This window comes from Kitasatospora sp. NBC_00039 (assembly GCF_045160625.1).
GTDB lineage: Bacteria > Actinomycetota > Actinomycetes > Streptomycetales > Streptomycetaceae > Kitasatospora.
In genome coordinates this window covers 901,797-958,351 of record NZ_CP108289.1, presented here as the reverse complement: position 1 = coordinate 958,351, position 56,555 = coordinate 901,797, and the positions used below count along the sequence as shown (strand labels likewise).

The 56,555-nt window shown below is 74.0% G+C and carries 49 protein-coding genes and 1 pseudogene (2 of these 50 cut by a window edge); 23 read left to right on the top strand and 27 right to left on the bottom strand.

All coding sequences use genetic code 11. The features are described from left to right. A protein-coding gene (locus OG286_RS04670) for a peptidylprolyl isomerase (protein ID WP_396322185.1) crosses the window boundary here: on the top strand, positions 1–18 show its 3' end. The gene continues 519 nt to the left of window position 1, outside the view; 18 of the gene's 537 nt are visible here — the last part of the coding sequence; its start codon lies off the left edge, out of view; its stop codon occupies positions 16–18. Between the two features lie 100 nt (positions 19–118). Here OG286_RS04670 and OG286_RS04665 read toward each other — a convergent pair whose 3' ends face one another. Next, complete coding sequence (locus tag OG286_RS04665) at positions 119–757, bottom strand: NAD(P)-dependent oxidoreductase (RefSeq protein WP_405363022.1); 639 nt, start codon at positions 755–757, stop codon at positions 119–121. 85 nt (positions 758–842) lie between these two features. Continuing rightward, entirely contained in the window at positions 843–1,742 is a 900-nt protein-coding gene (locus tag OG286_RS04660; protein WP_396322187.1) for an EamA family transporter, read from the bottom strand. A 122-nt stretch (positions 1,743–1,864) separates the two neighbouring features. Between OG286_RS04660 and OG286_RS04655 the strand changes: the two genes are divergently transcribed. Then, positions 1,865–2,371: a MarR family winged helix-turn-helix transcriptional regulator gene (locus OG286_RS04655; RefSeq protein WP_396322188.1), complete on the top strand. Its 507-nt coding sequence runs from the start codon at positions 1,865–1,867 to the stop codon at positions 2,369–2,371. A 54-nt stretch (positions 2,372–2,425) separates the two neighbouring features. Here OG286_RS04655 and OG286_RS04650 read toward each other — a convergent pair whose 3' ends face one another. Then, positions 2,426–3,304, bottom strand: a complete 879-nt coding sequence (locus OG286_RS04650; RefSeq protein WP_396322189.1) for a methyltransferase domain-containing protein — start codon at positions 3,302–3,304, stop codon at positions 2,426–2,428. Here OG286_RS04650 and OG286_RS04645 point away from each other — a divergent pair. Together OG286_RS04645 and OG286_RS04640 are read left to right on the top strand one after the other, a co-directional pair. Next, positions 3,286–4,815 carry a PLP-dependent aminotransferase family protein gene (locus OG286_RS04645; RefSeq protein WP_396322190.1) on the top strand — a complete coding sequence of 510 codons (1,530 nt, stop codon included), beginning with the start codon at positions 3,286–3,288 and terminating at the stop codon, positions 4,813–4,815. The two genes, OG286_RS04650 and OG286_RS04645, sit on opposite strands and share 19 nt — an antisense overlap. A 267-nt stretch (positions 4,816–5,082) precedes the next feature. Next, positions 5,083–6,240 (top strand): glycoside hydrolase family 3 N-terminal domain-containing protein, encoded by a 1,158-nt coding sequence (locus OG286_RS04640; RefSeq protein WP_396322191.1) that lies wholly within the window; start codon positions 5,083–5,085, stop codon positions 6,238–6,240. 137 nt (positions 6,241–6,377) lie between these two features. On the opposite strand, the gene OG286_RS04635 is transcribed toward OG286_RS04640, so the two are convergent. Further along, the gene (locus OG286_RS04635) at positions 6,378–7,094 is read right to left on the bottom strand and encodes a polysaccharide deacetylase family protein (protein WP_396322192.1); all 717 of its coding nucleotides are present in this window, start codon (positions 7,092–7,094) and stop codon (positions 6,378–6,380) included. A gap of 235 nt (positions 7,095–7,329) precedes the next feature. On the opposite strand from OG286_RS04635, the gene OG286_RS04630 reads away from it, so the two are divergent. From OG286_RS04630 to OG286_RS04620, 3 genes are all read left to right on the top strand, one after another. After that, positions 7,330–7,785, top strand: coding sequence for a hypothetical protein (locus OG286_RS04630; RefSeq protein WP_396322193.1), 456 nt, complete (start codon positions 7,330–7,332; stop codon positions 7,783–7,785). A gap of 288 nt (positions 7,786–8,073) precedes the next feature. Further along, positions 8,074–8,457, top strand: coding sequence for an ArsR/SmtB family transcription factor (locus OG286_RS04625; protein ID WP_396322194.1), 384 nt, complete (start codon positions 8,074–8,076; stop codon positions 8,455–8,457). An 80-nt stretch (positions 8,458–8,537) separates the two neighbouring features. Next, the gene (locus tag OG286_RS04620; protein ID WP_396322195.1) at positions 8,538–8,669 is read left to right on the top strand and encodes a DUF6126 family protein; all 132 of its coding nucleotides are present in this window, start codon (positions 8,538–8,540) and stop codon (positions 8,667–8,669) included. Here OG286_RS04620 and OG286_RS04615 read toward each other — a convergent pair. Both OG286_RS04615 and OG286_RS04610 read right to left on the bottom strand, forming a co-directional pair. Further along, on the bottom strand, positions 8,647–11,280 hold the full coding sequence (locus OG286_RS04615) for a cytochrome P450 (protein ID WP_405363027.1): 2,634 nt from the start codon (positions 11,278–11,280) through the stop codon (positions 8,647–8,649). The two genes, OG286_RS04620 and OG286_RS04615, sit on opposite strands and share 23 nt — an antisense overlap. A gap of 311 nt (positions 11,281–11,591) precedes the next feature. Continuing rightward, the gene (locus OG286_RS04610; RefSeq protein ID WP_405363029.1) at positions 11,592–11,747 is read right to left on the bottom strand and encodes a hypothetical protein; all 156 of its coding nucleotides are present in this window, start codon (positions 11,745–11,747) and stop codon (positions 11,592–11,594) included. Positions 11,748–12,297: 550 nt separating this feature from the next. Between OG286_RS04610 and OG286_RS04605 the strand changes: the two genes are divergently transcribed. The 4 genes from OG286_RS04605 (at position 12,298) to galE (ending at position 17,806) form a co-directional block, all read left to right on the top strand. Further along, positions 12,298–12,720 (top strand): hypothetical protein, encoded by a 423-nt coding sequence (locus OG286_RS04605; protein WP_396322198.1) that lies wholly within the window; start codon positions 12,298–12,300, stop codon positions 12,718–12,720. Between the two features lie 865 nt (positions 12,721–13,585). Continuing rightward, positions 13,586–15,853: an RICIN domain-containing protein gene (locus OG286_RS04600; protein WP_405363031.1), complete on the top strand. Its 2,268-nt coding sequence runs from the start codon at positions 13,586–13,588 to the stop codon at positions 15,851–15,853. A gap of 148 nt (positions 15,854–16,001) precedes the next feature. Next, entirely contained in the window at positions 16,002–16,673 is a 672-nt protein-coding gene (locus OG286_RS04595; RefSeq protein ID WP_396322200.1) for a hypothetical protein, read from the top strand. Positions 16,674–16,789: 116 nt separating this feature from the next. Then, positions 16,790–17,806, top strand: a complete 1,017-nt coding sequence (galE, locus tag OG286_RS04590) for a UDP-glucose 4-epimerase GalE (protein ID WP_396322201.1) — start codon at positions 16,790–16,792, stop codon at positions 17,804–17,806. Between the two features lie 160 nt (positions 17,807–17,966). Here galE and OG286_RS04585 read toward each other — a convergent pair whose 3' ends face one another. The 4 genes from OG286_RS04585 to OG286_RS04570 all read right to left on the bottom strand — a co-directional run bounded on the left by OG286_RS04585 (position 17,967) and on the right by OG286_RS04570 (position 23,453). Further along, a complete protein-coding gene (locus OG286_RS04585; RefSeq protein WP_396322391.1) occupies positions 17,967–19,235 on the bottom strand; it encodes a sugar ABC transporter permease in 1,269 nt (422 codons plus the stop codon). A gap of 71 nt (positions 19,236–19,306) precedes the next feature. Next, entirely contained in the window at positions 19,307–20,131 is an 825-nt protein-coding gene (locus OG286_RS04580; protein ID WP_405364757.1) for an ATP-binding cassette domain-containing protein, read from the bottom strand. A gap of 23 nt (positions 20,132–20,154) precedes the next feature. Continuing rightward, positions 20,155–21,267, bottom strand: a complete 1,113-nt coding sequence (locus OG286_RS04575; protein ID WP_396322203.1) for a sugar ABC transporter substrate-binding protein — start codon at positions 21,265–21,267, stop codon at positions 20,155–20,157. Positions 21,268–21,947: 680 nt separating this feature from the next. Beyond that, positions 21,948–23,453, bottom strand: coding sequence for an APC family permease (locus OG286_RS04570; RefSeq protein WP_405364755.1), 1,506 nt, complete (start codon positions 23,451–23,453; stop codon positions 21,948–21,950). Positions 23,454–23,634: 181 nt separating this feature from the next. Between OG286_RS04570 and OG286_RS04565 the strand changes: the two genes are divergently transcribed. Beyond that, positions 23,635–24,342 carry a TetR/AcrR family transcriptional regulator gene (locus OG286_RS04565; protein ID WP_396322205.1) on the top strand — a complete coding sequence of 236 codons (708 nt, stop codon included), beginning with the start codon at positions 23,635–23,637 and terminating at the stop codon, positions 24,340–24,342. 123 nt (positions 24,343–24,465) lie between these two features. Here OG286_RS04565 and OG286_RS04560 read toward each other — a convergent pair whose 3' ends face one another. Beyond that, positions 24,466–25,893 (bottom strand): amidase, encoded by a 1,428-nt coding sequence (locus OG286_RS04560; protein ID WP_396322206.1) that lies wholly within the window; start codon positions 25,891–25,893, stop codon positions 24,466–24,468. A gap of 157 nt (positions 25,894–26,050) precedes the next feature. Here OG286_RS04560 and OG286_RS04555 point away from each other — a divergent pair. Beyond that, positions 26,051–27,271, top strand: a pseudogene (locus tag OG286_RS04555) (RNA-guided endonuclease InsQ/TnpB family protein). Positions 27,272–27,304: 33 nt separating this feature from the next. Here OG286_RS04555 and OG286_RS04550 read toward each other — a convergent pair. The 5 genes from OG286_RS04550 to OG286_RS04530 are packed head-to-tail and all read right to left on the bottom strand — an operon-like array spanning position 27,305 to position 32,562. Further along, a complete protein-coding gene (locus tag OG286_RS04550) occupies positions 27,305–28,141 on the bottom strand; it encodes an ABC transporter ATP-binding protein (protein ID WP_396322207.1) in 837 nt (278 codons plus the stop codon). After that, entirely contained in the window at positions 28,138–29,109 is a 972-nt protein-coding gene (locus tag OG286_RS04545; protein ID WP_396322208.1) for an ABC transporter ATP-binding protein, read from the bottom strand. Before OG286_RS04545 ends, OG286_RS04550 begins: the two co-directional genes overlap by 4 nt. A gap of 5 nt (positions 29,110–29,114) precedes the next feature. Next, positions 29,115–29,981, bottom strand: a complete 867-nt coding sequence (locus OG286_RS04540; RefSeq protein WP_396322209.1) for an ABC transporter permease — start codon at positions 29,979–29,981, stop codon at positions 29,115–29,117. Further along, a complete protein-coding gene (locus tag OG286_RS04535; RefSeq protein WP_396322210.1) occupies positions 29,978–30,931 on the bottom strand; it encodes an ABC transporter permease in 954 nt (317 codons plus the stop codon). The genes OG286_RS04540 and OG286_RS04535 overlap by 4 nt, the downstream gene beginning before the upstream one ends. Next, complete coding sequence (locus OG286_RS04530) at positions 30,928–32,562, bottom strand: ABC transporter substrate-binding protein (RefSeq protein ID WP_396322211.1); 1,635 nt, start codon at positions 32,560–32,562, stop codon at positions 30,928–30,930. The genes OG286_RS04535 and OG286_RS04530 overlap by 4 nt, the downstream gene beginning before the upstream one ends. Positions 32,563–32,720: 158 nt before the next feature. On the opposite strand from OG286_RS04530, the gene OG286_RS04525 reads away from it, so the two are divergent. From OG286_RS04525 to OG286_RS04515, 3 genes are all read left to right on the top strand, one after another. Continuing rightward, a complete protein-coding gene (locus tag OG286_RS04525; RefSeq protein WP_396322212.1) occupies positions 32,721–33,764 on the top strand; it encodes a LacI family DNA-binding transcriptional regulator in 1,044 nt (347 codons plus the stop codon). 227 nt (positions 33,765–33,991) lie between these two features. Then, positions 33,992–34,462, top strand: coding sequence for a hypothetical protein (locus OG286_RS04520; protein ID WP_396322213.1), 471 nt, complete (start codon positions 33,992–33,994; stop codon positions 34,460–34,462). A gap of 162 nt (positions 34,463–34,624) precedes the next feature. After that, complete coding sequence (locus OG286_RS04515) at positions 34,625–34,969, top strand: hypothetical protein (protein ID WP_396322214.1); 345 nt, start codon at positions 34,625–34,627, stop codon at positions 34,967–34,969. A 204-nt stretch (positions 34,970–35,173) separates the two neighbouring features. Here OG286_RS04515 and OG286_RS04510 read toward each other — a convergent pair whose 3' ends face one another. Beyond that, positions 35,174–38,680 (bottom strand): S8 family peptidase, encoded by a 3,507-nt coding sequence (locus OG286_RS04510; RefSeq protein ID WP_396322215.1) that lies wholly within the window; start codon positions 38,678–38,680, stop codon positions 35,174–35,176. A 591-nt stretch (positions 38,681–39,271) separates the two neighbouring features. On the opposite strand from OG286_RS04510, the gene OG286_RS04505 reads away from it, so the two are divergent. Then, positions 39,272–40,498, top strand: coding sequence for a cytochrome P450 (locus OG286_RS04505; protein WP_396322216.1), 1,227 nt, complete (start codon positions 39,272–39,274; stop codon positions 40,496–40,498). Positions 40,499–40,583: 85 nt separating this feature from the next. Here OG286_RS04505 and OG286_RS04500 read toward each other — a convergent pair whose 3' ends face one another. Continuing rightward, positions 40,584–41,396, bottom strand: a complete 813-nt coding sequence (locus OG286_RS04500; RefSeq protein WP_396322217.1) for an ABC transporter permease — start codon at positions 41,394–41,396, stop codon at positions 40,584–40,586. Further along, positions 41,393–42,466 carry an ATP-binding cassette domain-containing protein gene (locus tag OG286_RS04495; protein ID WP_396322218.1) on the bottom strand — a complete coding sequence of 358 codons (1,074 nt, stop codon included), beginning with the start codon at positions 42,464–42,466 and terminating at the stop codon, positions 41,393–41,395. The genes OG286_RS04500 and OG286_RS04495 overlap by 4 nt, the downstream gene beginning before the upstream one ends. A 450-nt stretch (positions 42,467–42,916) precedes the next feature. On the opposite strand from OG286_RS04495, the gene OG286_RS04490 reads away from it, so the two are divergent. Next, positions 42,917–43,324: a hypothetical protein gene (locus OG286_RS04490; protein WP_396322219.1), complete on the top strand. Its 408-nt coding sequence runs from the start codon at positions 42,917–42,919 to the stop codon at positions 43,322–43,324. Positions 43,325–43,536: 212 nt separating this feature from the next. On the opposite strand, the gene OG286_RS04485 is transcribed toward OG286_RS04490, so the two are convergent. The 3 genes from OG286_RS04485 to OG286_RS04475 all read right to left on the bottom strand — a co-directional run bounded on the left by OG286_RS04485 (position 43,537) and on the right by OG286_RS04475 (position 46,986). Then, positions 43,537–45,063: a tyrosinase family protein gene (locus tag OG286_RS04485; protein WP_396322220.1), complete on the bottom strand. Its 1,527-nt coding sequence runs from the start codon at positions 45,061–45,063 to the stop codon at positions 43,537–43,539. 320 nt (positions 45,064–45,383) lie between these two features. Further along, positions 45,384–45,989, bottom strand: coding sequence for a DUF5134 domain-containing protein (locus tag OG286_RS04480; protein WP_396322221.1), 606 nt, complete (start codon positions 45,987–45,989; stop codon positions 45,384–45,386). Positions 45,990–46,227: 238 nt separating this feature from the next. Next, positions 46,228–46,986: a DUF1775 domain-containing protein gene (locus tag OG286_RS04475; protein WP_396322222.1), complete on the bottom strand. Its 759-nt coding sequence runs from the start codon at positions 46,984–46,986 to the stop codon at positions 46,228–46,230. Between the two features lie 339 nt (positions 46,987–47,325). On the opposite strand from OG286_RS04475, the gene OG286_RS04470 reads away from it, so the two are divergent. From OG286_RS04470 to OG286_RS04455, 4 genes are all read left to right on the top strand, one after another. Beyond that, entirely contained in the window at positions 47,326–47,832 is a 507-nt protein-coding gene (locus OG286_RS04470) for a methylated-DNA--[protein]-cysteine S-methyltransferase (RefSeq protein ID WP_405363046.1), read from the top strand. An 82-nt stretch (positions 47,833–47,914) separates the two neighbouring features. Then, the gene (locus OG286_RS04465; RefSeq protein WP_396322224.1) at positions 47,915–48,634 is read left to right on the top strand and encodes a 2OG-Fe(II) oxygenase; all 720 of its coding nucleotides are present in this window, start codon (positions 47,915–47,917) and stop codon (positions 48,632–48,634) included. A 12-nt stretch (positions 48,635–48,646) separates the two neighbouring features. After that, complete coding sequence (locus tag OG286_RS04460) at positions 48,647–48,943, top strand: Ada metal-binding domain-containing protein (protein ID WP_396322225.1); 297 nt, start codon at positions 48,647–48,649, stop codon at positions 48,941–48,943. Then, positions 48,940–49,479, top strand: coding sequence for a hypothetical protein (locus tag OG286_RS04455; RefSeq protein ID WP_396322226.1), 540 nt, complete (start codon positions 48,940–48,942; stop codon positions 49,477–49,479). Before OG286_RS04460 ends, OG286_RS04455 begins: the two co-directional genes overlap by 4 nt. A gap of 67 nt (positions 49,480–49,546) precedes the next feature. Here the strand turns inward: OG286_RS04455 and OG286_RS04450 are convergent, their stop codons facing one another. Then, a complete protein-coding gene (locus tag OG286_RS04450) occupies positions 49,547–51,061 on the bottom strand; it encodes an MFS transporter (protein WP_396322227.1) in 1,515 nt (504 codons plus the stop codon). 300 nt (positions 51,062–51,361) lie between these two features. Next, the gene (locus tag OG286_RS04445) at positions 51,362–52,783 is read right to left on the bottom strand and encodes a DUF6777 domain-containing protein (protein WP_396322228.1); all 1,422 of its coding nucleotides are present in this window, start codon (positions 52,781–52,783) and stop codon (positions 51,362–51,364) included. Positions 52,784–53,005: 222 nt separating this feature from the next. Between OG286_RS04445 and OG286_RS04440 the strand changes: the two genes are divergently transcribed. Beyond that, positions 53,006–54,343, top strand: coding sequence for a streptophobe family protein (locus OG286_RS04440; protein WP_396322229.1), 1,338 nt, complete (start codon positions 53,006–53,008; stop codon positions 54,341–54,343). Between the two features lie 75 nt (positions 54,344–54,418). Here OG286_RS04440 and OG286_RS04435 read toward each other — a convergent pair whose 3' ends face one another. From OG286_RS04435 to OG286_RS04425, 3 genes are all read right to left on the bottom strand, one after another. Next, positions 54,419–54,793 carry a DUF1304 domain-containing protein gene (locus OG286_RS04435; RefSeq protein WP_396322230.1) on the bottom strand — a complete coding sequence of 125 codons (375 nt, stop codon included), beginning with the start codon at positions 54,791–54,793 and terminating at the stop codon, positions 54,419–54,421. A 44-nt stretch (positions 54,794–54,837) separates the two neighbouring features. Continuing rightward, positions 54,838–55,827, bottom strand: a complete 990-nt coding sequence (locus OG286_RS04430) for a serine/threonine-protein kinase (RefSeq protein WP_396322392.1) — start codon at positions 55,825–55,827, stop codon at positions 54,838–54,840. A 284-nt stretch (positions 55,828–56,111) separates the two neighbouring features. Then, on the bottom strand, positions 56,112–56,555 hold the 3' portion of the coding sequence (locus OG286_RS04425) for a hypothetical protein (protein ID WP_396322231.1). 99 nt of this gene lie beyond the right edge of the window; 444 of the gene's 543 nt are visible here — the last part of the coding sequence; the start codon falls outside the window, past its right edge — the gene reads right to left on this strand; its stop codon occupies positions 56,112–56,114.

Sequence of the window (56,555 nt, the reverse complement as noted above, 5' to 3'; positions counted from 1 at the left end):
GAGCGCGTCACCTCCTGACGCCGTCGCGCCCGGGCCCCCGCATCGTCGGTCCGACGGTGTGGGGGCCCGGGCGCACGGTTGTGCCTGCGCGGCGTCAGATGCGGCACTCCCCGGCCACTCAGTAGGCCGCGGTGAAGCGGGTGCGGTGGTGGGCGGGGTGCTCGGCCTCGTCGAGGAGCACGACGGCGAGGTCCTCCATGGAGATGGCCGAGGTGCCCGCGGCGTCCACCACCAGTTCGTCCCGGCCGAGGCGGTAGCGGCCGGTGCGCTCGCCCGGTGCGAGGAGCGCGGCGGGGCTGAGGTAGGCCCAGTCGACCGCGGTGTCGGCCCGGTAGAGGGCGAGCTGCTCGCTGCAGGCGAGGGCGATGGGGAGCCAGCCGGCCGGGAAGCCGGGGCCGTCGACGACGGTGGCGCCGTTGCCACCGGGCAGGGTGAGGCTGCCGGCGCCGCCGACGGCCAGCAGCCGCACGCCCGTTCCGGCCAGGCCGGCCAGCAGGCCCTTGGTGGCGGTGGCCAGTTCGCCCTCGCTGCCGGGTGCCGGGCGGGTGGCGCTGATCACCACGTCCCGGCCGGCGGCGAGCCGGGTGACGTCCTCGGCGTTGCGGGCGTCTCCGGTGGCGATCGTGGCCTCGGCCGGCAGACCGTGCGGCCGGGACGGGTCGCGCACGACGGCGGTGACCTGGTGGCCGCGGGCGAGGGCCTCGGCGATGACGCGGCTGCCGACATTGCCGGTGGCGCCGAACACGGTGATGCGCATGGGGTTCTCCAGAGATCGGTGGGAAGGGGAAGCGGGTGGCGGGAGGCCCGGCGTCGTGCGCGCGGCGGGAAGTGTCAGACAAGCCCTAAGCGGCGTGCTCGCGCGCGGGGTGCTGCTCGTCCGCGGGCCGGGGGAGCGGCGCCGTGTCGGCCGGGCGCGGCCGCTGGGTCTGGGCGGCGACCAGTGAGCCGAGCACGATGACCGCGCCGACCGCCTGGACGGGCGAGAGGTCCTGTCCGAGGGCCAGCCAGCCGAGGGCGGTGGCGACCACCGGGCTGAGCAGCCCGAGGAAGGTGACGGAGGTCGGCGGCAGCGCCCGGATCCCGCGGAACCAGAGCGCGTACGCGATGGCGGCGCCGATCAGGCCGAGGTAGGCGTAGCCGAGCAGGTTGGCGCCGGTGAGGTGGGACGGCGGTGCGCCCTCCACCAGGAGCGCGACCGGGACGAGCATCAGGCCGCCGGCGGTGAGCTGCCAGCCGGTGGTGGCGAGCAGCGGGGCGGGCGAGGTCCACCGCTTGGAGAGGACGACGCCGGTGGCCATCACGACGGCGCCGCCGAGCGCGGCCGCGACGCCGAGGGCGTCGAGCTGGGCGTTGGCCCGCAGCACCAGCAGGCTGACCCCGATCACGCCGGCGATGCCGGAGATCAGGGTGCGCAGTGAGAGCCGGTCGCCGAGCAGTCCGGCGGAGAGTCCGGCGGCGATCAGCGGCTGGACGGCGCCGACGGTGGCGGCGACCCCGCCGGGCAGGCGGTAGGCGGCGATGAAGAGGAGGGCCATGAACGCGCCGATGTTGAGAGCGCCCAGCACCAGCGAGCGCCACCACCAACTGCCCGTCGGCAGGCGGCGGGTGACGGCGAGGAGGAGGATTCCGGCGGGCAGGGCGCGGAGCACCGCGGCGAGCAGCGGGCGGTTGGGCGGGAGCAGTTCCGTGGTGACGAGGTAGGTCGACCCCCAGACGGCGGGGGCGAGAGCGGTCAGCAGCACGATTCCGAGGCGATTCCTTAGCACTAAGCAAATGTATCTCAGCGCTAAGGAAGATTGCCCCGGCCGGGCGAATCGGGTGATGTGAGGTATCTCACCACTAAGGCATCGCATAGGCTGGACCCGTGGCAGATCATGTGGACCGACTGGTGCGGCAGTGGGGCGCGGAGCGCCCCGACCTCGACGTCTCCCCGATGGAGGTGATCGGCCGGCTCAAGCGGGTCTCCCGCCTCGTGGACGCCGAGCTGAAACGCAACTTCGCCGAACACGACCTGGACGCCGCCTCCTTCGACGTCCTCGCCACCCTGCGCCGCAGCGGCCCGCCCTACCGGCTCACCCCCACCGGGCTGATGCAGTCCGCGATGGTCACCTCCGGCGCGATCAGCCAGCGCCTCGACCGGCTGGAAGCCCGAGGCCTGGTCACCCGCACCCCCAGTGGCTCCGACGGCCGCAGCCGCGACGTGGCCCTCACCCCCGAAGGCCACGCCCTGGTCGACCGCACCCTCCCCGACCACCTCGTCACCGAACGGCGCATCCTGGCCGACCTCGACGCCCCTCGGATCGAGGCCCTGGTGGCCACCCTGCGCACCCTGCTCACCACCCTGGGCGACGGGGACGACGGGGTCCGGTAGCGCGCCCGCGTGCCGGATGTACCGCCCCGTGAGCCCTGTCATCGACCCCGATGGTCAGTTCACCCGGGATTTGACCGCCACCGCCTTGAAGAAGGTGTAGTGGAACGTCCCGCCCTCCTCCGCGGTGCGGCGCAGGTCGGCGATGCCCTCGTCGAAGGCGGCCGCCGTGGTGAGGCCCGCCGCGAGCGCGGCGGCGCGGACGGACTCGACCATCGCGACGAAGGTGCGGCGGGTGAACCCCTCGACCAGCTCCGGGCGGCTCCCGTCCGCATAGACGGTCCGCGGGCGGACGGTGACGTCGTGAAACCCCGCCTTCGTCAGCAGTGGGTACAGGCGGCGCCCGAGCTCGCCGTCGCCGCCCGCATCGGCCTGCAGCCGGACGAGGTGGTCCACCGTCGCGCGGGCGGCGGGGCTCTCCGGGTGGAAGAGCGCCGAGCCGTGGTCGCCCTCGATCACGGTGATCGTCCCGCCCGGCCTCAGCACCCGGCGCAGGGCGGCCAGCGCGGCCACCGGGTCGGCCAGGTGCTCCAGCACGAAGCAGACGAAGAGATGGTCGAAGGAGTCGTCGGCGAACGGCAGCTCGTGCAGGTCCCCGTGGTGCCACGTCACCTGCGCGCCGGGCGCGTGCGCCGCGACCCGGGCACGGGCCTGGGCGAGCGAGTCGGCCGAGATGTCGGCGGCCGTCAGCCGCACCCCGGGGCTGCCCGCCAGCAGGTGCAGCGTCTGGGCCCCGACGCCGCAGCCCGCCTCCAGCACCCGGCTGCCGGCCGGGTACGCCGTGCCCGCGTGCAGCAGCTCCGCGAGGGTGTCCGCCTGGTCGCCGAGCCGCTGGGCCTCGGTCGTCGAATAGCCGTGCACATAGGCGTGGTCCTCCGTGGGGCCGGCGGCCCGCGACTGCGAGATGGTCTCCGGGAATGTCGTTTCCGTCGTCATGGCCCCAGCCTGGCCCGCACAATGGACCGGTGAACAGGTCCAAAGAGACGGCCCTTGGCAGGTCCAAAACCGCCGGGACCGACTTCCTGCAGCTCGACACCGCCGACGCCCCGGCCGGCGGGCTCGCCGACTGGCTGGCCCGGCGGCTGCGCCGGGCGATCACGGACGGCCGCCTCCCCCCGGGCAGCCGGCTGCCCGCCACCCGGGTGCTCGCCGCGGAGCTGAAGGTCTCCCGAGGGGTCGTCACCGACGCCTACCGGCGGCTCACCGAGGAGGGCCAGATCGCGGGCCGGGGCAGGGGTGGCACCGTTGTCGTCGCCACCCCCGCGCCGCCGCCCCCGCCGGCCGGGCCGCCCGCCCCGGCGCCCGCCCTGTTCGACTCCGTGCCCGTCCCCGAGAGCTTCGACGCGCTGCGGGCCACTCCCGCCCGGATCGACCTCTCGCCCGGCGTACCCGACCTCGCCGCCTTCCCGCGGGCCGCCTGGCTGCGCGCCGAACGCGCCGTCCTCGACGGGCTCCCCGCCCGCGAGTTCGGCTACGGCGACCCGCGCGGCACCCCCGCGCTCCGCCTGGCCGTCTCACACTGGCTCGCCCGTAACCGGGGCATCCGCGCCGACCCCGACGAGGTCCTGATCGTCGCCGGAGCCGCCCAGGCCCTCGCCCTGCTCGGCCAGGTGTTCGGCCGGGCCGGCATCACCGAGGTCGCCGTCGAGGACCCGGGCTCGCTCGGCACCCGCCAGCACCTCGGCCACTGGCTCACCGCGACCCCGCCCGTCCCGGTCGACGCCGACGGCATCCGGGTCGACGCGCTGCGCGCCAACGGCGCCCCGGCCGTGCTGCTCACCCCCGCCCACCAGTTCCCGGCCGGTGTGGTGCTCGGCGGTGAACGGCGCCGCGACCTGCTCCGCTGGGCCGGCGAGGGCGGCCTCGTCATCGAGGACGACTACGACGCCGAACACCGCTACGACCGCGCCCCCGTGCCCGCGCTGCGCGCCGTCCTCCCCGAACAGGTCTGCTACACCGGCAGTGTCTCCAAACTCCTCGCCCCCGCCCTGCGCACCGGGTGGCTGCTCGTGCCGGCCCGCCACCGCGAGGCCGTCCTCGCCGCCAAACGCTTCGCCGACCTCGGCAACGCCGCCCTGCCGCAACTGGTGCTGGCCAGGCTCATGGAGACCGGCGAGCTGGAGCGCCACCTGCGCCTGCTGCGCCCGCGGCACCGGCGGCGCCGGGACGCCATGATCGCCGCGATCGGCGCCCACCTGCCGGGCGCCGTCGTGCACGGCGCGGCGGCCGGTCTGCACCTGATGGTCACCTTCCCGGCCGGGCTCGACTGCTCCGACACCGAACTCGCCACGGCGGCGCTCGCGCACGGCGTCAAGGTGCAGCCGCTCTCCTGGCACGCCAGGCTGCCGCACCCGCCCGGGCTGGTGCTCGGCTACGCGGCCGGCGCGCCGGGCGACATCGCCGAGGGCATCGCGGTGCTCGGCCGGTTGTTAGGGCGGATGGGGTAGCGGGGGCGCGTCGCGCCCGGCCCGGCCGGGCCGGATCCCGATAGCCTGGCGCACCGGATCGCCCGGCCCCGCCGGTCCCCGTTCCGTCCGCGTTCAGTCCCCGCTCCCTTCTCCATCCGCCCCGAGCCGCGCGCTCAGCCCGATCTGTCGGACGTCCCACCGCCCGACGCCCACCGTCCGACGCTCTGCCCGTCCGACGCCCTGTCCGTGCCGGCCCTGTCTGTGCCGAGACCTGTGTCAAGCCCCGTCCCCTACCCGGGAGGCCCGATGCCGTCGCTCCGGCGGACCGTCCGCTGCGCGGCGCTGGCCCTGCTGCTGACCGCCCTGACACCGGCCCCGGCCGGGACGGCGCGCGGCACCCACCGGCCGCCGCCGCCCATCGCGGAGAGGAACACCCCCATGCCGACCGAGGACTCCCGGCTGCTCGCCGGCCGGCGGATCGTCTACTCCTACCCCGGCCCGACCCCGCCGCCCGCCCTGATCCAGGCAATCCGCGAGGGCCGGGCGGCCGGCGTCATCCTGTTCGGTGACAACACCGCCGTGCCCGCCCGACTCCACGCCGCTGTCGAGCAGATGTGCCAGGCCGCCGCCGAGGCACCGGGTGGCCGGCCGCTGCTGCTGATGACCGACCAGGAGGGCGGCAAGGTCCGGCGGCTCCCCGGTGCACCCGAACTCTCCGCCCGCCGGGCCGGGTTGGCCTCCGACCCGGTCGGCGAGGCCGCCCGGTCGGGCGCCGGCGCCGGCCGCAACCTCGCCGACACGGGCCTGAACACCAACCTCGCCCCCGTCCTCGACGTCTACGACACCCCCGACAACTTCATCGACCACTCCGAACGCTCCTACGGCCAGGACCCCGCCGTGGTCGCCACCTTGGGCGCCGCCTTCCTCACCGCCCAGCAGGGGCTCGGTGTCGCCGCCACCGCCAAGCACTTCCCCGGCCTCGGCTCCGCCGCACGTGACCTGAACACCGACCTGGGCCCCGTCACCCTCCCGGTGCCGCTCGCCGAGCTCCGCGCCCGCGGCGAGGAGCCCTACCGCGCCGCCATCGCCGCCGGCGTCCGGCTGGTCATGACCTCCTGGGCCGTCTACCCCGCCCTCGACCCGGCCCGCCCGGCCGGCCTCTCGTCCGCCGTCGTCCAGGGCGAACTCCGCGAGCGCCTCGGCTTCCAGGGCGTCACCATCACCGACGCCCTCGAAGCCGGCGCCCTGGCTTCCTTCGGCGACACCCCCGCCCGGGCCCTCGCCGCTGCCGGGGCGGGCATGGACCTGCTGCTCTGCTCGGCCCGCGACGTCGGCCAGGGCGACGCCGCGGCCGCCGCGCTGGCCGACGGCCTGGACAGCGGCCACCTGGACCGCCGGGCCTTCCTCGATGCCCTCCACCGGATCGACACCCTGCGCTCCTCCCTTGCCGGGCGCGGCCGTTAGAGTGAGGGGCGTAGCGGGGGATGGCCGGGTCCGCCGAGGATCGTCTCGCCCCGGGCCTCGCGGTGCCTGGTCGCTCGGCAACCCCGCCACCCCGATGCTCCGTCAGCCTGATGCTCCGTCAGCCCGTCGCGCGTCGCTCAGGCGTCGAGCAGTTCGCGCAGGTCCAGGAAGCGGTAGCCGCGGGCGCGGACGGCGTCGATGATCAGTGGGAGCGCCTCGGCGTCCAGGCACCGGTGGTCGGGGCTCTCGTCGGGTGCGCCGACGTGGAGTTGGAGGATCGCGCCGGGCACGAGGGCGGCGAGCGCGCGGTCGACGGCCTTGACGGTGGTCATGCCCCCGGCGGGGCCGAGGTAGCCGTTGGTGTCGGCGGTGAACTCGAGGTCGGCGAAGCCGAGCGCGTTGACGTCGGCGATCCGCTGCGGCGTCGTCTCGCTGTAGGGGAAGCGGAAGAACGGGAGTGGCTCGGCGCCCGAGGCGGTTCGGATCGCGGCGTCGGCGCGCAGCACCTCGGCGCGCGCCTGCTGCGGGCCGAGGTCGGCGAAGAACGGGTGGCTGTAGGAGTGGTTGCCGAGGCTGTGCCCGGCGGCGGCCACCGCGCGGACGGCGTCCGGATGCTGCTCGGCGAACTGCCCGGTGGGGAAGAACGCGGCGGGCGCGGCACGCTCGCGCAGCTCGGTGAGTACGGTGTCGAGCCCGGTCTCGTCCCAGGCGGCGTTGAAGGTGAGCGCCACGACCCGGTCCTCGGTGGGGAGCCGGCGGACCTCGCCGCCGAGCAGTGACGCGGGCGGGGCGGCGACCGCGGTCAGCGTGAGGGCGGCGGTCACGGCGGCGGCGATCGCGAGGAGACGTTTCACGCCCGCTCAACGCCGGCGGCCGGTCAAGGACACGGGTTCGAGCGGTTCGGGGGTTGCGGGCGGCCCACCAGGTGGGGAGGGCCGGGATCGCGCCATCGAAGGCCGCTTTCCGGTCTGTCCGGTGAGTCGATGCCCGATCGGCGGCCGGGCGTTCGAATCGTGTGCGAGGGTGGCGGAACGCCACATGTGAAATGTCACATGTGGCGCTATGAGAAATTGAGAAACGGAGAACCGCATGAACCGAATCACTCTGCTCGCCGCGGGCGTCGCCGGTGCGGCGACGCTGCTGGCCGTTCCGGCCGAGGCGGGTGCGACCACTGCGTCGATCACGGCCACGACCGTCACCTGTGGCGCGTCCGGGCTGCAGGCCGGGCTGTCGACCAAGGTGTGCGCCGAGGTCACCGGCGACGGCGTCCAGTTCTACGGGCAGGTCGCCCTGGCCGGGCCGCCGAGCCCGGGTGGTCCGCAGCCGCAGACCCGCGAGCTGCTGACCGGGCTCTCCGGGCAGATCGTGGGCGGCGCCTCGCTCGGCTCGGTGAACGGGCGGACGCTGTTCACGGCCAGCACGGTGCAGGTGCGGGGTGTCGGCGGCACGGTGCCGTGCGGGTCGACCGTGCACGGCAGCTTCAGTGTGGCCGCCTACCCGTGGAACCCGGCGCCGGTGACCGTGGACGTCGCGGTGTCGTGCTGATGACCGGCCGGTAGTACGGCGGGGCCCGGGAGGTGGGGTAGCGGACTCCCGGGCCCCGCCCGTTCGGCTGCGAATACTCGGCCGGCGAAGGTGCGGCTGCGGGCGATCGCGGGCGCTGCCCGCGGGGCCGGGCGGCCGCGATTCGATGACGACTTGAAGAATTCTTCATCCACAGGGGATGATGCTCCACGGCCGAACCGGCCGAACCGGCCACCCGCCGGTGGTGGCACCGGCCACCGCCCACCGGGCACCACGGCGCGCAGGCGAGCACCAGGGAGGGAGCGGACGATGCCGGTCCCGCTGTACCAGGCGAAGGCGGAGTTCTTCCGCACCCTCGGGCACCCGGTCCGCATCCGCGTGCTGGAGCTGTTGCAGGACGGGCCGAGGCCGGTGCGCGAGCTGCTGGCCGAGATCGAGGTCGAGCCGTCCAACCTCTCCCAGCAGCTCGCGGTGCTGCGCCGGACCCAGCTGGTCACGGCCACCCGCGAGGGAAACACCGTGGTCTACGCGCTGAGCACGCCGGACGTGGCCGAGCTGCTGCGCGCCGCCCGGCGCATCCTCACCGACCTGATCACCGACCAGGGCGCGCTGCTCACCGAGCTCCGCTCGCCCGGTGCCCGCGCCGTGCAGGCCGCGGACGCCGGGCGCGCCGCCCGCACGACCAGCAGGTGAGAGCCGGGCGGGCGGCGTCCCACACCCGCCCGGACCAAGCCCACACGGCACGACCGCCCGACCCGAAGGAGAACCCGGCCATGGCCGACGGCATCAGCGACGAGAAGAGCAGGCGCAAGGCCATGCTGATCCGCGCGGGCATCTACATCTTCGCCACACACCTCTTCGCCGGGTTCGTCATCCTGCTCTTCACCCTCGGCGACCGCCACTGAGGTGGTGCCCCTGATCGAGGGCGCGACCGTCACCGAGGCCGCGACCGTCACCGAGGCCGCGACCGTCACCGAGGCCGCGACCGTCACCGAGGCCGCGACCGTCACCGAGGCCGTGACCGTCACCGAGGCCGTGACCGTCACTGACGTACCGGCGGGTGGTGCTGGTCCACGCGTGGACGCCGTCGACCAGCTCCCGGGTGCCGTTCAGGTACCAGTGGCCGGCCGGGTGTCGGAGCAGCAGGCGCCGGCGGAGGGTGTCGCTCTCCTCCCTCAGACGTGCGACTCGGGCACGGACCGCCGCCGCGGCCTGGGTGCGGGTGCAGCCGCGGATGCGTTGCAGGGCCAGCACGGTGTTGAAGGCCACTGCCGCCTGGCGCTCCTCCCGCTCCAGTGAGTACAGGTCGTTGATGAGTGTCGCCGCGTCGGCGGTGTGCGCCCGCAGCCGGTGCAGCGCGGGGTCGGCGTGCAGCCTGGCCGGCGCTTCGGCGCCGTGGACCCGCTCCAGTATGTTCATGAACGGGTAGAGACAGCTGGCGTGGCGGCGCAGTCGCACGGTCTCCGGCAGGCCGGGGGAGGTGCGCCCGGCCCGGTGGGCGGACTCGGCGAGGAAGGTCTCCAGACAGGACCGCCACTCGGCGGTGCTCCGCTCGCGCCAGGTGGGGGACATGGCGTCGCACTGGCGCTCCCACAGCTCCCGCCACGAGTGCAGCAGCGGCGGGTCGCCGGCCGCGGCCGCCGGGGCGTTCCCGTCCAGGACGGCGAGCAGCGGCTCGACGACGGCGTGCGCCTCCGTCGGCCGGCGGCCGGGAGGGCCGTCGAAGCGGTCGTCGAGGATGGTGAACCAGCCGAGCACGTCGACCAGCAGGTCGAGTTCGGCGCCCCGGGCCCGCGGGTAGGAGTGGCCGATCAACGAGGGGAGCGCGTAGGCCTGGTAGCGCGGCAGCTCGGCGGGGGAGAGCAGACGGTGGTGGAGTGCCCAGTCGGCGTGCCGGTCCGTGGCGGTGCGCAGCTCGCCGGGGAGGCGGCGACGGGCGGCCGCGGCGGGCAGGCGAGGCGCCGGGTACGCGGGCCGGGCCGGCCGCGGGACGGCGGCGACGGCCGGTGCGGCCGTGCCCGGTGTGGCGGGCCGTGCGGCGGCCGGCCGTACGGTGGGCGTCTTCGGTGCGCCGGGGGTCTCGCGCGGGGCGAGCCGGACGCGTAAGCCCTGGGCCTGGACGGTGGTCCAGACCACCTCGCGGGCCCGGGTGCCCGGGACCGCCGTCGGCCGCCAGCGGCGCAGGATCGCGGCGGCGGCCACGGTCAGCTCCGCCCAGGCGAACGCCTCGCCGATGCACTTGTGCTTGCCCGCCCCGAACGGCAGGAACGCATGCCGGCCGCCGCTCGCCGTGCCGCCGCCCCCGTGCCGCCGCCCGGGCTGGAAACGCAGCGGATCCGGATAGAGCAGCGGGTCACGGTGCAGCGCGGTGAGGCTGTAGAGCAGCTCGGTGCCGGCCGGGATCCGGTACGGGCCGAGCTCGACCGGCACGCTCGCAGTCCGCATCAGGAAGGCGTTCGGCGCGTGCAGCCGGACCACCTCCCGGGTGACGCTGCGGGTGTACGTGAGCCGGGCGAGCGCCTCCGGGGTGGGGACGGCGCCCGGCGGGAGGTGCTCGTCCAGCTCGGCGAGGACGCGGGCCTCCACCCGGGGGTGCCGCAGCAGCTCGTCGATCAGCCAGGTGAGCGTGGTGGAGACGGTCTCGGTGCCTGCGCCGAACATGGTGATCGCCTCGGAGCGGACGTCCGCCTCGGTGAGCGGGCGGCCGGTGGCCGGGTCGCTCGCGGCGCGCAGCAGCCCGGGCAGAGTGGTGTCCGCGTTGCCGTCGGACCGCCCGGAGCCGTCGGCCGGGCAGCCGGTCGGCCGCGCAGAGCCGTTGACGGCTTGGTCGACCACCTGGTTCAGCACCCGGACGGCAGCGTCGAACCGCCGGTTGACCGGCAGCGGCAGCCGGGCGAACGCCGGGTGCGGGTAGAGCGACTGGACGATCTGACCCTTCACCATGTCGGGCAGCGCCCGGTGGAAGGCGAGCGTGGCGTCCTCGCTCAGCCGCGCGTCGAACAGCGTCCGGGTGACGATCTCGAGTGCGAGGTGGTTCATCTCCTTGGCGACGTCGAGGACTTGGCCCGGCCGCCAGCGTGCGGTGCGCTCCTCGGTGACCTGATGCATCACCGCGAGGTATCCGGCCATCCGGTCCGGGCCGAATGCGGGCTGGACGACCCGGCGGCGGTCGCGGTGCGCCTGGCCCTCGGACATCAGCAGGCCGTCGCCGAACGCGGTCTTGAGGGTGTCCTGGACGGCGCCGCGCGGGCAGTCGTGGGCGAGCGTCACCAGCAGGGTGTGCACCAGGCGGGCGTCGGTGACCACACAGACCGTGCGCGGCCCGAGTCGGATGCGTACGACGCCGCCGTGGCGGGAGAGCGAGCCGAGGAAGCCGAGCGGATCACGCAGCAGGGCGGGGGCGTGGCCGAGGCCCGGGAGCGCGCCCGGCGCGAGTGGGGGAGCGGCCGGGGCGGCTGGCCGGGGGGCGCTTCCGAAGGGAACGATCGGTCTACGAAGCTCGGTCGTCAGGGGCATGACATCACCTCTCACCAGGGGGACCGGCGCGGCGGGCCCGCCGGAGCCGCCGCCGTGCCAGGCGGGATCCGAGGGCCCCCGACCAGGGCGGACCCCCGCGTACGCCGTGAACAGAGGGGCGCACGCTATGGCAAACGCGCCGGTCCGGCGAGCGTTGCGCCATACCTCGGGGGATCACTCCATCGGCGGATCGTGCGCGCCGTCCCCCGGGCGCGGCGCGCGCGGTGGGCGAGTCGGACGGCGGGGGTGTGGTAGGCGCGCCGGCAGGTGGGCGGCGCGGCCGGGGAGGGTGCTGAACCGTTCCCGCGCCGTCAGGCCCGGTGGCCCGGCCTAAAGTCGGCGTCCACCCGGTCGAGCGGGATCGTCTCGGTCTCGGTCTCGTTCACGGGCGGAGTCTGGCCGGGGGTGGACGGTGTCCGCAACCGGCCCTCGGAGGGGACGGCCGGCGTGGCGGGTACCCGCATCATGCCCGCGACCGGGCGCCCGGTTCCGTGTGCAGGGCCTGATCTGGGCGGACGGCCTCGGCCGAAGGCGCGTCCGCCCTTGCCTCACGGGCAGGGCCCTTCGGCCCTCGGCCGGAGGGCCCCCGCCGGTCCAGCATGGTCCGGGACCCGTCCGGTCGGTCCGGGACCCGTCCGGTCGGTCCGGCGCCTGCCCGGACGGCCCGCGACCCGCCCGTAGGGTCCGCCACCCGTGTGCACGCCCGGAACCGACGAGGAGCCTGATGACCCGTCCGTACGGCCTCACCCGCCGGCCGTTCGGCATCCATGTCGATCCGGGCGGCGGTCTCGGCCCTGCTTGTCCGCCGCCGCCACGACGGGCACGAGGGCCACGACGGCCTGATTGCGCCGGTGGAGAGGGCCTTCTGACGGGCAGGACATGATCGGGTCCAGGTCCGGGTCCGGGTCCGGGCCCAGAGCAGGCAGGCAGACGGCCGACGAGAACCAGGCGACGAGTAAAGAGCGACGAGTACACCCACCGACGGGCACACCCGAAGCAGAAGGCGGAACCAGGACCATGGACTGCGAAGAAGTCATGCTGACCGTCCGGATCACCGCGGCCGAGCGGGCGCTGCTGCGCGCACTCGCGCGCGGCCACGGCAGCGACGTGTCGGAGGTGGCGGCGGACGGCCTGCTCGACGTCATCCCCGCGCTGCACGGCGACGCCGCCGCGCTCCGGCTGACGCGCGTCCTGGCCCGCCCCGCACCCTGCGCCGTCACCCTCTGGCTGCCCTCGCCCGTCGCCGACCTCCTCCCGTTGCTCGGCGACCGGGTCGCCCTGGACTGCGGGCTGTCGACCTGTCCGGCGAGCCTCGCGCTCGCCGCCGCGTTGCGGCTCTGGCTGGCCGGTGACCCGGCCCGGCTCGCCGCCTCCCTCGCGACCATGCACGCGCCGAGGGCCTGCCGGACCGCCGTCCCCCTGCTGGGTGTGGCGGCCTGAGTGTCCTCTCCGGCCGCCGGTGTCCTCACCTAGCCCCCGGCGCGCGGCCCTACGGCAGCACACCGGGCGGCGCGCACGGCGTGTCCCGGCGCTCGTGGGGACGTCGGAGAGCCCCCGTCCGGAGGCTGCCGTGGCAGCCGGAGTGACGCTTCGTCGGAGGTGTCCCGGAAGGTCTCCCCGAACGTCTCCCTTAAGGGCTCCCGGATTGCTTCCCGGATTGCTTCCCGGGTGGTGTCGCGGGTGGTGGTGCGGGTGTGCACGGTGAGTTCGAATGGCATGTCAGGGGCGAGAAGTCTGCTGGTCAGGGCTCTGGTCAGGGCCATCCGGCGGGTCTGGCATTCCGGTCACCGCAGCCGGAGCCCGGCCCCCCGGCCGGCCCGGCCGGGGGGCCGCCACCACTCCCTGTCGGGGAGCGCGTACCCCTCGAGCGCGCTCCCCGGCACGGCCGCGCGCCGACTGCTCAGGGCCGCTCACGGCCGGACGGGGCGGCACGATCATCATCGCCGGACCCCCCGGCCGGGCTGACGTCTGCGCCGGGCCGCGCCGGCCGCGCCGCTCGTGGCAGGCCGTTTCAGGCCGTTCCACGCCCAGCACGGAACCTCTCCGACGGCCGTCCGGCCGGGCGCCGCGGCCGGGTGCACCGAAGCCGGACGGAACGGGCCCGTCCGTGTGCGACCGGAGCCACCGTCAGGCCCGGAGAAGGGCCTGTGGCGGCGTCCGCGGCCGGGGCCGCCGATCCGCCTGATCGAATTTCGAAAGAGGTTTCTGTTATCCCCTCCCGTCGTGCCCGGTCTCCGTGGTGTCGGAAGGCCCGACCGCCACGTTGCGTGGCGCGGGCCTCGTACCGAGGACAGGAGAGAGCGCGATGGGACACCGGAGCACGGAACACCGGCGCAAGCGGCGCAAGAGGTCGGGGCGCCGCACGGCGCTGCTGGCGGTGGCGGTGACGGCCGGACTGGTCGCGGGCGCACTGGGCATCCAGACCGCGCTGGAGCCGGCCGCCGTTCGGGCGGGCGTCACGGCGGCGGTGGACGGATCGGCCGACCGGGCGGAGGCGGGCACGGCCGGAGTCGTCGCCGACGACGGCGGGCCGGGGGAGACCGGTACCGCCGAGGGTGCCACCCAGGCGCCCGCCCCGAAGCGCGATCAGAAGGCCGCGCCGCTGCACGAGATACCCAAGGACCAGCCGGAGCGCGGTCTGGTCTATGCCGGTCTGACCCTGCCGAGCGGCGACCGGTGCGCCGGTTCGCTGGAGGTGACCGGAGGGCAGCTGTGCAGCCACGGGCCGGACGCGCCGCCCAAGGAGGTGGACATCCACAAGGACGTCCCGCCGGTCGCCGCCGCGGCTGCCCAGGTACCGGCGCTCACGCCGCCGGCCGACGCCCAACCGCCCGCTGCCGCCGACCTGTTGAAGGGTTCGGTGCCCGTCCTGGACGCCGGCCAGAAGGCGCTGCTCAGTGACGCCGGCACCCCGGCGGCGGGCGCCCCCGCGGCGCCGCAGCAGACGCCCGCCGCCGGCCCCGCCGTGGTCTGCGACGGCGACGGCAGCGCCGGCAACCGGGTCCAGGTGGTTTACGTCCACACCGCAAGCAGCGACCGCTTCGCCCAGTACCTGCCCTCGTTCAAGAAGTGGGCGGCGGAGGTCGACACCATCTACAACGCCAGCGCCCAGGAGACCGGCGGCGTCCGGCACGTCCGCTTCGTCACCGAACCCGACTGCACCGCCTCGGTGTTGAACGTGCAGATCTCGGACTCCGAGATCGGCGACTTCAACGCGAGCAACCGCGCGCTCGCCGCGCAGGGGTTCAACCGCAAGGACCGCAAGTACATGATGTTCACCGACGCCAAGGTGTACTGCGGCATCGGCACCTTCGCGGGCGACGAGCGGCCCGGCCAGGACAACCTGAGCAACTTCGGTCCCTCGTACGGTCGGACCGACTCCGGCTGCTGGGGCGGAAACACGGCGGCGCACGAACTCGGCCACAACCTGGGTGCGGTGAGCAACAGCGCACCCAACTCCAGCAAGGGTGGCCACTGCGTCGACGAGTGGGACCTCATGTGCTACTCGGACACCCCGTACTACCCGGCGATGAAGACGGTCTGCCCGGACAACGCCAGTGACAGCCGGCTCGACTGCCGTCACGACGACTACTACAACACCGCTCCCGCGCCCGGCAGTTACCTGGCCACGCACTGGAACGTCGCCAACAACCGCTTCCTGATCGCCGGCGGCGGTACCGGCCCGAACCCCACCCCGACCCCCACGCCCACCGCGACGGCCTCGCCGACCCGCACCCCGACCGGCACGCCGACCGCGACGCCGACCCGGACGCCGAGCCCGACCCCGACGGCCACCGGGGGCACCCCGAGCCCGACCGGGAGCCCGTCGCCCACCGGGAGCACCACCCCGACCCCGACCCCGACCGCCACGCCGACCGGCGGCACCACCGGCCCTGACATGACGGTCAGTCAGATCACCCAGAACTCGGTCATGCTGAGCTGGCCCGCCGTCCCGGCCGCCGCCGGCTACGACGTGCTGCTGAACGGCCAGGCCATCGGCACCGTCCGCGCCACCGTGGTCGGTCTGGTCCGGCTCGCCCCCGGCACCTCGTACACCGTGGCCGTCGCCGTCCGCGACAGCGCGGGTGCGGTCTCCAAGCCCGGCCGCGCGGCCACCTTCCGCACCCTCGCCGACGCCGGCCGTCCGCAGCCCGGTACCAAGTACACCCTGGTGAACGGGCTCACCGGGCAGGCCGCAGACCTCTGGGGCAGCTCGCTCAACGACGGTACCGTGGCCATTGCCTACCAGCGCACCGGTTACGCCAACCAGAAGTGGACCTTCGAGGACGCCGGGTCCGGCGCGGTGCGGATCAAGTCCGCCCGCTCGGACAAGTGCCTCCAGCTCGGCGGCGGCCCGGTGGCCGGCCAGTACCTCGCCCAGCAGCCCTGCTCCGACGCGGCCGCCCAGAAGTGGACGCTCACCGCGTCGGGTGGTGGGTTCACCCTGAGCGCCGAGGGATCGACCCTGGTGCTCGGCGTCAGCAACCGCTGGTACTACGGTGGTTGGCTGCTGGAGCTGCAGAAGCCCAACGGTCAGGCCTACCAGTCCTGGTCGCTGCAGAAGACCTCCTGACCTGACCTCGGGCCCGTCTTCGAACACCGCTCTGCCCGAGGGTGTTCGAAGACGGGCCCAGGCCCGTTGACACCCATCCGGGTGCGGCCGCCGCCCGTGTCACCGCGGCGGCGGCCGCACCCGGGGCACCCCCACGAGGAACCCCGCCATGCGTACCCGACCGCTCGCCGCCGCCCTCGCCCTCGCCGGGGCGGTCGTCCTCGGACCCGCCGCCCTCCCCGCCGCCGCCCACGGCGACACCGTCCACCTCGACGTCACCGGCCAGGAGGGCGGGCACGTCACCACCGTCGCCACCTTCGAGAACGACCACGAGCCGGTCGTCGAGGAGTTCGCCGGATCACTCGCGGCCACCTCCGCCGACGGCCGCTCGGCCGGCCCGTGGCGGCTGGTCGCCGTCCCCGGCCACCCCGGCTCCTACACCACCCGGGAGATCCTGCCGGCCGGCCACTGGCGGATCAGCGTCGACTGCGCCTTCCCCTCGCTGGGGCACGGCGAGCGCGAACTCGACGTCGAGGCGGCGGCCATCACCGACCCGCCGCTGCCGACCCCCACGGTCGTCGTGCCGACCCCGACGACCACGGCCGCGCCCACCCCGGCCGTCACCGCCGCGCCGACCGTCCCGCCCACCCCGGCCGTCACGGTCGGCCCCACCCCGGCCCAGAGCGCCGGCCCGTCCGGCACCGCCGCGCAACCCCCGCAGCGGACGGAATCGGACAGCACCCCGGACGCGGCCACCTGGGCGGCCGTCGGTACCGCCGTCGCGGCCGTCTTCCTGGTCAGCCTCGGCTACTGGCTTCGGCGCCGCTGCCGCAGGAACTGACCCGCAGCCCCACGGAGTGATCCGCGGCCCGGTGGAACCGATCGTTCCCGTCCGGCAGTCCCCACTGTCACCGGACGACGACCGAGACGTCCGACCAGGCAGGGGAGCAACCGCATATGAAGAAGGTCCTGATCACCGGTGGCGCGGGTTACATCGGCAGCACGGTGGCGTCCGCGCTGCTCGACCAGGGCATCACGCCGGTCATCCTCGACGACCTGTCCAAGGGCCGGGCGGAGTTCGTCGAGGACCGGGCGTTCTACCAGGGCGATATCGCCGACGGCGCGCTGCTCGACCGGATCTTCGCCGAGCACCCGGACATCGACGCCGCCCTGCACTGCGCCGCCCGGATCGTCGTCCCGGAGTCGGTCGCCAAGCCGCTCTTCTACTACCGCGAGAACGTGGCCAAGACCGTCGAACTGCTCGACTCCCTCCAGCGCAACGGCTGCACCCGGGTCGTCTTCAGCAGCTCGGCCTCCATCTACGCGCCCACCCCGGACGCCCGGGTGGACGAGACCTGCGCCGTGGACGCGAACAGCCCGTACGCGCGCACCAAGCAGATGATGGAGCACGTCCTCCAGGACTGGACCCGGGGTGACGGCGCCGAGGGGATCCGCGTCATCGCCCTGCGGTACTTCAACCCCGTCGGCGCCGACCCGCAGCTGCGCACCGGCCTCCAGGACCTCAACCCCACCCACGCGCTCGGCAAGCTGATCGAGGCCCACACCGACGGCACGCCGTTCACCGTCACCGGCACCGACTGGGCGACCAGGGACGGTTCGGGCATCCGCGACTACATCCACGTGCAGGACCTCGCCGAGGCCCATGTCGCCGCGCTCATCCGCTTCGACGAGGTGGTCGAGCCCGCCGCCGACGACCGTTACCGGGTGATCAACGTCGGCACCGGCGAGGGCACCACCGTCCGCGAACTGATCGCCGCCTTCGAAGCGGCCGCCGGCACGAAGCTCGACGTCCGCGAGGCCGACCCGCGCCCCGGCGACGTCATCGGCTGCTATGCCGCCGTCGACACCGCCCGCGAGCTGCTCGGCTGGACCGCGCGGCGCACCATCGCCGACGGCGTCACCGACGCCCTCGCCTGGCGCGCCAAGTGGTCGGCCCGCCTCGCCTCCGCCTGACCCAACGGGGCCCCGGCTCGGCGCCCGCCTGGCCCAGTGCCCGCCCGCCACCGGCACCCGCCCGGCCCGGCGCCCGCCCGCGACCGGGGGGCGCCGGGCCGGACGGCGAGGGCGGTGGTGCCCGAACCGGCCGTCACCGGCTGAGAGCGAAGGCCTGCCGTCAGGCCCGGCCGGCCGCCTTCTGGGAGCGGCGGGCCAGCGAGTCGATGACCACCGCGGCCAGCAGCACCGCGCCGGTGACCATGAACTGGATGGCGTTGCTGAGGCCTTCGATGTTCATCCCGGACTGGATCGAGCCGATCACCAGCGCGCCGAGCAGGGCCGACCAGGTCGAGCCGCGTCCGCCGAAGAGGCTGGTCCCGCCGATGACGGCCGCCGCGATGGCGTTCATCAGCAGGTTGCCGCCGCCGGAGGTCTGGCTGGCCGACTGGATCTGCGCGGCGAGGAAGAGACCGCCGACGGCCGCCATCGTGGAACAGATCATGAAGACGCTGATCCGGATCCACGAGATGTTGATACCGGCCCGGCGGGCGCCCTCGATGTTGCCGCCGAGCGCGAAGACCTGCCGGCCGTAGCCGGTGCGGCGCAGCACGAAGTCCAGCACCACGATGAAGATCAGGAAGATCAGGAGCGCCAGCGGCAGCCCCTTGTACTGGTTGAGCGTGTAGGCGGCGAGAAAGGCGATGATCGCCAGCACCACGGTCCGTGTTGCGATGTCCGACGCAGGGCGGGACGGCACGCCCGCGGCCTGGCGGCGGCGCGCGTCGAACAGCGAGGCCCCCAGGAAGATCAGGACGCCGATCGCCGCCGTGCCGTAGGCGGCGATCTCCTGCCCGTAGATCGTGCTGTAGAGCCGGGAGACGATGTCGTTGCCGGGCAGGTTGACCGTGCCGGTGGTGCCGAGAATCTGCAGCATCAGGCCGTTCCAGCCGAGGTTACCGGCGAGGGTGACCACGAAGGCGGGGACGCCGACCTTGGCGAAGAAGACGCCCTGGATGCAGCCGACCACCGCACCGCCGACGAGGGCGGTGAGCAGCGCGACGTACTGGTTGACACCGTCGGTGACACTCAGGACGGCGTAGATCGCCGCGCACAGGCCGCTGACCGAGCCGACCGAGAGGTCGATCTCGCCGAGCAGCAGTACGAAGACCACGCCGATCGCGATCATGCCGGTGCCGACGATCTGCTGGGACAGGTTGGAGAGGTTCTGGGCGGAGAGGAAGCTGCTGTCGAGGCTGCCGAACACGGCCCAGATCACGATCAGGGCCAGCACCACCGGCAGTGAGCCGAGTTCGCCGCTGCCGAGGCGGCGGCGGAACTCGCTCAGGTACCCCTTGATGCCCTCCTGGCGGACGATCAGCCGGGGATCGACGGCTGGGGTGGCCTCGGCCGCCACCGGGACGGGCGCGTTGACGCCGCCCTTGGGCATGCTGTCCTCGGGCAGCGGGACGTGGTGGCGCTCGGGCTCGCCGCCCCCAGTGCCCCCGGGGAAGTTCTCGCTCACTGGGAATCCTCCTGGCCACGGGCCTTCCGACGGGTCACGGCGTTGTCCGTGGCTCCAGTGATGGCCGAGATGATCTCTTCCTGGTTGGTGTAGCGCCTGTCGAAGACCCCGTTGTTGCGGCCCAGGCGCAGCACCGCGACGGTGTCCGCGACGGCCATCACGTCGGCCATGTTGTGGCTGATGAGGATCACGCCGTGGTCCTGTTCGCGGAGCCGCTCGACCAGGTCGAGGACCTGGGCGGTCTGCTCGACGCCGAGGGCTGCGGTGGGTTCGTCCAGCATCACGACCTTCGGCGAGCCGATCAGCGCGCGGGCGATCGCGACCACCTGGCGCTGACCACCGGAGAGCGAGGCGACGGGGATCCGCACGCTGGGGATGCGGATGGACAGGGTGTCCAGCAGCGTGCGGGAGCGCTTCTCCATCGCGACCTCGTCGAGGATGGTGAAGCGCCGGATCTCGCGGCCGAGGAAGAGGTTCCCGACCACGTCGAGGTTGTCGCAGAGCGCGAGGTCCTGGTAGACGGTGGCGATGCCCAACTGCTGGGCGTCCTGGGGGCGGTGGATGGCGACGGGCTTGCCGTGCCACTCGATGACGCCGTCGTCCGGCTGGTGCACGCCGGCGATGGCCTTGACCAGCGTCGACTTGCCGGCGCCGTTGTCGCCGACCAGTGCCAGGACCTCGCCCGCGTGTACCTCCAACTCGATGTCGGTGAGCGCCTGGACGGCGCCGAACCGTTTGGAGACCCCGCGCAGGGCCAGTACGGTCTCACCTGCCACAGTGACCAACTCCCTTGCCCCGTCTCCGGTTTGGAGACGGGGCATGCTCGTGACGGGGTAGCGTCGGGCTACTGGAGGCCGGCCGCGGTGCAGGCGGCGGCGTAGTCCGGCGTGCAGATCTGGGCGACGGTGTAGAGGCCGTCCTGGACCACGGTGGTCTTGATGTTGTCCTTGTTCACGACGATCGGCGTGATCAGGTTGGCCAACGTCTTGTTGTTGCTGCCGTTGGTCGCCGTCGTCGGCACGACACTGGGGTTGAGGGACGCACCGCTGGCCAGGCCGACGGCCATCTCGGCCGCGGCGTCGGCCTCCGGTTTGAAGGGCTTGTAGATCGTCATGGTCTGGGTGTTGATCAGGATGCGCTGGATGGCGTCGAGCTGGGCGTCCTGACCGGTGAGCGGGACGTTGATCCCGGCCGCCTTCTGCGCGGTGGCGACGCCGGCGGCCATACCGTCGTTGGCGGAGTAGATGCCGACGACGTTGTTCGCACCGATCGCGGTGATGCCCGCGGCGGCCTCCTGGTTGGCGGTGTTCGGATCCCACTGGGGAGTGTCGTACTCCTTGCCGATCTTCAGCTTGCCGTCGATGGCGCTGTGTGCGCCGGCCTTGAAGTCGGCCGCGTTCGGGTCGGTGGGCGAGCCGTTGATCATGATGATCTGTCCGGCGCCGGCCTTGTCGCCCACTGCTGCCACCAGGGCCTGGCCCTGCAACTGGCCGACCTTGTGGTTGTCGAAGGACACGTACGTGTCGACCGGCCCCTGGGCCAGGCGGTCGTAGGAGACCACCTTGACACCCGCGTCGTGGGCCTTCTGGACGGAGGACTGGATCGACTTGGAGTCCACCGGGTCCAGGATGAGGACCTTGTCGCCCTTGGTCAGGGCGGTGTCGACCTGGGTCTGCTGGGTCGTCGCGTCCTGGTTGGCGTTGTAGTAGTCGATCTGCGCGTCCGGCGCCAGTTCCTTGATCTTCTGCTCGATCAGCGGGCGGTCGAACTGCTCGTACCGGGTGGTCTTGGTCTCCGGCAGCAGCAGGCCGATCTTGACCGCCCCGACCGAGGTTCCGCTCGCGCTGCCCGAGGACGTGCTGCCGGTCGACTGCTTGGCGCTGCCGCAGGAAGTCAGGCCGACTCCGACGGAAACCACTGCGGCCGCCGCGAGGGCGCGGCGAAGAGCGATGCTCATGAGGATGCCTCTCCGGTTGAGTCCACCCCCGCCTACGAGTCTGTGAACACCGGGCCGTCCCCACGATTCGGATTGCGCCGAACGGGTAGGGCGGGTACCCCGGACGGCCCCTGCCGGAGGGCCCGCCGTCGTCCGTTGGCGGCGACGGCCCGCGGACCGCCGTGTCCGCGGGCCGGACGCGGCCGGGCGTCGTCGTCCACCGCCGGGCGGATGGCGGGCCCGCCGGTCAGAGGAGCGTCTGCCGCCAGTCCCACGCGGTGACCGTGGCTCTGCCCGGGTCCAGGGCGGCGCCGCGGCGGCGGGCCACGGACGCGGGGTCCAGGGCCCGCCGCAGGGCTCGTGGAGGGCCTCCCGTTCGGACCGCGCGTGGACGGCGCAGATCTGCCGGCCGTTCCCGGTGCGGGCGGCCACCGGGATCTCGACGATCCAGAGTGGCCCGGCCGGCTCGGCCCGGTTCGGCCGGGTGGCGGAGGAAGTGCGGCCGGAGGTGAAGGGCACTTCGGAGGCAACAGCGTCCACGGATGGCACCGCCTGTTCGGGGCTCCTTCCGCCCTCGGTGAGGGTGCTCGGCAGGAGGCCGTCCCGTGTTCCGGTGCGTCGCACCGGACTCGGGCGGTGCGGCCCCCTGCCGCACCGGAGGTCCCGCCATCTGAACCGGCCCGGGCGCCGGCGTCAATGGTCTAGGCCTTTATGGCGGGGCGCTGCACGTCAGCCCCCGGCGTGTCGGGTGTCCCGGGCGTGTCGGGTGCGCCCGGTGCGCCGGGCCCGGCGTCGTGGCCGCGGGCGAGGTACGGGGACTTGCGGACCCACCGCGCCCAGGCCGCGGCCGGCAGCCCGGAGCCGATCATCAGCGCGGGCACCAGCAGCTGGAACCAGCCGTTGTCGGCGCTGAGCTCGAAGTGGTCGGCCGAGCGGTAGAACGTCCAGGCGAGGTAGCCGCCGACGGCAAGCAGCACGGCCGCGCCGAGCAGCGGTGCCACCACCGCCCGCAGGCCCTCCCACGGGGCGGTGCGCAGCAGGTGGCGGAAGCGCACCGCGGCCGCGACGGCGGTCAGCGCGTAGGAGAAGGCTGCCACGATGCCGCTGGCGTTGACCGCGGCGGAGATCAGGTCGCTCACGGTCGGGACGGTGAGCGAGGCCAGGGCGATCGCGGTCGCCAGCGCGCTGATCAGGACCGTGCCGGTGGCGGGCGTGGCGAACCGGGGGTGGAGCCGGGTCCACACCGGGCCGAGGGTGCCGTCGCGGCCCATGGCGAACATGCCGCGGGCGGTCGGGATGACCGAGGCCTGGAGGGAGGCGGCGGCGGAGAGGGTGAGCGCGACCAGCGGCAGCGCCGCGAGCGGCTGGCCGGCGAGCTTTGCGCCGAAGTAGCTGAGGCCCTGGGCGCCGTTGCCGGCGAGCTCGTCCAGCGGCAGGACGCGCTGGAAGGCGGTGCCGGCGAGGAGGAGCAGCAGCATGATCATCGTGAGGGCGATGAACCCGCCCCGGGAGGCGTCGCGCGGGTCACGGACCTCCTCGCCGATCGAGAACACCGACTCGAAGCCCCAGTAGCAGAACACCGCCAGCACCATGCCCTGGGCCAGGGCGGAGAGCGACGGGATGGCGAACGGGTTGTACCAGTCGAGCGAGAACGGCTGGTCGCCGGCGACCAGGCCGTAGCCGCAGAAGCCCAGCAGCACCGCGTACTCGAAGACCAGCAGGTACTTCTGCAGCCGGGCGGCGAGGTCGAGGCCGCGGACTGCGACGACCGTGGCGGCGGCCAGCACCGCCAGGCCGATCAGGGTGGTCTGCAGGGTGGAGTCGGGGTCGAGGGCGAGGCCCGCGAGGCGGTGCAGTCCGGCCTGGCCGGCCAGTTGGAGGACGGCCGAGCCGGTGACCGCCGTGGTGTAGGCCATGAAGAGGAGCGTGCCGACGATGCTCGCCCAGCCCGACAGGAAGCCCAGCCAGGGGCTGAGGGTGCGGCCGACCCAGCTGTAGCTGTTGCCGGCGTTGGGCTCGACCCGGCTGAGCCGGCCGTAGCCGCCGGCGATCGCGAGCACCGGCAGGAACGCCAGCAGCGTCAGCGCCGGCAGGTGCAGGCCGACCACGCCCGCCGTCAGCCCCAGGCCGATGCCGATGCTGGTGGTGGCCGCCGTGGTCGAGGCGGCGATGACCACGCCGTCCTGGATGCCGACCGACCTGCGCATGGTCGCGTGGGAGCGCGCGACCTGGGTTCTCCGGGCGTGGCCCCGGTCCCGGACCGATGGTGCCAAGGGTGTACCGCCTCGCGTGTGGGGGGAACCGGCCGGACTCGGGGGCGGCCGGTGGCTGGAAATGAAACCGTCCGCGCGCTTCACACGTCAATGCCGTTGTCATAAGCTCCGCGGCATGAGCGAACGAGTGGTCCCGGAGTCGCAGCGGCGGCGCAGACGGCCGACCCGCCACGGCACGGTGCTGTCCGCGCAGGTGATCGTGGAGACGGCGCTGAAGCTGATCGGGCAGCACGGCGCGGACGCCCTCACCGTGCGCAGGCTCGGCGCGGCTCTCGGCGCCGACCCCAGCTCGCTGTACCGGTACTTCCGCAGCACCGACGACCTGCTGCTGGCCATCGCCGACGAACTGATCGGACGTGCCCAGCACGGCCGGCAGGCCACCGGCGACTGGCGGGCCGACCTGCGGGACATCGGGCTGCGCATCCACGCCGCGTACCAGGCGCACCCCCAGGCGGCCATGCTGGCGGCACACCGGACGACGGGCCGGGAGAACGAGACGCGGGCGGTCGAGGCGATCCTCGGGGTGTTGCGGACGGCCGGGTTCCCGGACGGTGAGGCGGTGCGGATCTACCACGCCTTCGTGGACCAGGCGCTCGCCTTCGCCGCCCTGGACGCGGCCGCACTGGCCCTCCCGTCGCAGGCGCAGGCGGCCGACCTCGGGGTCTGGCGGGCGAGTTACGCGACGCTGCCGGCCGCCACCCATCCGAACATCGCCGCGACGGCCCGGCTGCTCGCGGCCGACATGCGGCGCAGCGGGTACCCGTTCGCGCTGGAGCTGCTGCTGGACGCCGCCGCCGCCCGGCTGGAGCCGCCGGCCGGGTGAGCTGCCGCGTCGGCCCCGGTCGAGGCGGTCGAGGCGGGCGACGGCAGTGGAGCAGGCGAGGCGGGCGACGGCGGGTGGAGCGGGCCCGGCCGGGCGGCCGGACCCCGACGCCCTTGTGCAGGCTCAGAGCCGGGCGATGCGCTGCCAGGGCCGGACGGCCTCCAGGGCCGCCGCTGCGCGGAAGACCGTCACATCGTCGTACGTCCGCCCGACCAGCTGCACGCCGGTCGGCACCCCGGTCGAGGCCACCCCGGACGGCACGCTCAGCACCGGGCAGCGCCCGGCGATGTTGAACACCGTGGTCAGCGCGGCGTCCATGTAGTGCTCCAGCTCCTGGCCCCCGACCGACACCCTGGTCACGGTGTAGTCGTCGTCGGCCAGCAGGGCCGGAGTGCCGATGGTCGGGCAGAGCAGCAGGTCGTGGCGGTCGAGCAGGTCGCCGAGCACCGCCTGGATCCGCGCCTCGATCTCCAGGCCGGCCAGGAACATCCCCGGCTCCCGGCAGGCCTCGCCCACCTCCTCGGCGAAGGCCAGTGCGTAGGGGGTGAGCAGCTCCCGGTGCTCGGCCGCGACCGAGGAGACGTACGGGCCGAAGATCGCCCCGAAGTGGATCATCGCGGCCTCCCGCACCTCGGCCCGGGAGAGTTTGACGTCCACCTCCTCCACCACGGCGCCCGCCGCGCGCAGCGCCTGTGCGACGGCGCGGGTGTTGGCCTCGACCTCGGGGTCGACGGGCCAGTCGCCGAGGTCGACGGAGAGGGCGATTCGCAGGCCCCCGACGCCCTCGAAGCGCTCGGGCAGCACCAGCTTGGGCCGCAGCGAGACGCCGTCCAGCGGGTGCGGTCCGGCGATGACGTTCTGCAGCAGCGCGCAGTCGGCGACGGTGCGGGCCATCGGGCCGTCGTGGCAGTAGGTGTCGAGGTTGAACGGCGCCATCGCGGGCACCCGGCCGTACGGGGGCTTGAAGCCGACCGTGCCGGTGCACGAGGCGGGGAGCCGGATCGAGCCGCCGATGTCCGAGCCGGTGGCGAGGGTGGTCTCGCCGGCCGCGAGGGCGGCGGCCGAGCCACCGGAGGAGCCGCCGGGGGAGTAGGCGAGGTTCCACGGATTGCGGGTGACGCCCCAGAGCCGGGACTGGGTGAACGCCGCGCAGCTGAACTCCGGTGTGGTGGTGCGGGCGTGCACGATCCCGCCGGCGTCGAGGATGCGCTCGACCACCGGGTGGGTGCGGTCGGCGGTCTCGTGTGCGAGGGCCAGCGAGCCGTCGGTGGCGCGGCGCCCGGCGATCGGCTGCTCCTCCTTGGTGGCGACGGCCAGGCCCTCCAGGGGGCGCGGCGGCTCACCCCTGCCCGCGTACCGCGCCTCGGCGGTGCGGGCGGCGGCGAGCGCCTGCTCGAAGGTGCGCTCGGCGAGCGCGTTGACCCGGGGCTCGACCGCCTCGGCGCGCTCGATGACGGCGGTCATCAGCTCGACCGGCGACAGCGAGCGGTCCCGGAAGCGGCGCAGCGCCTCGGTGGCGGACAGGTGGGCGAGTTCGGTGGAGTCGGTCATCGGATATCTCCAAGGAAACCTCGGCCTTTGGGCCGGGGAGGAATTGGATCTCCCGCGTAGCGGGTCGGGGAAGCCGGACTGCCGTCAAGGCAGTACGGGGTCGCGGTAGGTGATCATCCATCAGTTGCTCACACAGATGAGTGTTGGTGTGTAATCCATGGCTACCACCCACGTGAAGCGGGCTTTCAAGTACCGCTTCTATCCGACCGATGCGCAGGCGGCTGAGCTGTCGCGCACGTTCGGGTGCGTGCGGAAGGTCTACAACATGGCGTTGCAGGCCCGTACCGAGGCATGGACGCTGCGTCAGGAACGGGTCAACTACCACGCCACGTCGGCGATGCTGACAGTGTGGAAGAGGACCGAGGAGCTGGCATACCTCTCCGAGGTGTCGTCGGTCCCGTTGCAGCAGACGCTGCGGCACTTGCAGGGCGCGTTCACCAACTTCTGGACCAAGCGGGCGAAGTACCCGACGTTCAAGAGTCGGAAGAGGTCGCGGAAGTCCGCCGAGTACACGTCGTCCGCTTTCCGGTTCCGCGATGGTCGCCTCACTCTCGCGAAGATGAGCGATCCGCTGGCCATCGTGTGGTCTCGGCCATTGCCCGAAGGTGCTGTGCCGTCCACGGTGACCGTGTCGCAGGACAGTGCCGGCCGGTGGTTCGTCTCGATGCTGTGCGACGACCGGCCCACCATGCCCGCGCCCGTGAACGCGGCCGTGGGCATCGACGCGGGGATCACCAGCCTGGTGACGCTGTCCACCGGGGAGAAGATCACCAATCCCCGGCACGAGCGCCGGGACCGGGAATGCCTCGCCAAGGCCCAGCGCAACCTTGCCCGCAAGGCCAGGGGTTCCAACAACCGGGCCAAGGCTCGGCTCAAGGTCGCCCGCGTGCACGCACGCATCGCCGGCCGCCGCCGGGACTTCCTCCACAAGCTCACCACTCGACTCGTTCGTGAGAACCAAGCGATCGTGATCGAAGACCTGAGCGTCCGGAACATGCTCTAGAACCGGACGCTCGCCCGCGCCATCAGCGACGCGAGCTGGACCGAGATGCGGTCCATGCTGGAGTACAAGGCCGAGTGGTATGGCCGCGACCTGGTGACCATCGACCGGTGGTTCCCCAGCTCCAAGCTGTGCTCGGCCTGCGGCACCTTGCGGGGCAAGATGCCGCTCAACGTCCGTGAGTGGACGTGCGGCTGCGGGACGACCCATGATCGGGACGTCAACGCGGCACGCAACATCCTGGCCGCCGGACTGGCGGTTACAGCCTGTGGAGACGGTGTTAGACCTCAACGGAGCACTCCGGGCGGGCAGTCGTCGGTGAAGCAGGAAGTAGTCCCACCGCCGCGCACGCGCGCAGCGGCTCAGCCGCGAGGCTGAGGGGAATCCCCGTCCTTCAGGCCAGGGAGGATGTCAAGCGAGGCTCTTCCGGTCGGACGGGTGGTTCAGTGCGCGGCGGCCCTCGGCGATGCGGGCCGGGGCCCAGCCGGGGTGCGGGACCGAGTCGAGCAGCAGTCGGGTGTAGGCGTGCTGCGGGTTGCCGAGCACGTCGGCGGTCGGGCCGGACTCGACCACCCGGCCGTCCCGGAGCACCACGACCCGGTCGGTGATGTGCCGGACGACCGCGAGGTCGTGGCTGACGAAGAGGAAGCCGATGCCGGCCTCCCGGCGGATGCCGGCCAGCAGGTCGAGGATCTGGGCCTGGATGGAGACGTCGAGCGCGGCGACCGCCTCGTCCAGGATCAGCACCCGCGGTTCGGCGGCCAACGCCCTTGCGATGGCGACCCGTTGGCGCTGCCCGCCGGAGAGCCCGCGTGGCAGTGCGGCGGCCTCGCGGGCTCCCAGCCCGACCTGGTCGAGGAGTTCGGCGACCCGCGCGCGCCGTGCGGAGGCGTCCAGTGCGGTGTGCAACCGCAGCACCTCGCCGACGCAGGCGGCGACGCTGATCCGCGGGTCGAGCGAGAGGTACGGGTCCTGGAAGACCATCTGGATCTCCCGGGCGCGGGCCAGCCGTTCGGTGCGGCCGCGGGCGCGGGCCGAGCGGTCGCGCCCGTCCAGGTGGACGGTGCCGCCGTCGGGCCGTTCCAGGCCGACCAGCATCCGGGCGGTGGTGGTCTTGCCGCAGCCGGACTCGCCCACGATGCCGAGCGAGCCGCCCGGCGGCAGGGTGAAGGAGACCCCGTCGACCGCCGGGTGATCGCCGAACCGTTTCCGCAACCCGTCCACGACCAGGCCGGGGGAGGAGCTCACGACAGGATCCCTTCGTCGGCGCGCAGGCACGCGACGAGGCCGTCGTCGTGCGGTTCCAGGACGGGCCGCGCCGCCGTGCAGCGCTCCTCGGCGAAGCCGCAGCGCGGGGCGAAGGCGCAGCCCGGCGGGGACTCGGCGAGCGAGACCGGCCGGCCGGGGACGGGGCGCGGCGGTGCGGCGTCGGGCCCGAGCCGCGGCGTGCAGGCGAGCAGGCCCGCGGTGTACGGGTGGCGGGGGCGGTCGAAGAGGGCCCGGGCGGACCGCGTCTCCACGATCCGCCCCGCGTACATGACGTAGACGCGGTCGCAGATCGCCGAGGCCAGCTCCAGGTCGTGGGTGACGAAGAGCATCCCGGTGCCGCGCTCGGCCTGCAGCCGGGTGAGGATCGCGATGACCTCGGCCTGGGTGGTGACGTCGAGTGCGGTGGTCGGCTCGTCGGCGAGCAGCAGGGACGGCTCGCCGGCCAGCGCCGCCGCGATGACGACGCGTTGCAGCATGCCGCCGGAGAACTGGTGCGGGTAGCGCCGCAGGGCGCCGCGCGGATCGCGGATGCCGACCGCCTCCAGCAGTTCCTCGGCCCGCCCGGCAGCCCGGTCGGCGGGTGTGCCGGCCGCCCGCAGGCCCTCGGTGAGGAAGTCGCCGACCCGCCGCAGCGGGTTGACGCACGCCCGCGGGTCCTGGAACACCATGGCGACCTGACGGGCCCGGAGTACGCGCAGGCCCGCCCGGTCCATGGTCAGCACGTCGCGGCCCCCGACCCGGACCTGTCCCTCGGTGCGGGCGTGTTCGGGCAGCAGGCCGAGGACGCTGCGACAGGCGACCGACTTCCCGGAGCCGGACTCGCCCACCAGCGCGACCGTCTCGCCGGCCGCGACGTGCAGCGAGACGCCGTCCAGGATCGGGCGGGCGGCCCGCCCGTCCGGCAGCCGTACGCAGAGGTTCTCGATCTCCAACAGGGGTGTGGTCATGGCTCTCACCGCTCCCGCTTCGCGACCCGGTCGGCGATGCCCTCGCCGACGATTCCGAACGCCACGACGGCGATCACGATGCACGCGGACGGCGCCAGCGCGGGCAGCATCGCTCCCTGCTGGACGGCCGACTGGCCCTCGTTGATCATCGCGCCCCAGTCGGCGGTCGGCGGTTGCACGCCGAAGCCGAGGAAGGAGAGCGCCGCCAGGTCCATCAGCGCGTACCCGAAGTTGACCGCGGACTGCGCGAGGACCGTCGGGGCGATGTTGGGCAGCAGGTGCCGCAGGCAGATGGTCCGGCCCGACCAGCCCTGGACCAGGTAGGACTCGATGTACGGCCGGCTCCTCTCCTGCCGGGCGATCCCGCGCACCAGCCGCCCCACGTACGGGGTGTAGGCGACCGCCATGGCGATGACCGGTGCGGTCATGCCCGGGCCGGTGACCGCGACGAACATGATCGCCAGCAGGAGCCCGGGGAACGAGAACACCACGTCCAGCGCGCGTGACAGCAGGGCGTCGGCCCAGCCGCCCCGCCAGCCGGCCACCACGCCGAGCAGGATGCCCAGCAGTGTCGACACCCCGACCACCAGCAGCGGCCCGAGCAGGCCGGTGCGTGCGCCGTACAGCAGCCGGGAGAGGATGTCGCGGCCGGACTGGTCGGTGCCGAGCAGGTGGTCGGCGCTGCTTCCGGCCAGGCCGGACTGCAGGTCGATCAGGTCCGGCTCGTACGGGGCGAGCAGGGGCGCGAGGGCCGCGGCCAGGACGAGCACGGCCAGGACCACGACGGCCGCGGTGAACAGCGGGCCCTGTCCGAGGGCCCGCAGGCGGCGCAGGCCGGGGCGGCCCGGCGGGGCCAGGGTGGCTGTGGTCATGAGGCACCTCGGCGGGTGAGGGAGAGCCGGGGGTCGACCAGCGGCGCGAGGAGGTCCACGGCCAGGTTGACCACGACGAAGCCGGTCACGGTGAGCAGGGTGAGCGCCTGGACGACGGGGAAGTCCTTGACCGTCACCGACTGCACCAGCAGCGAGCCGATGCCGGGGACGTTGAAGGCGGTCTCCACGATCGAGGTGGAGACCAGCAGGCCGGCCAGCATGGTGCCGCCGACGGTGACGATCGGGCCGAGCGCGTTGCGCAGCACGTGGCGGCGGACCACCGTGCGCTCCGGGACGCCGCGCGAGCGGGCCACTTCGACGTGTTCGCGGCCGAGTTCGTCGAGCATCGCCGAGCGGGTCACCCGGGCCAGCAGGCCGGCCAGGGTCACCGCCAGCGCGGCGGCGGGCAGCGTCAGGTGGTAGAGCCGGTCCGCGAGGCCGGTGCCCTGGGAGCCCGGGCCGGGGAACCAGCCGAGCTGCACCGAGAAGAGCGAGACCAGCGCGATCGCGGAGACGAACGGCGGGGTCGCGGTGGTGACGCCGGTGCCCAGCAGCACGGCCCGGTCGAACCAGCCTCCGCGCAGCGCGGCGAGGACGCCGGCCGGCACGCCGACCACGCAGACCAGCGCTGCGGCGTACCCGATCAGCAGGGTGGTGCCGGGCAGCCGGGAGGAGATCAGCGCGCCGACGTCCTGGCGGAACTGCACCGAGCGGCCGAAGTCCCCGTGCAGGACCCCGCCGAGCCACTTCAGGTACTGGGTGAGGAACGGGTCGTCCAGGTGGTACTGGGCGGTGATCGCGGCCCGGGCCTCGGGCGTCGCCGGATGACCCTTGAGTAGGAAGGCCACTGGGTCCCCGGGGGCGAGGTGCACGGCGCTGAAGACCACGAAGGAGGTCGCCAGCAGCACACCCGCCAGGCCGAGGAGCCGGCCGAGGAGGTAGCGGGTCATCGCTTCGCGGCGCCGATCGTGGCCGCCCACGGGTAGTACAGCTGGGCGATGCCGGTCGGCGCGCCGGTGATCCGCTTGTTGAGGAACACCGAGTAGGGCTGCTCGTACAGCGGGATGCCGGGGAGTTCGCGCACGGCGATCTGCTGGAGTTTTGCGGTCAGGTCGGCGCGGGTGACCGGGTCGGTGGCGGCGATCGCCTGGTCGAAGAGCGCGTCGTACTCGGCGTTCGACCAGCTGCCGTAGTTGGCGAAGTCGCCGGTGCGCAGCGACTGGTAGAACTCCAGCGGGTCGGGGGTGCTGTCGTAGCCGTTGGTGACCACCAGGTCGATGCCCTCCCGCGCGGCCGGGTCGGTGAAGAGCGCGGTGTACGCGTCGGGAGCGACGGGCCTGAGCTCGACGTCCAGGCCGATCTGCTTGCCGGCCGCCTGCACGGCGTTGGCGACCACGCCGATCTCGGGGGCGAGCGTGCTGGTGGCCATGACGACCTTCCTGCCCGCGGCGCCGGCCTCCTGGACCAGTTTCCTGGCCGCCGCCAGGTCGTAGGCCGGTTCGGGCAGGGCGGCGAAGTAGCCGGCGGTGCGGTCCGGCGCGATGCCCCAGGCGGCCTGCGCGGCCGGGGCCTTGGCCGGGGTGCCGATCCCGCCGATCGCGGCCTTGATGATGCTGGGCCGGTCGAGCGCCTCGGAGAGCGCCTGACGGACCTTCGGGTCGCCGAGGGTGCCCTTGAGGTCGAGGACGGCGAGGTCGGTGGCGGCGGTGTTCGGGCCGAAGTGCACCGTGCCCTGCGCGGAGGCCTTGAGCTGCGCGAGCGAGGCGGACGGCACCATGTAGCCGCCGTCGACCGATCCGGAGAGGAAGGCGTTGGCGCGGGCGGCCGGGTCCTGGATGAAGACGAACCTGACGCTGTCCGACTTGGGGGCGAGCGAGGTGTCCCAGTAGCCGGGGAACTTCTTCAGGGTGAGGCTGTCGCCCTGCGCCCACTTGTCGACCGCGAACGGGCCGGTGCAGTCGACCCCGCCCTTCGGGGTGCCGTAGTCCTTGCCGGCCTTGGCGAGGAAGGCGGCGCTCTCGACGGTGCCGGGGGAGGCCGCCAGCAGCTCGTTCAGCAGGACGTCGGGCTTGGTGAGCCTGATCGTCACCTCCAGCGGGCCGGACTTCTCGATCGAGGCGACGTTCTTGAAGGCGGTGCCCCAGGCCGAGCCGGTGTCCGGGTCGAGGTGACGCTGCAGGGAGGCGACCACGTCGTCCGCCGTCATGGTCGAGCCGTCGTGGAACTTCACGCCCGAGCGCAGGGTGTACACCCAGGTCAGCGCGTCGGGGTGGGCGAATCCGGCGGCCAGGGCCGGCACGGTCTTCATGTCCGGGGTGACCCGGAACAGCTGTTCGCAGACGTTGGCCAGCACGGTGTTCGGGGGGTAGTCGTAGGCCAGCGCGTAGTCGAGGGTCTGCGGTTCCGCGTACAGCGACCAGGTGAAGGACGGGATCGGGCCCTGGGCGGCGGGGGTGTCCGGGGTGACCTGGTAGGCGGCGCCGCTCGCGGAGTCGGTGCCGCTCCTGGTGGCACCGGAGCAGCCGGTGGCCGCCGAGGCGACCAGGACGGCGGTGGCGAGCAGGCTGGCGGATCTGGGCATGCGCAAGGAGACCCACCCCTTTCAGGGGGTTGTGGGGGCGCTGGGAGTTGGTGGCGAGTATTGATGCGGGAACGTTCCCGCACAAGGGTTTGCGGGAACGATTTTCCACAGGTCACGGGAGGGTGACGCGGAGCCCTCGGGGCTGGCAGCATCAGCACATGACCGATACCCCCCGCCCCGGCGGCCCGGCGGCCGTGCCCCGCGTCCGCCTCGTCGACGTCGCCCGCGAGGCCGGCCTCTCCAAGACGACGGTCTCGGCCGCGCTCAACGGCACCGGCCGGATGTCGGACGCCGTGCGCGAGCGCGCCCGCGAGGCCGCCCGCCGGCTCGGCTACCGGCCGAACGCCACCGCGCGCCTGCTGCGAGCCGGGCACGCCCGGCTGATCGGCTGCGCGGTCGGGGAGTTCGCCACCGAGCCGTGGGCCTGCCTCGACTCGCCGTACTACGCACAGCTGACCGGTGCCACCGCGCGGGAGGCGCTGCGGCACGGCTACGCACTGGTGATGCTGCCCACCGGCTCGGCGCCGGAGGCCTGGGCCGACCTGCCGCTGGAGGCCGCGATCGTCGCCGACCCGGTGGCCGGCGACCCGCTGGTGGAGGACTTCATCGCGGCCCGCATCCCGGTGTTCACCGACCGCTCGGTCGAGGGCCGCCCCGGCGCGCACTGGGTGGACATCGACACCGAGGCCGCCGTGACCGAGGTGCTGGACCACCTGCGCGCCGAGGGCGCACGGCGGGTGGCGGCCGTCGTGCCGGACACCGCGATCCGCTTCCACATCGAACTGCTGAACGCCTACCGCGGCTGGTGCGCCCGGCACGGGGCCGAGCCGCAGGTGGTGCTCTCCACCGCGCCCGGCAGCGGCCCGGCGATCGCGGCGGTGGAGCAGGCGCTGAGCGGCGCCGAGCCACCGGACGCACTGCTGGTCGCCAGCGAGGCGAGCCCGCCGTTGGTGCTCGACGCGGCCCGGCGGCACGGCCGTTCGGTGCCCGGTGACCTGCTGCTGGTCTGCGTCAGCGAGGACGCCTCGGCCGAGCACGCCGACCCGCCCGTGACCACCCTCAGCCTCCAGCCGGAGCGGGTCGCGGTGGCCGGGATCGAGCTGCTGGTGGCCGCGTTGGAGAGCGGCAGCCAGGAGCCGACGGGCACGCTGGTGGAGACCAGGCTGGAGATCAGGGCCTCCTCCCGGCGCTCCCGGCCGTAGCGGTTGCAGCCGGGCGCGGTGGCGGCGGACGGCCCGCCGCGGCCCGCCCCGCCGCCGGTCGGGGGCGCGCCTGGTGCGCCCGGATCCGGCTCGCGGGCGCCGTGCCGGATCGGCCGGCCGTCGGCGGGGGCCTGCGTAGGGGGCCGCCGACGCCCCTGGGCGGGGACTTCCCGCGAAAGGTCCGGCCGCGGGGAAGCCGAAGGGGCGGCCCGCTCGTTGGTCAGGGTGTGGCAGACGAGGCGGATGGTGGTGCCCGGCGGGCGCCGATGGTGTGGGCGTTCGCGGTGCGCGAGTCGGCGGGCGCCCTGGTCGCCGAGGCGATCGTGGAGGTCGGTGTGCGGCTGCACGGGGAGCTGGTGGTGGACGCCGTGGACAGCGGCTTCGTCCTCGCGGCGGGGGAGCCGCCGCCGACCACCGGCGTGGTGGAGGTGGGCGGGCAGCGATTCGAGCGGCTGGTGCTGGTGGGCGGCCGGCAGGTGTGGGAGCCCGCCGCCGGGGTGGCGGTCTCGCCCGGCTGGCTGGCGGCCGCCGAGGGGCGCGGTGGCGTGGTGGTGATCGTGGTCCCGCCCGGTACGTGGCCGGCGGGCCTGATGAGCCTGGAGCCGCAGGAGCGGGTCGCGGCGTTCACCCGGAGCCTGGACGAGGCGCGGGCGGCGGGCCGGCTGCTGCACGGGACGGTGGGTATCGAGAGCCGGTGAACGGCCGCCGCCGGCGGAGCGGTTCACCCGACCGGGTCAATGCCGAGGGGGCCGCCGTGGCCCCGGTACGACCGCGCGGGAGGGCGGTTCCACGGCGTGTCCGCCGGGCGGAACGCGAGGGCGCCCGGGCGCCGGGGCGGGCGCGGTCGTAGCGTCGGGGGCATGACTGCCGACGAGACGACGATGGTGGCGGTGGGAGTGCGTTCCGCGGCGGAGGTGTTCGCCGCCCTGGAGGCGGCGAACAGCCGCCGCCAGCCGTGGACGCGTTACGAGCACGGCGTGCTGGGTGCCTACCGCTGGGCGGTGGGTGCCCAGGTGGGCGCCCCGGTGACCGCGTCCGCGGCCGTCGGCGCCGTCGGGCCGTGCCGGGCCCAGCTGCTGGCGGAGTTCCAGGCCGCCGCCGTCCAGATCCGCGCGGGCGCCGGGCGTGGCGTGGACGCCGACTACGCCCTGGGTGCCTACGGGGCACTGGCCTGGCTCTGCGGCCATCACGAGGAGCACCCGTAGACCGAGCCCTCGCTGCAGCGCTTCACCGCCCGGCGGTGGTACCGGACGCCGGGCGGGGCGAAGACGGCGGCGATTCCGGCGGGCGGCCGGCCCCGGCCGATCTCCGGCCCCCGGCCGTTCTCCGCCCCTGCCGATCTCCGGCGGCCGGAGAGCAGCCGAGGCCGCCCCGGCACCCGGGGCGGCCTCGGCCGGTCCGACGAGGTGTCAGTTCACCGTGTAGGTGTACGGGATCGCCGCCAGGACCGAACCCGTGGTGCCGAGCTGGTTGTTGGCGGTGGCCACCGTGGTCGGGCCGGAGACCAGGTACAGCACGCCGTGGACGGTGCCGCCCTTCGGGCCGGTCGGGGTGAGCGTGACCTGCAGCGTGCCCGTGGCGCCGGGCCGGACGGTCACCGGGACGGCGGCCGGGGCGGTGGCGCTGACCGCGGCGGCGAACGGATCGCCGGTGCTGGAGGCCACCGCCAGGTCGAACGCCCGGGTGTGTGCGGCGGCGGTGATGGTGGCCGTACCGGCCGGGGCGCCGGCGGCGCCGAACGGGCCGATCTGCTGCACGAAGGTGCTCCACCTGCCCGGGACGACCGGCTGCGCGGGGCTGCCGGCGTCCCTGGCGACCGAGACGGTCGAGCCGTTGCGGGCCTTCTTCAGGTCGCCGAACAGGTCGGGCGAGCCGGCGGCGCCGCTGATCTCCAGGTGGGCCGGCACGGAGGACGCCGACACGGCCGTCAGCGCGTCGGTGGCCGGCGGGACCAGGAACGACGGGGTGGTCGAATCGGCGGTCAGCGGCAGGCCGACCGTCGCCGAGGTGCCCTGCGGCACCAGCGGAAGGTCCACCCGGCCGTCGAGCCGGGCGTTGGTCGCGACGTTCTGGGTGGCGACGGTGTTGTTGGTGTAGTTCACGCTCACCGTCACCGGCTTGCCCGCCGCCAGCTTCGTCCGCGGGTCGTTCGGCAGGCCGGCCGCGGTGGCCCGGTCGAGGTCGAGGCCGATCGTACCGGCGAACTGCTGGCTGAGCTCCGCACCGCTGACCGGGCCGACCACGGTCAGGACGAACCGCCAGCGGCCCGCGACCGGGTCGACCGTGGTCGCCGAGACACCGGCGGTGGTGCCGGTGAGGTGGCCGCTCGCGTCGAGGAGCGCGTTGCCCTCGATGTCGACCGGTGTGCCGTTCGGGCTGATCAGCGCTCCCTGCATGAGCAGCTTCGGGTCCTTGGCGACCGTCACGCCGACCCGCAGGTCGTGCCGGCCCTTCGGGACGTCGAAGGCGTAGGCGAAGCTCTGGGTGGGCGAGCTGCCGCGGGCGTTGCCGCCGGTGAGGGTGCCGGTGAAGCTGCCGGTGCCCTGGCTGACCGGGACCAGGCTGCGCAGCACCACCGGCACGCTGGTGGTGCGGCCGTCCGAGGTGGCGACGGTGACCGACTCGCTGGAGTCGCCGCCGGTCGCCGGCGTGGTGACCTGGACGTGGAGGGTCCTGCTGGCGCCCGGCGCCAGCTCGACCACCTGCGGGCTCACGCCGCCGGCCGGCACCGCGCGCTGGGTGGCGGTGTCCAGGAGGACCGGGCCGGTGTAGCCGCTCTTGCCGGCCGGGGTGTAGAGGACCGCGGTCCAGTCACCCGCCACCGGGTGCGGGACGTCCACCAGGCCGAAGTCGGCCGGGGTCGCACCGCCCTGTGGACGGGTGTTGGTCTCGAACCGTCCGGACGGGTCGAGCAGCGTCATCCGGACCACCGGGCCGTTGCCGGCCGGGCCGGCCGCGCCCTGCCAGGCGATCGACGCGGCCAGGCGGTCGGCGCCGGCCGGAACGCTGAACCTGACCTTCTGCTGGACCCAGGTGGCGCCGTTGGTGGCGTACGGGAAGGTCTGGTCGGAGGAGGAGTCCAGCCGGACGGTCTGCCGGTCGTCGGAGAGCGGGGCGAAGCTGCGGGTGGCTCCGCTCACCGTCTGCGGGGTGGAACCGGTGTTGGTGACCGTCACGTCGGCGGTGTGGGCTGAGCCGGGGGCACCGGTGATGTCGATCTGGCCGGTGGTGACGACGACGGTGTCGCCGTCCTTCGCGCCCGCGCCGCTCTGGTAGCCCCGGGCGGCCTCGACCGCCGCGCGGACGTTCAGCAGGCCCGCGCCCTGCTCCTCGGCCGGCAGCCCGAGGTCCTGGGCGGTGCCGGTGAGGAGCTTCTTCACCAGCGCGGGAGCGGGCGAGTCCCCCTTGTGGGTGTCGCGGTACGCCTGGATGACCAGGGCCGCGGCTCCGGTGACCATCGGCGCGGACTGGCTGGTCCCGCCGAACGGCTGGATCGGGGAGCCGGCGCCGCTGAAGCCGTTGCAGTCGGTGTACTTGGCGGTGTCCGGCGAGCACAGCGCCCAGTCCGACTCACCCGGGGCGACCAGGTCGACCGTCCGGCCGGCCTGGGTGAAACCGCCCGAGGAGAGCGCGGAGATCCGGCTGTCGTCCCACGTGCCGTTGGAGAACCGGGCCGCCGCGTACCCGGTCTGCTGGTAGTTCTGGTTGTCGGTGGAGGCACCGACCGCGATCACGTTCGGGTCGGTGGCCGGGGTGCCGATGGTGCCGCTGATCCCGGCGTCGCCGGTGGACACGGCGATGGTCACGCCGGCCCTGACGGCCTGGTCGTTGAAGAGCGAGATGGTGTCGTGCGCACCGCTGTCGGGGGTGACGTTGCCCCCGAAGGACTCGTTCAGGACGTCGACGTGGTTGGTGACCGCGTAGTCGATGGCCTGAAGGATCGCGGAGTTCGGCAGGATCTCGCCGCCGGCCCTCAGCGCGACCAGCGAGGCGTCGGGGGCGATGCCCCGGACCCGGATGTTGCAACCGGCCGGCAGCGGGAGCGCGGGGTTGACGAACTTCGAGACGTCGTAGACCTGGCGGCCCTGGGCGATCACCGTCGAGGCGTCACCGAAGGCCTCCGCACCACCGGTCGGTGCGTCGGTGCCCTCGCCCGAGAAGTCCTGGTAGTCGACGACCGCGTGCGAGCCGTCGGCCCGGATGAAGTCCGGGTTGTCCGGGTCGAGGCCGTCCGCGATGTACGCGACCTTCACGCCCTTGCCGGTGGCCAGGTCGGCGGCTCCGGGCGAACCGGCGGTGCCGACCGTGCGGGTGGAGTACAGCGCCTCCGGCTCCAGCAGCGGCTTGGCCGGGTCGGACGGGCAGACCGTGTTGGTCGCGTTCTCCTCGCCGCCCTTCCCGCCCCCGGTCGCTCCGGGAGCGGCAGCGGTCGCCTTCGGCGCCTGGGCACCGGGGGCGGCCGCGGGGGCGTCCGTCCGGTCCTTGCCCGTGCCCCCGGTCGGCGGCGTGACGGCGACCTGGTCGTCCGTCACCACCGAGGCGACCGCCGGGTCGGCCTGCAGCGCAGCCCGCAGTACCGGGCCGACCGTGGCGGAGAAGCCGTTTCCGACCACGAAGCTCTTGATGTTGGTGCCGCCGCCGGCCCTGACCCGGTCCAGCAGCGGCGCCTGGGCGGACGCCGCCTTCTGCTTCCGTGCGCCCAGGTGCCCGGCGTCCGCCGGGGCCTCGGCGATCTGGTCCCTGAGAATCACGATCACCGGTGCCGGAGCTCCGTCCGCCGAGGCCGCCGGAGCCGCCTGGGCGTTCGCGGAGTCCGGGACGGGCGCGCCGTTCGCGCTGGTCCCGAAGGTCAGGACCATGGACGCGGCGGTGACCGTGACGGCAGTTGCCAGCTGGGATTTCCGCCAGCCGATCATGGACATCCTTTCGTCTGATGAGACGTCAGGTTGCATGGCCCGGGCGCGCGGATCCGGTAGGACGCGCGATGCCTCCGGACCGCGCGTCCCGACAACGCTCGAATTCCAGCGCATCGAACACCAAGGCAACAAGGGGACTAATGCCATCGGAAAGTAAAGAAAGGAGAAGGAAATCCGGCTATTTGCAGACGTTTTCGTCACGCGGGGCCGGTGGCATCGCCGGGTCGCGATCAGGGGGAAGTGGCGGACTCCGGGCAGCGGCGAACACCCGCCACCCGGGTCCGCCGCGGGGCGCCCCATGGGCCATCCGGGGGTGAGCCGGCTCGCCCCCGGTGAGCCCCGGCGCCAAGTCGGGCGGGCGTCCGGCGATCGGATCGACCGTCACCTGGCGCGGAGTCATCGTGGGGACGGTGGCGGGGCGATCGGCCGGGGGGCGCGTCGCCCGCGACCGCGGCCGCCTCCTCCGATGCCGGCGCCGGCGGGAGGGCGCGGGTCCGAGGCATCCGAACTGGGGAACAATCCCCGTTTCCTGGTACGGTCGGACCGTTAATCGGGGAACAGTCCCCGCTTGCTCCGCCGGGAGGGACCGCCGTGACCGCTCCAACGCTTCAGGACCTCGCCCCCGCAGGTCTCGACGTCACCACCGACCCGTACCCCGTCTACGCCGCACTCCGCGCCGAGGGGCCCGTCCACCGCGTCCTGGTGCCGGAGTCCGGGGAGGTCTGGCTGGTCGTCGCCCGCGACGAGGCCCGGGCCGCCCTCACCGACCCCCGGCTGCGCAACGACATCCGCCACTCCTCCTCCTGGAGCGATGACGGCGGCCACGCCATCGGCCTCAACATGCTCCAGACCGACGCGCCCCAGCACACCCGGCTCCGCACGCTCGTCGCCCGCGACTTCACCCCCGGCCGGATCCAGGCGCTGCGCCCCCGCATCCAGGAGATCGCGGACGGCCTGCTCGACGCGCTGTCCGACGCCCTGCCGCCCGCCGGCCGCGCCGACCTCGTCGCCTCCTACGCCCTGCCGCTGCCGATGACCGTCATCTGCGAACTGCTCGGTGTACCGGCGGCCGACCACGGCGACTTCCACGCCTGGTCGGCGGAGATCGTCGCGCCCGGCTCCGCCGAGGCCGCCGGTGCGGCGGTCGCCGGCATGACCCACTACCTGGGCGCCCTCATCGAGGCCCGGCGTTCCACCCCCGCCAGGGACCTGCTGAGCGCACTGGTCGCCGCACCGGCCACCGGCGACGGGCCCGGGGGCGACCGCGTGCCCCCGGTGTCGGCCGAAGAACTCCTCGGCATGGCCTTCCTGCTGCTCGTGGCGGGGCACGAGACGACCGTCAACCTCATCTCCCGCGCCGCCCTCGCCCTCCTCACTCACCCTGGCCAACTCGCCGCCCTGCGAGCCGATCCCGGCCTGGTCGACGCCGCGATCGAGGAGACCCTGCGCTACGACGGGCCGGTCGGCGCCGCCGCCTTCCGTTTCGCGGCCGAACCACTGGAGATCGGCGGCACCGCCATCCCCGCCGGCGACAGCGTCCTCGTCTCACTCGCCGCTGCCTCCCGCGACCCGCGCCACTTCCCCGACCCCGACCGCTTCGACATCCGCCGCGAACCCCGCGGCCACCTCGCCTTCGGCCACGGCATCCACCACTGCCTCGGTGCCCCGCTCGCCCGGACGGAGGCCGCCATCGCCCTGCTCTCCCTCCTCGGACGCTTCCCCGACCTCGCCCTCGACGCCGAGCCCGCCGACCTCCGCTGGCGGGCGAGCACACTCCTGCGTGGCGTGCAGAGCCTTCCGGTGCGCCTGCGGGGCTGAGGCACAGCCGCCCCCGCTCCGGGCACCTCCGGCAGCCGGGCCGGGGTCGGCCCGCACCTCCCCGCCGCTCTCGGCCGGACAGGACCTAAACCGCCCGGCGGTAGAACCAGACGCCGAGCGGCGCGAAGACCGCGACGATCCCGGCGTCCCAGGCGAGCGCCTCCCAGACCGCGGAGACGGCCGGTCCGCCGAGCACCAGGACCCGGACCGCCTCGGCGGTCTTGGAGACGGGCTGGTGGTCGGCGAAGGCCTGGAGCCAGCCGGGCATGGTGCTCACCGGCACGAAGGCCGCGGAGGCGAACACCAGCGGCGCCAGCACGGGGAACGCGGCGGCCTGGGCGGTCTCCGGATCTCCGACCGCCAGACCCACCACCGCGAAGATCCACGACATCGCGAAGCCGAACGCCAGCACCAGCAGGACCCCGCCGAGGAACGAGGCCACGCCCGCGTGGATCCGGAACCCGAGGGCGAAACCGACGGCGGTCATCAGCGTCACCACGAACACGTTCCGCGCCAGGTCGGCCGTCGTGCGGCCGGACAGCACCGCCGACCGCGCCATCGGCAGCGAACGGAACCGCTCCATCAGCCCGGTCTGCATGTCGGTCGCCAGGCCGATCGCCGTGTTCATCGAGCCGAAGACGGCGGTCTGCACGAAGATGCCCGGGATCAGGAAGTCCACGTAGTCGACCCCGGGCGGCAGCGCGGGCCCGACCACTCCGCCGAAGACGTAGCGGAACATCAGCACGAAGACCAGCGGCTGGATGGTGGAGAAGACGAGCAGCCGCGGCACCCGGCGCAGCGCGATCAGGTTGCGCCAGGCCACCGCGAGGCCGTCCCGCACCGGCGCGGCGATGCGGGTGCCGAGCTGCCCGAGCTGCCCGGCGTCGATCACGGTCATGACGGGCCTCCGGGAGAGGCGGGGTCGTCGACGGGTGCGGAGCCGCCGGTGGGCGCGGGGGAACCGGCGGACGCGGAGTCGCCGGTGGGCGCGGAGGCCTCGCCCGGCGCGGGCGCCCCGGCCGGCCCCGCATCGCGCGTCCTGCGTCCGGTCAGGGCCAGGAAGACGTCGTCCAGGCTGGACTCGCGGACGGTCACCGTGTGCGGGACGAGACGGCCGGCCTCCAGTGAGTGCAGGACGTCGAGCAGCAGCCGCGACCCGTCCCGGGAGGCCAGTCGGAGCAGCGCGCCCTCGCGCTCGGGCGGTTCGCCGACGCGGTTCGCGATCAGGGAGGCGGCCCGGACGGCCCGGGCCTCGTCGCCCATGCCCAGCTCGATCACCGTGTTCCCGAGCCGGGCCTTCAGGACGGCGGGGGTGTCGTCGGCGATGATGCGGCCCTCGTTGACGACCACGACCCGGGTGGCGAGCCGGTCCGCCTCCTCCAGGTACTGGGTGGTGAGCAGGACGGTCGTGCCGTCCCGGACCAGTTCGCGGATCAGTTCCCAGAGGGCGGTGCGGCTCTGCGGGTCCAGGCCGGTGGTCGGTTCGTCGAGGAAGAGCACCGGTGGCTCCGGCACGAGGGCCGCGGCGACGTCGAGCCGGCGCCGCATTCCGCCCGAGTAGGTGCGGACGGGGCGGTCGGCGGCCTCGGCGAGGTCGAAGCGGTCCAGCAGCTCGGCCGCCCGGGGGCGCCGACGGGCGCGGGGGAGCTGGGTGAGGCGCCCGATCAGGCGCAGGTTCTCCCGCCCGGTGAGGTTCGGGTCGACGGCCGCGTACTGGCCGGCCAGGCCGATCAGCCGCCGCACCGTCGCCGCCTCGCGGACCACGTCGTGCCCGAGGACGGCGGCGTGGCCGCCGCTCGGCCGCAGGATGGTGGTCAGGATCCGGATCGCCGTCGTCTTCCCCGCGCCGTTGGGTCCCAGCAGGCCGAACACCGTTCCGGCCGGGACGTCGAAGTCCACCCCGTGCAGGGCGGTCACCGACCCGAACCGCTTGCTGAGACCGACGACGCTGATGGCTGCCTGTCCCATGGGCACGTCCCCACTCGCGATGACGGTTGCCGCCGGGACCGGCCCGGCCGGACCTTCTTCCATTGTCGCCTCCCCCGCGGTCCACGCCCACGGCAGCGCCGCGGCCCCGCGTTCGCCCCGTCGGCCACCCCGGCCGGCCGCAACGCCGCGCCGAATCCCGCCGGACGTGCCGGTGCCGCAGGCAGGCCGGAGCCCGGCGAACAGTCGGTTCCACCGTTGCCCGCCCGCGCGGTCGGCTGAACCGGCGGTCGGATCCGGGGCGTTATCTCCTACACAACCGTGTCGTTGTCCGTCCCCGTACAGGAGTCATCGCGCCGCATGTCTGTCCAGGCCTCCAGCCCGCTGCCCCTGACCGGTCTCCACCGGCCTCCCGCGGTCCCGGGCGCCGCTGCCCGCCCACCGGCGGGGAACGCGCCGCCCGTACGGTCGCCCCGGTCTGGGGAAGGGTCGGTGCGGGCCTTCGCCGGATCCTGGCGCAGCGATGCCTGCCCGCCCGACCGTGCGAGCGGGCGCATCCGCCAGTGGAGGGTCTGGAGGGATGCGCTCGCCGTGGTGGTGATCGCCGCCGCGCCCGCCGGCCTGCTGTCGTGGCATCCGTGGAGCCCGGACGACGTCGGCCGGCAGAAGCCGACGGAGTTCACGACGGCCCCCGACAGCTCCCCCCGCTTCGGCACCGACGAGCAGCTCTACCCCGACAAGGTGCGGGCCGGGAACGGACTCGACGAGAGCCCCGAACAGTCCGCCGCCGAGGTCGATGCGGTCCTCGGCGACGAACGGAACGGCCGGGGCGCGGACACGACCTGTCCGGCCGGCCCTGACAGCTGCGCCGGTCCGGCGGCAGGCCCAGCCGACCGGTAGCACGAGCTTCCCTCGGACACGGCCTCCCTCACCGACGCGGTGCGCCTCGGCGATGCCGGCGAGAAGGAAGGTCTGCACGGCCGGGAGTGCGCATCGCCCGGCTTCGATCAGCGGGCCGACCCGGTCACCCGCTCCCACCAGTGCCGACCGCGGGCCGTCGACGGATGCCGAGTCAGTCGACGGCCCGCGGGTGTGCGGCGGCGGTTGGACGGTTACAGGGTGGTGAGGCTGATGCGTTCGAAGCTGGGCTGCGGGCCGGCCACGACGGCCTCCGCAGCAGCCGCCCCTGCGGCGGCACCCGCGACGGCACCCGGCACCGGCTGGGGGATGGACGGCACGATCGAGACGGTGACCGGCCCGTCCGGCAGCAGACCCTGTTCCCGCAGCCGGTGGACCTGCTCGGTGACGTCGAAGCTCACGTCGTGGCCGCCGTGGTCGTGTTGGAGGCCGTCGAGGTCCGCCGCACCGAAGAAGGAGATCCAGCCGACGAAGTAGGGCCCGTCCGGGTCGAGTTCGTCCCCGGGACCGTTGAGGAAGACGTGGAACGGCGTTCCGGGCGGCACGTTCGTGCGTACACCGTGCACGGTGAGGATCAGGCCGGATTCCGGCACGTCGCCGGCGACCGCGGCCGCCATGGCTCGGCCGGCGTCGCCGGCCGGCTCCAGGCTCACCTCGGTCGGCCCCTGGACGCTGAGAAGCTGCCGGGGGTTGGCCGCGGCGGCCGCCAGTACTCGCTCGCCCGCTCGGATGACCGGGGCGGGCGGCACGATGGCGCGCGGGGTCCCCGTCCCGTCGGTCAGCGAGTCGTACGCGTAGTCGAGTGGATCGATGCCCAGGAACTCCTTGGGCGTGGGCTGCTGAATCTGCCCGTTCTCGTCGAAGAAGATGAACTGCTTGTCCAACCAGGACGTGTGGTTCGGGTTGACGTTGTCCCGGCTCAGCCAGCTCGACCACAGCCGGTCGATGTTGCTGTGGTGCAGCCAGAAGATCGGATCACGGGGGGAGCCGGACACCATGCCCATCCAACCGCCGAGACCACTGTGGACCTGGTTGTGCGGAACGTGCTCCAGCTCACCGAAGCCGCCACGGCGGAAGTGGTCCAGGGTGGTGTAGCTGATTTCGCTGCCGAAGCTCGGCTGGTGAGTCGTCTGATGGCTGCGTGTGGCGGCGAAGACCGGCTGGCTCATGGCGGTGAAGGGATTGACGTCCGTGTAGCGGAGCACCTCGAAGGCCGCGTTCTTGCCCAGACCGCGATGCGGGGTGTCCCAGAACTCCGAGTCGGGCACCGGCGCGTCCGGAAGGAAGAGGGGGTTGTCGAGCGTCAGGTCGTCGCCGTCCGGACTGGACGGCATCTTCGGGCTGCGGAAGGCTTCCGGAAGGGCACGCGGGGTGAAGTCGGTGGCCGGGTCCCGGCCGGGGCCGCCCAGCGCGTAGTCCCAGTACGGCAGGGCCCAGGTGGTGGAGGGGTCGGGGGTGATGTTCTCCTCGGCGGCGATCTCCTTGATGGCCGCGCGGACGATCCGCTCGAAGTACCAGAGGTAGCCCCGGTGCCACGGAAGGAAGAACCAGCCACCATGCGGACACTGGTTGAAGGCCTCGTTCGTCTCCGACACGGTGGGCGGAACGCCGTGGATACACGCTTGGAAGACCCAGCTGGTCGGGTCCGTCGCCGGCCGCTGCTGCATCCTTCCCACGGCCCGGGCGTACCAGTAGAGCACCGGATCCCAGGTGGACTCCATCTTGGTAGCGTCCTGCCGCACAAACGCGACACCGTTCGCCATGCTGCTCCTAAGTTCTGTGGGGGGAGCCCGAGTGGGCGCCCCAGATCCTTACCGGAGCCGACGGCCGGACCCATCAGGATTCGTCCACAAGCCTTCAGGGGAGTGAACCTGGCTCACCATCCGGACGAGCGGCGGCGAGGCCGGGAGTCCACCCGTTCGACAGGAGCGAGCCCTCGCACACGGCGTCCACGCACCGCCGGAGCCGTCCCGCTTCCTGGCGCTGAGGTGCGACGGCGCCTCACCCCCTGTCGGTCGTCGGGCCGGGGACTGCTCGGCGGTCAGCTCATGCCGACCAGCATGTAGAACATGCCGATGGCCATCACCGTCCGCCGCGCGGCAACCGGCCCGGGGGAGGCCAGGAGGACCGGTTCACTGGCGCTGACGAGCCGGACGCCGGCGGCCGGGCGCGGCAGCAGTGAACCGACTCCACAGACGGCGTAGCCCAAGAAGTACGCGGCCAGGGTGAGCAGCGTCCATTCCGGCACCGCCGCATGGGTGCCCACGTGGGGGGCACCGCCACCGGCATGGTGGTGCGCCGGCGCCATGAAGAGCATCAGCGCGGCCATCGCGGCCGCGCTGAGAACGTGGTGGGGGTAGTGGTGCCAGGTACCGGCCGACGCCGAGCCGGAGTGGTGGCCCACCCGTTCCGCCAGGAGGAGTGCCGGCCAGACCGCAGAGGCGGCGAGCAGGGCCGCCCACAGGACGTTCGGCAGCGGGTCGAACGCCGGAGCCATCATCGCGACCATGGCGAGCGCCATCACGATCTCGGTCGCTTCCAGCCGGCGGTCCGGGCAGCGACGCCCTGCGATGACGAGCACGCAGTGGACCGCGCACCAGCCGGTCAGGGTGATCAGGAGGGCGGTGGCGATCACGGGTTCTTGCACGGGAACCCCCGTTCCATGGCCGTACTCCGGCCCGGTGAGGAGCCGCCGGCAGCGGAGCCGCCCTCGCACCGCGGGGCAGTCGGCCGCGGGTTGCCGGCGCTCCTACCACCACGGTAGGCCGGGGTGCCGTTCGACGCTCGCGGGGACCGCACGGGGGCGGAGGCGATCCGGTCACCGTCCGTTTCCGCGCCCAACTCACCCACCGTGCAAGGCGACACCGCTTCGCTCGGGCAACCGGTCAGCCTGTGGAGCGGCCCCGTCCGCGCCGCCACCACCGGGCACCGGCGACGGCCAGAACGCCGACGGCGACGCCGACGCCGACGGCGATGGGGACAGCGGGTGAGGAGCCGTCCCCGTCACCGGCGGTGCTCGCGACAGCCGTGACGGAGCCCGTGGGGCCGGTGCTTGTCACAGCGGTGGACGAGGCCGGCGGCGTGGCACCGGGCGATGCCGGCGTGAGCTTCAGGACGGGGGCCGGGTGCGCGGGCTCCGAGCCGTTCTGCGGCAGTTCGATCCAGCGGTCGACATGGCCGTCGCTGTACGTCTCCAGGGTCTTGAAGACCAGTTCGTCCGTGTTGGGCAGCCGGCTGATCGTGACCTTGTACACGGCGTCCTGGCCCACCGCGAGGGCCGGTCCGCCCACCGTGTAGCCGTCGGTGGTGGCGGCGAACGTCCAGCCGGCGGGGGCGTCCGCGAGCGTGACGTCGCCCGGGCTGATGCCCTCCGGAAGGACGACCCGGAAGTTCGCCAGACCCGCGGTGCTCGACTCCGCCTCGGCGGTGAAGGTGACCGTGACGTCCGTGCCCAGGGCCCGGGCGTTGTCCGACTCGACCTCGACGTGCGCGAGAGCCGCGGTGGCGGTCAGTGCGACGGCGGCGGCGGTCGACGCAGCAATGGTCGCGGCGCGGGCGACAGCGCGTGAGCAGAGGACGGACACGGCGTTCTCCCGGGAGACGGTGGCCGCTCCGAGTACGGCCGTGACGCAGCCATCGTGCACCAGCCCGGTCCGGCTCGCCTCCACGACGGGCCGGACCGGCCCGGGAAGCGGAGGGATCGATGCCGTGCTCACCCCGCAGCGGCACCGAGGCGGTGGCAGCGAGGACGCGGTGCTCGGCCCTCACGTCGCACAGCGGCCACGCGCACCCGACGTCGCGCTTCACGCTGCGCTCCCGGGAGACCGGCCGAGTCGCCGCGATGGTCCGCTTGCGGCCGGTGATCAACGCCGGTCGGCCGCAACGCCGTGTCCGAATCCCGCCGGACACCGCGCGCGACGACCCGCAGAGTGGACGCAGAACGACACGGAAAAGACGGACAGTTGAGAAAGGGGCGCGCCACGATGACCGCCTACACCACGATCGACACCCCGGTGGGGGAGCTGCTGCTGGTCGGCGAGCCCTCCGCCACCGCCACCGGCGGCACCGCGCTGGTCTCGGTGTCCATGACGGGGCAGAGGAACGCCGCCGTCGTCCAGGACGGTTGGACGCACCGGCCGGAGGCCTTCGCCGAGATCGCCCGGCAGATCCGGGCGTACTTCGCCGGCGGGCGGAGCACGTTCGAGCTGGAGTACGCCACTCGCGGCACCGACTTCCAGCGACAGGTCTGGGCGGCGCTGGAGACCGTCCCGTACGGCACGACCACCACCTACGGCCGCCTGGCGGAAAGGGCCGGCATTCCGCGCTCGGCCGTGCGCGCGATCGGGGCGGCGATCGGCGCCAACCCGCTGCTGCTGGTCCGCCCGTGCCACCGGGTGATCGGCGCGGACGGCTCGCTGACCGGCTACGCCGGCGGCCTCGGCCGCAAGCAGCAACTCCTCGCCCACGAGGGCGCGACCCGGGCGGCCTGAGCGCGGCACCGGGCGGCCCTCGAACGGACGCCGCCCGCCACCCCCTTCGGAACCCGCCCCTGACCTCGGACGAGACGAACCCATGACCCTCACCACCCAGCCCACCGACCGCCTGGCCGCCACCGACTGGCCGGCGCTGGCCGGCGAGCTCGACGCCTTCGGCTGCGCCCCGACCGGGTCGCTGCTCACTCCCGAGGAGTGCGCCGCGATCGCCGGCCTCTACGACGAGGTCGGGCACTTCCGCTCCACCGTCGACATGGCTCGCTACCGGTTCGGCTCCGGCCAGTACCGCTACTTCCAGGAGCCCTTCCCCGCACTGCTGGCCGAGTTGCGCGAGGCGCTCTACCCATGTCTGCTGCCCGTGGCCCGTGACTGGGCCGCCAGGCTCGGCCGTCCGGCCCCGTGGCCGGACGGCCTCGCCGAGTGGCTGGACCTGTGCCACGAGGCCGGGCAGACCAGGCCGACCCCGATCCTCCTGCGCTACGGCCGCGGCGACTGGAACGCCCTGCACCGGGACCTCTACGGCGACCTCGTCTTCCCGCTCCAGGTGGTGATCGGCCTCGACGCCGCCGGGGCCGACTACACCGGAGGGGAGTTCCTGATGGTCGAGCAGCGCCCGCGCGCCCAGTCCCGCGGGACGTCCGTCACTCTCCGCCAGGGCCACGGCCTGGTCTTCACCACCCGTGACCGGCCCGTGGCCTCGGCGCGCGGATGGTCGGCCGCACCGATGCGCCACGGGGTGAGCACCGTTCGCAGCGGGTGCCGCCACACCCTCGGGCTCGTCTTCCACGATGCCGCCTGACCCGCCGTGGCCGTGACCGAGGAACTCCCGCCCGCGCCCGCTAGGCCGGCGTTCACGCTGCTCGGCGCGGACGGCCGCAGATACCGCAGCACCACTCCCGGCACGCTCGGCGGCCACCGCCGGGCCCGCCTGTACGGACGGCTCGACTGCCCGTCCGCGCTCCGCGCCCTCGCGGCCGGCGGGTACGTGCGGCACCGGGTGTTCTTCGCCGACGAGCCGGCGGCCGTCGCGGCCGGCTACCGCCCGTGCGCGGTCTGTCTGCCCGCCAAGTACGCGGCCTGGAAGGCGCGGAGGAAGGAGGAGACGTGAGCACCGCGCGCAGCCGTTCGCCCCTCGCCCCGCGTCCGGGAGGCCACCCACCACCGCCCGAGCCGCACACCGAGGCCGAACTCTTCGCACTTCTCGGCCTGTTGGCGTCACCTCGGCCGCGGATCGGCATGGTCGTGATCGGCCACGGCCGCGACGCCGCCTCCGTGGCCGCCGCGAACGCCTTCGCCGGCGTCTGGCGCGGGGCCGGCAGAACCGTCCTCGCCGTCGTGGACTGGCCCGAGGACGCCGCCTCCTGGCTGCGGCCCGCGCGCCGCTTCACCGCCGCCACCCCGGACGCGTGGGTCGTCGCGGGCGGGCCGCAGGGCTGGTCCCGGATGAGCAGGCGGCTGCGCCACAGCACCGACTGGGATCCGGCCCGGACCTTCGGTTTCGCCTCCACCGGCAGCATCACCGCCGTCGAACTGGCCGGTGCCGCAACCCTCTCGGGCATGCGGGGAGCCGCCGCCGACGGAGGCTCATGGCGCATCGGCGGCGAACTCATCGCCTACTACCCGCCGGAGCCGGCCGGGCGGTGACTCCCGGGCGGCAGTCCAGGGCCGGCCCGGAGCACCGGTGTGTGACAGTAGGCCTGTTGACGGTGGCTCAGTTCGGCGCGACGACCGTCTCCGTCGGAGCGGGAGCGGGAGCGGGAGCGGAAGTGGAATCGGGAGCCGGGGTCGGGACCGAAGCCGACGCCGGGGCCGGAGCGGGCCGGTTGCGGCGGGCCAGGGCCGGCAGTGCTGCGCCGGCCGCCACTCCGGCGAGCAGGACGACGGCGCCGACCGTGGCCGCGTGGCCGACGGCCCCGGTGAACGCCTGCGCCACGTCCTGGGGTCGGGGGCGCGCCAGGCTGCCGAGCCGGTCCTCGAAGCGGGTGGTCATCAGGGTGCCGAGGATGCTGGTGCCGAGGACCGCGCCGACCTGGCGGGCGGCGTTGACCGTGCCGGCCGCCACGCCCTCCTTGCCACGCGGCACGTGGCCGACGGCCAGCGCGGTGGACGGTGCGTTGGCCAGGCCGCAGCCGAAGCCGAAGACCACCAGTGCCGGGGCGTAGCCGCCGAATCCGTCGGCCGGTCCGACGCCGGCGAACAGTGCGGCGCCGGCCGCCGCCAGCAGCAGTCCGGTGAAGATCAGCGGTGTGGCCCCGACCCGCCGTCCGAGCACCCCGGCCAGCACGGAGGCGGCGATGAACATGCCGAACTCGGCGAGGAGTCGGACGCCCACCTGGAGCGCGGTCAGCCCGCGCACCTGCTGCAGCCAGAGCACCTGGAGCAGCGAGAGGCCGACGAAGCCGAACAGCACCGTGGCGGCGAGCAGCAGGGCGGCGCTGTACGAGGGGTTGCGCATCAGCCGCAGGTCGAGCAGCGGGTGGTCGCGGCGCAGTTCGACCACGGCGAAGACGGCGAGCAGGACGACCGCGGCGACGGCGGCGGCCGGCGGTGCGCCCGCGAGGTAGCCGTGGTGGCCGCCGTCGATCAGCCAGTAGATCAGCAGGGCCAGCCCGGCGGTGGCGAGGAGCTGCCCCGTCCAGTCCAGCCGGCCGCCCTCGACCCGGGACTCCGGCACGCCCCACAGGGCGGCTGCCGCGGCGGCCGCGGCGACCACCGGGCCGAGCCAGAAGGCGGTGTGCCAGGTCGACCAGCGCAGCGCCAGCCCACCGGCGATCGGCCCGAGCGCGAGGCCGAGGCCGGAGGCGGCCGCCCAGGCGGAGATCGCCCCGGCCCGGCGGCGCGGGTCCGGGAAGGCGTGGGTGACGAGGGCGAGCGAGCTGGGGGTGATCAGCGCGCCGCCGAGGCCGGCGACCGCCTGCCCGGCGAGCACGGCGGCGAGACTGTCGGCCGAGACCAGCAGCAGGCCGCCGGCGGCCATCGCCACCGTGCCCAGCAGGAAGATCCGCCGCCGCCCCCAGCGGTCGGCGAAGGCACCGGCGCCGAGCACCACGGACGCCACCACCAGGGTGTACATGCTCGGGATCCAGACCAGCTCGGCGGCGTCCAGGCCGAGGTCGGCGCGGACGGCGCCGAGGGTGCCGATGGTCTGGGTGGTCTGCACGAAGACGGTGAACAGGCCGAGGCAGGCGGCCAGCAGGACGGTCCCGCTGCGGTCAGTAGGCGGCATCGGGCACCTCCCGGACGCGGGTCGTGGCAGGGCAGGGGAGGGTCACGAGGGGCTCCCGGGCGGTGGAGGGGCCAGTGGGTTTGAAATCGCGACCCACTTTAGCGTCAGTGCGTTTGAATATCCAACCGCCAGGTCGGTTGGGACAGAACGGCGGCGGGGCGCCTCGGTGGGTCCGAGGCGCCCCGCGGCGTGGGAACGGCCGGGTCAGCTGGGTGTGCCGCCCGCGGGAGTGGTGCACGGCGGGAGGGTCGAGGGCGAGACGGTCGCGCAGGTCGCCGTCGTCGTGGCCGACCGGTGGGCCTAGGTCGTCGTGCCCGTCGCCGTGCTCGCGGTCGTCGTGCCCGTCGTCGTGCTCGCCGTCGCCGTCTTCGCGGTCGTCGTCGCCGTGGACGGCGTCACGCTCGCGGAGGACGGGCCCGGCGGCGAGGACGAGGTCGGGCCGGCGGAGGAGGTCGACGACGAGGCCGATGCCGAGCCCTTGCTCGCCGAGGACGACGGGCCGGACGGCGAAGCGGAGGAGCTGGAGGCCGAGGCCGACCCGGTCGAAGGACCGGTCGAGCCCGAGGTCGAACCGGAACTGGCGCCCGAGGACGAGGCCGAGCCCGAACCCGACGTACTGGCCGAGGTGGAGCCCGAAGTGGAGCCCGACATCGAGGCCGACGGAGAGGCCGGCTTCATCGGCGCGGCCGGCGGAATCCCCGGAGCCAGCTCCTTCGGCGGCTGGACCGGCCGGTCCACCACCTTGATCTGCCCCGTCACCCGGGCGAACCAGCCGCCGGTGGAGATGTTCACCATGACGAACTCGCTCACCGGCTTCGGCGCCGGCACCACGACGACCAGCGTGGACGGCTGGAAGCCCGTCCAGGACTTGCCGGTGTACTTGGCGTTGCTCACCAGCGCCGGAGGCGTCAGCGGATTGCCGCAGCTGCAGCGAACCCGGGGCACGCCCTGGGAGTCCACCAGGACGGAGGTGCCGGCCTGCAGCACCGACTGGTAGGCGACCGAAGCGCCGCCCTTGTAGCCGTGGTTGGTGACCCGGGTGTCCGTCCGCAGGTAGGCCGAGGTCAGCGAGCGCATGTAGCTGGGGATGGCGGACTGTTCGATCCCCTGGGCGGACGCCCAGGCCCGGCCGGTGTCCCCGGTCGACGTCATGGAGATCAGCCGCTCCACGTCACAGGCCGGCTTGGACTCGGCGCCCGCGTAGAGCCCGGCCGACGAGCCCTGCACGTTGTGGATGCCGGTCGGCGAGGCCGCTGCGGTGGTCTTCGTGGTGCCGGTCGGCTGGGCGGGGGCGGAGGTCGGTGCCGGCGCGGAGACGCCGGCGGTCTCCACCGAAGGGGTGAACGGCGCCGGGCCCGGATCGCTCGGAGACTGCAGCGCCACCTCGTTGGCGGCCGGGATGGCGTCGCTGGCCTGGCCGCTGTTGCCGCTGTTGCTGTTGACGATCAGCACCGTCGCCACCACGGCCAGCGCCGCCGTGCCCGCCGCCAGCGCCAGCTTCTTGCCGGAACGCCACCACGGCGTCGGACGCCCGCCGGGCGGGCCACCCGGCGCACCGCCGGACGAGCCGCCGCCGCCCGAGAAACCCGAAGGCCCGGAAGGCCCGGACGGGGGAACGGACGGCGGGCCCGACTGTCCGCCCGAGGGCGGCCCGGAGAGCGGGCCGGACGGGGGTCCGGAAGGCGGCCCGGAGGGCGGGCCGGAAGGCGGTTGGGAACTCATCGAGGCTCCGTTTCGCAGGCGGCCGGCGAAACGGCCGGCACAGCAGGCTCCCCCACCGCTTCCATTTCTGCCCCCGCCGACCGGACGCCGCAACAGCAGGTGAAGCGGTCGAACCCGTCGGTAGGCGTCGTCGTGACCGTCCGTACGCAGCGCGCGGCGGACCGTCCTGGGTCAATCTGGGAGCAGACGCGAGGGGGGTACCCGAGTCCACCAGGAGCCCGTATGCATCCGGAGCCCCCCACCGCGGCGGCCGGTCCGCCCGGCGTCCTGCGCGGCTGGCTGGACGCGCTCGCAGTCGTCCTCGCCGGGCTCGCCACGATGGCGGCCGTCGCCGCGCTCGGCCTCTGGGCGGCCGGCGCCGACGAGCTCCCGGGCGGCGGATTCCCGTCCGTGCTGGCCGCCGCGCTGGCGCTGGCCGTGGGCGGGTCCGTCCAGCTCGACGGCGGCGCCGGTTTCTTCGCCCAGGTGGACGCGGGGATCACGGCGATGCCGCTGACCGTCGGCCTGCTCGGCGCGCTGGCCATGGCCGAGGTGTTCCTGCGCCAGCTGCGCTTCCGGGCCGTCGCCCACGGCGGCGAGCTGCTCGGCCGGGTGGCCCGGACGGCCGCCGTCTGGGTGGTGGCGCTCGTCCTGCTCACCCTCGGCGCCCGGCACACCTTCACCGTCGCGGTGGGCAACGACCTCGCCCAGCAGCTCGGGGGCGCCCTCGGCCTGACCCCCGAGATCGGCTTCCACGCCGAGGCGGCGAGCACCATCGGCCTCGGGCTGCTCTGGCTGCTGGTCGTCCTGGCGGCCGCCTTCGCGGTCTCCCGCCGGGCGCCGCTGCCGCGCGCCCTGGTGCCGTTCCAACAGGCCGTCCGCCCGGCCGCGTTCGCGATGCTGCTGGTGCTGCTCGTCTACGTGGCGATCGGGGTGGTCGTGGGCCTGCTCACCGCCGCCGTGCACGGCAACGCCCGGGAGACGATGGCCGTCCTGCTGCTGGCCCTGCCCAACCTGGCCTGGCTCGCGTTCGGCGTCGGGCTCGGCGCGCAGTGGCACGGCCACCTGACCGGCGCGGTCGGCCTGCCGGTTCCCAAGGTGCTGGCCGAGGTGCTCCGCGTGCCGGACGGCCAGGAGGCCACCGTCAGCCTCGGCACCCTCGCCGACCAGGACGCCCGCGCCTGGTGGCTGCTGCCGCTGGCCGCCGCGCTGATGCTCGCCGCCGGCGTCCTCACCGCGTACCGCTCACCGCGTGGCGTCCGGCTCTGGCGCCACGCCGTCCGGCTGGGCGTGGCGGCGGCCGTCACCCTGCTGCTGGTCGGCGTCTGGACGCGGGTCTCCGCCGACTACGGCCTCTCGGTGCTCGGCGTCGGCGTCGGCGAGGACGGCCTGGGCGGGCTCCTCGGGTCCGTCCTCGGCGGCAGCAACCCGCTGGCCGGACTCGGCGGCGGCGCGCTCACACTGAGCCTCCAGTTCTGGGTGGCCGTCCCCCTGGCTGCGGCGTGGGGCCTGGTGGCGGGCTGGCTGGGCGGCCTGCTGGCGGCGCGGCTGGGGCGGCGCGGCGAGGTCGGCGGCACCTGACCGGTCTCAGGCCAGGTGGGTGACCGGTCGCGGGCCGGGTGGGTGACCGGTCGCGGGCCGGGTGGGTGACCGCTTTCAGGCCAGCTGGGCGATCAGGACCACCGCCGGGGGCACCGCCTGGCCGAGGGCGCCGCGCCAGAGCCTGGGCTCGGAGACGAAGAGGGTGATCCCGCCAGCGATCATGAAGGCGCTGACGTAGACGACCACCGCGCGGCCGGCCGTCTCGTGGCGGGTGTGCAGGGCGGTGACGCCGGCGGCGAGGCCGAGCGCCAGGAACAGGTTGTAGAAGCCGACGTTGAAGCGCCAGAGCCGCACCTCGGGCGCGTCCGCCGTGCTGCCGGTGAGCAGGTAGCGGACCCGTGGGTGCCCGTAGAGGAAGCTCTCCAGCGGCCACACGATCACGTGGATCGCGGCGGCGAGCAGGGCGAAGAGCTGGCTGACGGCGTTCATGGGGGCTCCGCGTTCAGGGGGACGGGCTCGGGCCGGGCGGGGGATCAGCGCCGCGGCGGCGGGTGGACGACCGGGAACGCCCAAAACGGGGGCTCGGGGACGGCGGACGGTCCGCCGGGCGTGGCCGGGCCCTGGACGGGAACGACCTGGGTCGGCGGCCCGCCCGACTGCCAGGCGTCGTCCGACCCGGACGCGGGGCCGCCGGCGATCGCCGCCCGCAGGTCGGCGACGAACGCCAGGCAGTCGGTGTAGCGCTGGTCGGGGGCCTTGGCGAGCGCCCGGGCCACCACGGCGTCCACGGCGGCGGACAGGTCGGGGCGGTGGTCGCGCAAGGCGGGCGGCGGGTCGTTGAGGTGGGCCCAGAGCAGCGCGAGGTCGCTCTCACGGCGGAACGGCGGCGCTCCGGCGAGCATCTCGAACACCACGCAGCCCAGGCTGTACTGGTCGCAGCGGCCGTCCAGCGGCCGGCCGGAGATCTGCTCGGGCGCCGCGTAGTCCAGGGTGCCGACGATCTGGCCGACGCTGGTCAGCCCGCTGAGCGAGAGCGACTTCTTGGTGAGGCCGAAGTCGGCCAGGTAGAGGTGCTCGGGGTGGTCGCTGTCCGTCCCGGCGGCGACCAGCACGTTGCCGGGCTTCACGTCCCGGTGGACCAGGTCGCGGTCATGCGCGGCGTCGAGCGCCGAGGCGATCTGCAGCGCCAGCCGGGCCGCCCGTTCGGCCGGGAACGGGCCGCCACGGTTCATCAGGCCGCGCAGGTCGCCGTTCTCGACGTAGCGCATCGCGATGAACAGGATGCCGTCGGCCTCGCCCGCCTCGAACACCGGGATGATGTGCGGATGGTCGATCGCGGCGGCAGCCTCCGACTCGTGCATGAACCGCTGGCGGAAGACCTCGTTGCGGGCCAGTTCGGGCGCCAGCAGCTTGACCGCGACCGTCCGGCCCAGCCGCAGGTCCTTGGCCCGGTAGACGACCGCCATGCCGCCCCGCCCGATCTCGGCCTCCAGCCGGTAGCCGGCCACCTGGCGGCCGACCATGCCGGACGGCAGGCTCGGGGCGCTCTCCGTGGCGCGCGGGGGAGCGGACGCCGTTCCGTCGCGGTCCGGGCCGTCCTGGTCCCGGCCGTTCGGTGCCGTGCCGTTCGGCCCATTTGGCTCATTCACCCTATTCAGCCCATTTGGCGCGTTCGGTCCGTTCGGTCCGTTCGGTCCGTTCGGTTCCGTGCCGACCTGGTCCGGGTCGGCCTCGTTCGGGCGGGCCGCGTTCGGGCCGTTGGGCTCGGGTCCGTCCGGCTTCGCGCCGCCGGGCCGGTCGTGGGGGATCACGGCTCGCCCGTCCGGGTCGGTTCGTACGCGCCGGGCGGGGCTGGCGGCACCGACTTCGGGTGCCCGGACACGGCGTAGGTCTGGAGCTGGAGGCCGTCGCAGTAGCACCAGCGGTCGTGCACCGGATCGAACACCCAGAGCGCCTCGCCGGCGATCACCAGCCCGATCCGCAGCCCGCGCGAGCGTTCCTGGAAGGTCGCCAGGTCGGCGCCGCCGGCGGCGAGGTCCTCCAGCAGGGAGCGGTAGCGGGCCAGCACCCCCTCGGCCTCGGCCAGCGCCGGGCGCGGGTCGGCCGTCCGGGCGGGCGGGCCGGTGGCGGCGGGCGGCGCGTCGGGGAGGGCGACCAGCAGCCGGCCGTCCACCCAGGTGGACCAGCCGTTGGAGCAGAGCACCTGCCCCCAGTCGCCCTGCCGGCCGATCAGCCGGACCGGCAGCAGTGG

Bases quoted from the DNA above. Each gene is read 5' to 3' on its own strand.
- OG286_RS04445 (WP_396322228.1), bottom strand. From the start codon at position 52,783: ATGAGTTCCCAACCGCCTTCCGGCCCGCCCTCCGGGCCGCCTTCCGGA.
- OG286_RS04440 (WP_396322229.1), top strand. From the start codon at position 53,006: ATGCATCCGGAGCCCCCCACCGCGGCGGCCGGTCCGCCCGGCGTCCTG.
- OG286_RS04530 (WP_396322211.1), bottom strand. From the start codon at position 32,562: ATGCCCAGATCCGCCAGCCTGCTCGCCACCGCCGTCCTGGTCGCCTCG.
- OG286_RS04585 (WP_396322391.1), bottom strand. From the start codon at position 19,235: ATGCCCAAGGGCGGCGTCAACGCGCCCGTCCCGGTGGCGGCCGAGGCC.
- galE (WP_396322201.1), top strand. From the start codon at position 16,790: ATGAAGAAGGTCCTGATCACCGGTGGCGCGGGTTACATCGGCAGCACG.
- OG286_RS04580 (WP_405364757.1), bottom strand. From the start codon at position 20,131: ATGCCCCGTCTCCAAACCGGAGACGGGGCAAGGGAGTTGGTCACTGTG.
- OG286_RS04495 (WP_396322218.1), bottom strand. From the start codon at position 42,466: ATGGGACAGGCAGCCATCAGCGTCGTCGGTCTCAGCAAGCGGTTCGGG.
- OG286_RS04595 (WP_396322200.1), top strand. From the start codon at position 16,002: ATGCGTACCCGACCGCTCGCCGCCGCCCTCGCCCTCGCCGGGGCGGTC.
- OG286_RS04640 (WP_396322191.1), top strand. From the start codon at position 5,083: ATGCCGTCGCTCCGGCGGACCGTCCGCTGCGCGGCGCTGGCCCTGCTG.
- OG286_RS04665 (WP_405363022.1), bottom strand. From the start codon at position 757: ATGCGCATCACCGTGTTCGGCGCCACCGGCAATGTCGGCAGCCGCGTC.
- OG286_RS04610 (WP_405363029.1), bottom strand. From the start codon at position 11,747: ATGATGCGGGTACCCGCCACGCCGGCCGTCCCCTCCGAGGGCCGGTTG.
- OG286_RS04630 (WP_396322193.1), top strand. From the start codon at position 7,330: ATGAACCGAATCACTCTGCTCGCCGCGGGCGTCGCCGGTGCGGCGACG.
- OG286_RS04540 (WP_396322209.1), bottom strand. From the start codon at position 29,981: ATGACCACAGCCACCCTGGCCCCGCCGGGCCGCCCCGGCCTGCGCCGC.
- OG286_RS04470 (WP_405363046.1), top strand. From the start codon at position 47,326: ATGACCGCCTACACCACGATCGACACCCCGGTGGGGGAGCTGCTGCTG.
- OG286_RS04645 (WP_396322190.1), top strand. From the start codon at position 3,286: ATGTCGTTTCCGTCGTCATGGCCCCAGCCTGGCCCGCACAATGGACCG.
- OG286_RS04450 (WP_396322227.1), bottom strand. From the start codon at position 51,061: ATGCCGCCTACTGACCGCAGCGGGACCGTCCTGCTGGCCGCCTGCCTC.
- OG286_RS04485 (WP_396322220.1), bottom strand. From the start codon at position 45,063: ATGGAGTCCACCTGGGATCCGGTGCTCTACTGGTACGCCCGGGCCGTG.
- OG286_RS04615 (WP_405363027.1), bottom strand. From the start codon at position 11,280: ATGCCCCTGACGACCGAGCTTCGTAGACCGATCGTTCCCTTCGGAAGC.
- OG286_RS04545 (WP_396322208.1), bottom strand. From the start codon at position 29,109: ATGACCACACCCCTGTTGGAGATCGAGAACCTCTGCGTACGGCTGCCG.
- OG286_RS04650 (WP_396322189.1), bottom strand. From the start codon at position 3,304: ATGACGACGGAAACGACATTCCCGGAGACCATCTCGCAGTCGCGGGCC.
- OG286_RS04560 (WP_396322206.1), bottom strand. From the start codon at position 25,893: ATGACCGACTCCACCGAACTCGCCCACCTGTCCGCCACCGAGGCGCTG.
- OG286_RS04500 (WP_396322217.1), bottom strand. From the start codon at position 41,396: ATGACCGTGATCGACGCCGGGCAGCTCGGGCAGCTCGGCACCCGCATC.
- OG286_RS04430 (WP_396322392.1), bottom strand. From the start codon at position 55,827: ATGGTCGGCCGCCAGGTGGCCGGCTACCGGCTGGAGGCCGAGATCGGG.
- OG286_RS04570 (WP_405364755.1), bottom strand. From the start codon at position 23,453: ATGCGCAGGTCGGTCGGCATCCAGGACGGCGTGGTCATCGCCGCCTCG.
- OG286_RS04525 (WP_396322212.1), top strand. From the start codon at position 32,721: ATGACCGATACCCCCCGCCCCGGCGGCCCGGCGGCCGTGCCCCGCGTC.
- OG286_RS04465 (WP_396322224.1), top strand. From the start codon at position 47,915: ATGACCCTCACCACCCAGCCCACCGACCGCCTGGCCGCCACCGACTGG.
- OG286_RS04620 (WP_396322195.1), top strand. From the start codon at position 8,538: ATGGCCGACGGCATCAGCGACGAGAAGAGCAGGCGCAAGGCCATGCTG.
- OG286_RS04600 (WP_405363031.1), top strand. From the start codon at position 13,586: ATGGGACACCGGAGCACGGAACACCGGCGCAAGCGGCGCAAGAGGTCG.
- OG286_RS04510 (WP_396322215.1), bottom strand. From the start codon at position 38,680: ATGATCGGCTGGCGGAAATCCCAGCTGGCAACTGCCGTCACGGTCACC.
- OG286_RS04565 (WP_396322205.1), top strand. From the start codon at position 23,635: ATGAGCGAACGAGTGGTCCCGGAGTCGCAGCGGCGGCGCAGACGGCCG.
- OG286_RS04575 (WP_396322203.1), bottom strand. From the start codon at position 21,267: ATGAGCATCGCTCTTCGCCGCGCCCTCGCGGCGGCCGCAGTGGTTTCC.
- OG286_RS04605 (WP_396322198.1), top strand. From the start codon at position 12,298: ATGGACTGCGAAGAAGTCATGCTGACCGTCCGGATCACCGCGGCCGAG.
- OG286_RS04625 (WP_396322194.1), top strand. From the start codon at position 8,074: ATGCCGGTCCCGCTGTACCAGGCGAAGGCGGAGTTCTTCCGCACCCTC.
- OG286_RS04515 (WP_396322214.1), top strand. From the start codon at position 34,625: ATGACTGCCGACGAGACGACGATGGTGGCGGTGGGAGTGCGTTCCGCG.
- OG286_RS04535 (WP_396322210.1), bottom strand. From the start codon at position 30,931: ATGACCCGCTACCTCCTCGGCCGGCTCCTCGGCCTGGCGGGTGTGCTG.
- OG286_RS04435 (WP_396322230.1), bottom strand. From the start codon at position 54,793: ATGAACGCCGTCAGCCAGCTCTTCGCCCTGCTCGCCGCCGCGATCCAC.